The following is a 55,547-nucleotide window of genomic DNA, read 5'->3' on the forward strand; positions in this document are numbered from 1 at the left end:
CGACGCGGCCACGCGGGCGCGCGAGGAGGAGGAGAACCTCCGCAGGCGGTGGGACTCGACGCAGTCTGGGCTCCGGCAGCGGTTCGATGCGCCGATCAGCCGGGCCACCGAGATCACCCAAAAGACGCTCGGCCTGTTCCCCGTCCGCGTGTGGCGGCACTTCCTGCTCCGCAACGGGTTCCTCCTCGCGGCAGGAGTGAGCTATCAGGCGCTCTTCGCGATCTTCGCCGCCATCTACGTCGCATTGGTGGTCGTCGGGCTATGGCTCGGCGGGAGCGAGGATGCCGTTGCCGCCCTGATCGACGTCGTCAACAACTACCTTCCGGGCCTCATCGACGAGCACGGCGCCATCACCCCCGAGCAGGTCCAGGAGGTCGTGAGCCAGAGTTCGGGGGTGCTCGGAGTCACCGGTGTGATCGCGGTCGGCGCCCTCATCTGGACGGCGATCGGGTGGGTCACCTTCGCCCGGCGGTCGGTTCGCGACCTGTTCGGCCTTCCGGTCGATCCGCGCTCCTACTTCCTGCTCAAGGCGCGCGATCTCCTCGCAGCGCTCATCTTCGGGGTGGCGCTCGTACTGGGTGCGGCGCTCAGCTCGGCCGGAGGGCTGGCCCTGGCCGGGATCTTCAACCTGTTCGGGTGGAGCGGATCGAGGGTCATCGCCGCGACCATCCAGACCAGCTCGATCTTCGTGTCGTTCGCGATCAACGCGGCCGCGCTGGCGGCCCTCTTCCGGTTCCTCACCGGGACGAAGCTGCGCTGGCGGGTCATCTGGCCGGGCTCGCTCCTGGGCGGCGCGGCCCTGACGGTGCTTCAGCTGGGCGCGGGCCTGCTGCTGAGCTACACACCCTCGAACCCGCTGCTGGTGACCTTCGCGATCTTCATCGGGCTGCTGCTGTGGTTCCGACTCAACGGGATCGTCATGCTCGTCGCCGCGGCGTGGATCGCGGTGCACGCCGACGACCAGAAGATCCCGCTGCTCCCCAAGAGCGACGCCGAGCGGCTGCGTGAGGAGCACGCCGCGCTCGTGCTCGCCGCGCACGTGCGGCTGCGCACCGCACGCGAGGCGCGCGACCAGGCGCCCTGGTATCGCGCGTGGGCGGCCGACCGGGCCGTGCGGCAGGCGCAGGACGAGCTGGCCGCGGTCGAGGCATCCGCTCCTCCCCTCCCGCCCCGTCAGCAGCGCGCTACGTCGCCCGACCACGTCTGAGGTCGCGGCTAGGCTGGCGGTCGTGTCTCGCCGCGTCCGCATCGCCTCTGTCAACGTCAATGGCATCCGCGCCGCCGCCCGCAAGGGCATGCTCGGCTGGCTGTACGAGGCTGATGTCGACATCCTCGCGCTGCAGGAGGTGCGTGCCTCCGAAGCCGAGCTGCGCGCGGCGCTCCCGGGCTGGGACTTCGTGAACGATGAAGCCCTCGCAAAGGGCCGCGCAGGCGTGGCCGTCGCCAGTCGCCTCATGCCGGTCGAGGTGCGTCGCGAATTCGCCGACGAGGCGCTGGACACGACGGGCCGCTGGATCGAGACCGACTTCGACATCGACGGCGAGCGCCTCACCGTCGTCAGCGCGTATGTGTACACCGGCGAGGCCGAGACCGCGCGCCAGGACGCGAAGTGGGCCTTCCTCGATGCGATGGAGGCGCGGATGCCGCAGCTGGCGGTGACGACGCCCCTCGCGGTGATCATGGGCGATCTGAACGTCGGGCACCGTGAGCTCGACATCMGGAACTGGCGTGGCAACGTGAAGAAGGCGGGGTTCCTCCCCCGCGAGCGGGCGTACTTCGACCGCTTCCTCGGGACAGCGGGTGCAGACGTCACCGGCGTCGACGGGTCGACCGGCACCGGTCTCGGCTGGGTGGATGTGGGGCGGCGGTTCCACGGCGAGATCGACGGGCCGTACACGTGGTGGTCCAGCCGCGGCAAGGCCTTCGACAACGACACCGGCTGGCGCATCGACTACCAACTGGCGACGCCGGCCCTCGCGGAGCGGGTCGCCGACTATCGCGTCGTGCGGGCGCCCTCCTGGGACACCCGGTGGAGCGACCACGCGCCCGTCGTGGTGGACTACACCTTCGGGGGCTGACGGCCACGCTGCGTTGCGTGGCTTCGGTCCCAAAACTGCGACCCCGCCCGGCCCGTACTGGCCAGTTCTGAGACCACCCCGATCGGCCGGCGCTCCAGGCGCGGCTCCGGTCTCAGATCTGCGAACCGGCGACGCCTGCGCGTGGCGATTCTGAGACCGGCACATCGCGACAGCCGCGCCTGAGACCGCCGCAGGCGTGGGGGGCGCGGCATCCGTCGCCGTAGGATTGTCCGATGAGCAAACCCCGCCTCTACTCCGGTATGCAGCCTTCGGCCGACTCGCTGCAGGTCGGCAACTACATCGGGGCGCTCATGCAGTGGCGCGACCTGCAGGTGGCGTACGACGCGTACTTCTCGGTCGTCGACCTGCACGCGCTGACCCAGCCGAACGACCCCGCCGAGCTGCGCGAGAAGACCCGTCGCACCGCCGCGCAGTACATCGCCGCCGGCATCGAGCCGTCGAAGTCGACGCTGTACGTGCAGTCGCATGTGCCGGCGCACGCCGAGCTCGCCTGGATCCTCTCCACGGTCACGGGCTTCGGCGAGGCGGGACGGATGACGCAGTTCAAGGACAAGTCGCAGCGCTATGGCGCCGACACCACGTCCGTCGGACTGTTCACCTACCCGGTGCTGATGGCAGCCGACATCCTGCTGTACCAGACCGACATCGTGCCGGTCGGCGACGACCAGAAGCAGCACGTGGAGCTCACCCGCGACCTCGCAGAGCGCTTCAACGCCCGCTACGGCGAGACGTTCCGCGTGCCGATGCCCGTGATCCAGCAGGACACCGCGCGCATCTTCGACCTGCAGAACCCGACCGCGAAGATGTCGAAGTCCGCCGAGTCGGATGCCGGGGTCCTCTGGCTGCTCGATGACCCGGCGGTCTCGGCGAAGAAGATCATGCGGGCCGTGACCGACAGCGAAGGCTCAGTCCGGTTCGACCGTGAGGCCAAACCCGGAGTGTCGAACCTGCTCGTGATCTACGCCGCGCTCACCGGTCGGCAGATCCCCTCGATCGAGGACGAGTACGCCGGTCGCGGCTACGGCGACTTCAAGAAGGGTCTCGCCGAGGTCATCGTCAACGAGTTCGGGCCGGTGCGCGAGCGCGCACTCGGGCTGCTCGACGACCCAGCCGAGCTCGACCGCGTGCTGGGGGCGAACGCGGCGCGGGCCGCCGAGGTCGCTGGGCGCACCCTCAACGACGTGTACGACAAGGTCGGACTGCTCCGCCGGGCGTAGCGTTATCGGCCGGATCGCCACCTTCGCGCGCGGCTAGGGTGGTGCGATGCAACCCGTCGTGCTGCGAACTGCGCGCCTGACCTTGGCCATCCCTACTGCGGCGGACGTCGATGCGATCGCCGAAGCGGCACAGGACCCTGAGGTGCCCCGCTGGACCACGCTCCCCTCGCCCTACGCGCGGCGGGACGCCGAGCAGTTCATCGTCAAAGCGGCGGAGTGGTGGGATGCCGAGTCCGAACTGACCTGGGGCATCCGGGTGGACGACGACTGGGTGGGCATGCTCGGACTGCACCGTCTGGAGCGTGGCGGGTCGGCGGAGATCGGATACTGGATGGCGTTGTCCGCGCGCGGTCACGGTTACCTGACGGAGGCTGCGCGGGCCGTGATCGACTTCGCGTTCGACCCGGACGGGCTCGACCTGAAACGACTCGACTGGCGTGCGGTGGTGGGCAACGTCCCGTCTGCCCGGGCTGCGCGCTCCCTGGGGTTCCACTACGAAGGACTCCAGCGTCAGGCGCTCTCCGACCCGCGCGGTCGGCACGATGGCTGGATCGCGGGACTGCTCGTCACCGACGACCGTAAGCCGCAGCCCTGGGCCGTGCTCGGGGACTGACCCGCGTCGGCCGGGCGGCGAGCATGACGTCATGCCGGAGATGCCTGAGGTGCAGGGGCTCGTCGACTCCTACGGGAACGGGTGACGGGCCTCACCATCACGCGGGTCTCGGTCGCGAACATCGCCGCCGATAGGATCCGGGAATGGAACCCGTCGCGCTGCAGACGCCGCGGCTCGAGCTGTCGGTGCCGACGGGAGCCGACGTCGATGCCATCTTCGAGGCCTGTCAGGATGCGGCGATCGAGCGATACGTCGCGCTGCCGAGTCCGTACGAGCGGACACACGCGGAAGGCTTCATACCGCTCGTCGCCGAGCACTGGCAAACGGACTACGAGTACACCTGGGCGGTGCGGGCCGATGGCCGACTCGCGGGGATGATTGCGCTCCTGCGGAAGGACGACGGCTCCGCCGAGATCGGCTTCTGGATGGTCGCCGACGCCCGCGGTCGGGGAATCGTCACCGAGGCGGCACGCGCGGTGATCGACTGGGGCTTCTCGTCCGGCGGCGGGGGGCTTGACCGTATCGGATGGTATTCCGTCGCGGGAAACATTCCGTCCGCCCGTGCCGCACACACCCTGGGCTTCCGCTACGAAGGCCTGCTCCGTCGCGGGGTCGTCGGCAACCGCGGGCGCGAAGACGGCTGGATCGCGGGCCTGCTCGCGTCCGACGATCGGACCCCTCAGCCCTGGGCGGTGCTCGGGGACTGACCCGCGTCGGCCGGGGCATGCGAGGATGACGTCATGCCGGAGATGCCCGAGGTGCAGGGTCTCGTCGATTTCCTGCGGGAACGGGTGACGGGCCTCACCGTCACGCGGGTCTCGGTCGCGAACATTGCCGCGCTGAAGACGTACGACCCGCCGGTCGACGCCCTCAAGGGCGCCGAGGTCACCGGCGCGGCGCGCCACGGCAAGTTCCTGGACCTGTCTACGACAGTGGCCGGCGCCACGCCGTCCGATGCCGTCGCACCCGGACCGCACCTGATCTTCCACCTCGCGAAGGCGGGCTGGCTGCGCTGGTACGACACGCTGCCCGCCACGATCATCCGACCGGGGAAGACCCCGATCGCACTGCGGATCGCGCTCAGCGACGGCTCCGGCTTCGACCTCACCGAGGCCGGCACGAAGAAGTCCCTCGCGGTCTACGTCGCGCGCGCGCCGGCGGATGTGCCCGGGATCGCCCGGCTCGGGCCGGACCCGCTCGACCCCGCCTTCACCCGCGACACGCTCGCGGGGCTCCTCGCCGGCCGCCGCACCCAGATCAAGGGGGTGCTGCGCGACCAGTCGGTGATCGCGGGGGTCGGCAATGCGTACTCGGACGAGATTCTCCACGCCGCGAAGATGTCGCCCTACGCGCTCGCGGCGACTCTCACCGACGCCGATGTCGACGCGCTGTTATCCGCGATGACCACGACGCTCACCGAGGCCGTGACCGAAGCGACCGGCAAGCCCCCGGCCGAACTCAAGGATGCCAAGCGGCGCGGGATGCGCGTCCACGGTCGGCGCGGCGAGCTCTGCCCGGTGTGCGGCGACACCGTGCGCAGCGTCTTCTTCGCCGACAACTCGCTCGAGTACTGCCCCACGTGCCAGACCGGCGGCAAGATCCTGGCGGATCGCCGGCTCTCGCGACTGCTGAAGTAGGGTTCAGCCGTCGGTGGTGCCCATGAGGGTGCGCGCGTCGGCGTCGACCCAGTCGAGCGACTTCGACACCGCCTTCTTCCACTGCCCGTAGCGCTGCTCCCGCTCGTCCTCCGGCATCCGCGGCTCGAATCTCACGTCCTCGCGCCAGTGCACGCGCAGGTCGTCACGACTCGCCCACACCCCGGTGGCCAGCCCGGCCGCGTATGCGGCGCCGAGCGCCGTGGTCTCGACGACCTTCGGCCGCACGACCGGGACGCCGAGGATGTCGGCCTGGAACTGCATCAGCAGGTCGTTGCGCGTCATCCCGCCGTCCACCCGGATCTCTTCGAGTGACCGCCCCGTGTCGGCGACGACGGCTTCGACGACGTCGCGCGTCTGGAACGCCGTGGACTCGAGCGCCGCCCGGGCGATGTGCGCCTTGTTCACGAAGCGGGTCAGCCCGACGAGCGCGCCGCGCGCATCGGGGCGCCAATAGGGGGCGAACAGGCCGGAGAACGCGGGAACGAAGTAGGCCCCGCCGTTGTCGTCCACCGACGTCGCCAGCCGTTCTACGTCTTCGGACCGGCTGATGATGCCGAGATTGTCGCGCAGCCACTGCACGAGCGACCCGGTGACCGCGATCGACCCCTCGAGCGCATAGCGGGCGGGCTCGTCGCCGCACCGGTACGCGACGGTGGTGATGAGTCCGTTGCCGGAGCGCACGATGTCGGTCCCCGTGTTCACCAGCAGGAAGTTGCCCGTGCCGTAGGTGTTCTTGGACTCGCCCGCGTCGAACGCCGCCTGCCCGAACGTCGCCGCCTGCTGATCGCCGAGGATGCCGGCGATCGGCAGGCCGTCAGCCGCGCCGGGCAGCCTCGCCTCGCCCACGACCTCGGAAGACGACCGGATGTCGGGCATCATCGAACGCGGGATCCGCCACACATCGAGCAGCTCGTCCGACCAGTCGAGGGTGCGCAGATCCATCAGCAGGGTGCGGCTCGCGTTGGTGACGTCGGTGACGTGGATGCCGCCCCGCCGGCCGCCGGTCAGATTCCACACCACCCACGTGTCCGGCGTGCCGAAGAGCAGCTCGCCCGCCTCGGCCGCCGCACGGGCACCTGCCACATGGTCGAGGACCCACGCGATCTTGGAGGCCGAGAAGTACGTCGCGAGCGGGAGACCCGTGAGTTCGGTGAACCGCTCGGCGCGCCCGTCCGCGGCGCGGGCGAACTCGTCGATGCGCGGCTGGGTCCGCGTGTCCTGCCAGACCAGCGCGTTGTGGATCGGGCGCCCGGTGCGCCGATCCCACACCATGGCCGTCTCGCGCTGGTTGGTGACCCCGATGCCGGCGACGTCACGCGCCGCGAGATGTGCCTGCCCCAGTGCGGCGGAGGTCACCCACTCGACGTTCGTCCAGATCTCGACCGGGTCGTGCTCGACCCAGCCGGCGTGCTGCATGACCTGCTCGTGCTCGCGCTGCGCGACCGAGACGACCGAGCCGGTGACGTCGAAGACGATCGCCCGAGTGGAGGTGGTCCCCTGATCGATGGCCAGGACGTGATCGGCCACGTCGTCTCCTTCCTCGCGGGCAGCACTGCCCGCACGTGGTCTGCAGAAAACGTGCCGCCGACCCTCCGGTCACGCTATCGCGGTGATGGATGCCGCGTCCCACGACGGGTCGGCGGCGTGCACGCGGGCGAGGCCTCGGGCCGTTTCGGCGTCGACCCGCGCCGCATTCCAGCCGAGCACCGGCGCGATCGCCGCGGCGATCTCGCCGGCCACGGCCTCGGTGGCCGTGCCGGTGAAGGCAAGGCTCGTCCGTCGCATCAGCATGTCCTCGAGGTGCACCACGTCCTCGGTGCGAGCCAGGTGGCGCAGTTCGCCCGTGCTGTACGACCCGAGCGCCGCGAGCGGTGCGTCCGCGGCATCCGCTTCGATGGCGGCGATCACGTTCTCGGCGATGGTGCCGTACCGGTCGAGCAGGGTTGCGACGCGCTCGGCGCTGAGGCTGCCCGCGTGCGCGGCGACCCACTCCTCGCGCGCCCGCTCGGTCGTCGGGTACCCCCGCCCGCCGCCGATCGCGACGCCCTTGGTGGAGCACCGGCGGGGGCGGGCGAGCAGCGCGAGCGCGCGGTCGGCGAGGTGCTCGGCCGATGCGCGGAACGTAGTCCACTTGCCGCCGACGAGGCTGAGCACGGTCGCATCGCCGCCGGCGATCGTCTCGGCATCGATCCGGTACTCCCGCGAGACGAAGCCGGGGGCGACGTTCCCGTGCCCCGGCAGCGGGCGGACGCCCGAGAAGCGATAGACGATCTGCGACCGGCCCACCTGCACATCGGGCAGCACCTGCCGGACCAGGTCGATGAAGTAGTCGACCTCGGCCTCGGTGCACACGACCGGCTCGGACATTCTGTGCTCGAGGTCGGTCGTGCCCACGAGCACCCGCCCCTTGATCGGATAGATCAGGACGATCCGGCCGTCCTTGTTCTCGAAGAAGAGCTCGCGACCGCCGGTCGCCGCCAGCAGCTCGGGGTGATCGAGCACGATATGCGAGCCCTTGGTCCCGCCCATGTGCCGGGTGCGGTCGCCGAGCGCCCGGTTCGTGATGTCGGTCCAGGGCCCTGAGGCATTGATGACGACGGATGCCGCGAACGGCGTCTCCGCCCCGGTCTCGGTGTCGCGCAGGACGACGCGCCCGCGATCGACCGCGACCGCGGCCGTGTAGTTGGCTGCGCGCGCTCGGTCGCCGCCGGCGGCGCGCCCATCGCGGAGCACATCGAGTGCGAGCCGCTCCGGGTCGTGCAGCGAGGCATCCCAGTAGGTCGCGGTGTACTTGACCGTGGGATTGAGTGCCGGCAGCTGCGCGAGCGAGCGCTTGCGCCCGTGGAACTCGTGCCGGGGCACCCGGCCGCCGCCCCGCGAGAAGGCGTCGTAGATGACGAGCCCGATCTTGATCAGGGCGGCGCCCCGCTCGGTGTGACTGCCGCCGCCGTGCCGCAGGAACCGGAGGGGTGCACCGAGGACGCCGGAAAAGGTCGAGTAGATGGGGATCGTGGTCTGCAGCGGCCGCACATAGTGGGCAGCCGTCTGCAGCAGGCTGTTGCGCTCGGTGACGGACTCGTGGACGAGCCGGAACTCGCCGTTCTCGAGGTAGCGGATGCCGCCGTGGATCATGTGCGATGACGCCGCGGAGGCGCCGCTCACGAAGTCCGCACGCTCGACCAGGGCGACGTCAACGCCCTGCATCGCCAGGTCGCGGAACGTGGCCAGGCCGTTGATGCCGCCGCCGATGATCAGGACGTCCGCGTACGGGCGCTCGATCAGTGCGTCGAATCCTCGTGTCATGCCCACGGTCATGCGTTCCCCCCGGAGGTGCTGTGGTCGTCTCCTCCATGATGACACCGCTGTAAGTCACGGGATCCTGGGTTGACACAGCTTCATTCGCGGACATGGAATGAACTCGCGCTGAGGGCGTTGAGTAGGATCGAGAGCAACGAACGTGCTCCGGGGTCGGTGAGAATCCGAACCGGCGGTGACAGTCCGCGAGCCGAGGTTTCCGCATCCTGATGCGTGCCGAGGCCGATCCGGTGGAAATCCGGAACCGACGGTGATGCAGCAGACGAGCGCTGCGAGTCCGGATGGGAGGCAGCACGGGCGGCGTGATGTGCGCCGCCGCTTCCCTTCGCGCCCCGGTTGCACGCCATGGCGGGCAGGAAGACGGATGACGGCGACACAGGCAGAACGGGACGCGATGCGTCGCGCGCTCGGGCTTGCGTTGAGCGGGCCGCGAGGAGTCAATCCGCAAGTCGGTGCGGTCATCCTCTCCCCCGCCGGTGACCTGCTGTCAGACGGCTGGCATCGCGGCGCCAGCACCGCGCACGCCGAGGTCGATGCGCTGTCGAAGCTCGCCCCGGGCGCGGCGCGCGGCGCGACCGCCGTCGTCACGCTCGAGCCCTGCAATCACCACGGTCGCACCGGTCCCTGCGCGCAGGCGCTGATCGAGGCCGGCATCGCGCGGGTCGTGTACGCCGTGGACGACCCTGGCGTGAAGTCCTCCGGCGGCGCCGAGCACCTTCGCGCCGCGGGGGTCGAGGTCGAGGCCGGCCTGCTCGCCGACGAGGGCGCTGCGCTGCTCGAAGGCTGGCTGACCGTCCAGCGGCTCGACCGACCACACGTGACCGTGAAGTGGGCGCAGAGCCTCGACGGCCGGGCCGCGGCATCCGACGGCACGAGTCAGTGGATCACCGGCGCCGAGGCCCGCGCCGACGTGCACCGTCGCCGCGCCCTCGCCGATGCCATCGTGGCGGGCACCGGCACCGTGCTGGCGGACGACCCCGCGCTCACCGCACGCGACCCCGACGGCGCCCTCCTGCCACACCAGCCGATCCCGGTCGTCTTGGGAGCACGCGCGGTGCCCGCGGACGCGGCAGTGCGGCGGCATCCGCTCCCCGTCCTGCAGTACGACGGCACGGATCTGCGTGCGGTGCTCGCCAGACTGCGCGACCGAGGGGTGCAGCGCGTCTTCGTCGAAGGCGGCCCCACCGTGGCGAGCGCCTTCGTGCGCGCCGGCCTCGTCGACGAGGTGCTGGCCTACGTCGCGCCCGTGCTGCTCGGCGGCGGCCGCCTCGCCCTCGGCGACCTCGGCATCGGCACGATCGGCGACTCGCGCCGCCTGGCCGTGGCATCCGTCGAACGACTCGGCGACGACCTGCTGATCGTCGCCCACCCCATCGAAGGGACCCGCTGATGTTCACCGGAATCGTGGAAGAGATCGGTGCGGTGACAGCCGTCGCCGCGTCGGGAGACGGTGTGCGCCTGACGGTGCGCGCCCCGAAGGCGGTGTCGGATGCCGCGCACGGCGACTCGATCTCGGTCAGCGGCGTCTGCCTCACGGTCGTCGACCAGGGCGAGGACTGGTTCACCGCCGATGTGATGCGCCAGACGCTCGAGATGTCGACGCTCGACGGCGTTGCGCCCKGGCGCGTGGTGAACATCGAACGCGCGACCGCGGCGCACGGACGCCTCGGCGGTCACATCGTGCAGKGGCACATCGACGGCACGGGCGAACTGCTCGAAGTTCGGCCCGGCGCGCAGTGGCGCGTGCTGCGCATCTCGCTTCCGGATGCTTTGGCCCCGCTCGTCGTCGACAAGGGCTCGATCGCCGTGGACGGCGTCTCACTCACCGTCAGCGCCGCCAGCGACCCTTCGACAGGCTCCGGGACCCCTTCGGGCGGTCACTGGTTCGAGGTGTCGCTCATTCCAGAGACGCTCGAAGCCACCACGCTCGGCTCTCGGGTCGCCGGCGAGCGCGTCAACCTCGAGACCGACATCCTGGCGCGCCATGTGCAGCGCCTCCTCGCCTTCACCCCGCAAGCCGCTACAACCGAAGGGGGCTCGCGATGAGCCTTGCCACCATTCCCGAAGCGCTCGACGCGCTGCGCGCCGGACGCCCGGTCATCGTCGCAGACGATGAGAACCGCGAGAACGAGGGTGATGTCATCCTCTCCGCCGAACTGGCGACCCCCGAGTGGGTCGCCTGGACTGTGCGGTGGTCGAGCGGATTCATCTGCGCCCCGATGCCCGCGGAATGGGCCGACCGGCTCGACCTGCCGCCGATGGTCGCGGTGAACGAGGACGCCCGCGGCACCGCGTACACGGTGAGCGTCGACGCCGCCGACCGCGTTTCGACGGGCATCAGCGCCACCGACCGCGCACACACCCTCAACGTGCTCGCGAACCCCGCGTCGAAGCCGACGAGCGTCACCCGGCCGGGTCACATCCTGCCGCTGCGCGCCGTCGACGGCGGTGTGCGGGAGCGCGGTGGCCACACCGAGGCCGCGGTGGAGCTCATGCGCCTTGCCGGCCTCCAGCCGGTCGGCGCCATCGCCGAGGTGGTCGCCGAAGACGGCTCGATGCTGCGTCTGCCCGGCCTCGTAGAGCTCGGTGAGCGCGACGGCGTGCCCGTCATCACGATCGAGCAGCTCATCGCATACCTCGAAGAGCATGAACCGCTCGAGACGCCGACGCACTCGGCCTCCCGGCGTCACGTCAGCCTGCGCGCCGAGGCGAACGTCCCGACCGCGCACGGCCAGTTCCGCTTCCTCGCCTACAAGGACCGCGTGACCGGCACCGACCACCTCGCCGTCGTCTCCGGCGACCTCACCGATGAGGCCCCGCTGGTGCGGGTGCACTCCGAGTGCCTGACCGGCGAGGCGTTCGACTCGCTCAAGTGCGAGTGCGGCCCGCAGCTCGGGGCGGCGCTTGACGCGATCGCGCGGGACGGCGGCGTGGTCATCTATATGCGGGGCCATGAGGGACGGGGCATCGGCCTCATCAACAAGCTGCGGGCCTACAGCCTGCAGGAGCGCGGCCTCGACACCGTCGACGCCAATCTCGCCCTCGGCCTGCCCGCCGACGCCCGCGATTACGCGGCGGCGGCCGGGATCCTCTCCGATCTCGGCGTCGAGAAGGTGCGACTGCTGACCAACAACTCCGACAAGGTCAACCAGCTGCGGGAGTTCGGCCTCGACATCGTCGAGCAGGTGCCGCTGCTGGTCGGAATCGGACCGAACAACCACCAGTACCTGGCCACCAAGCGCGACCGGATGGGCCACCTCATCGACCAGCAGGACCTCACCGACGCCCTCGCGGCGCTGCACCACAACGAAGGAGCCGGCGCATGAGCGGCAAAGGAGCACCGATCCTCGGCAGCACCGACGGAACGGGCCTCGAGGTCGTCATCGTCGCCGGGCTGTGGCATCCGGTCATCACCGATGGCTTGATCGGCGGCGCGCAGCGCGCTCTCGACGCGGCCGGCGCGAACTGGCGGCTGGTGCGCGTTCCGGGCTCGTTCGAGCTGCCGGTGGTCGCGAAGGCGGCGCTGGATGCCGGCGCCGACGCGGCGGTCGCGCTCGGCGTGATCATCCGCGGCGGCACCCCGCACTTCGACTTCGTGTCGTCGGCGGCCACCGACGGGCTCACCCGCGTCGCACTCGACACCGGCAAGCCGGTCGGCTTCGGCGTGCTCACCCTCGACGATGAGCAGCAGGGGCTCGATCGTGCGGGACTGCCCGGTTCGATCGAGGACAAGGGCTTCGAAGCAGCGGATGCCGCGATCCGCACCGTGCGCGTCCTCCAGGAGCTGCGCGACGCACAGCGCCGGCCGGCCGGGTTCTAGGTCGATCCCTCACGACCGGACTTAACCTTCAGTAGTACGTAAGGTATCGTGGGCGCCATGGAAACCCTCCGCCACGTCGTCGTCCTCATCCACCTCGTCGGCTTCGCCCTGCTCTTCGGCGCGTGGGCAGTCGAGGCGTACAACCGCCGGCTGCAGGTCACTCCGCTGATGCAGTGGGGTCTCGGCATCGCCGCGCTCGCGGGGCTCGCCCTCGCCGCACCCTGGGGCATCGAGTACGACCTGAACTACGTCAAGCTTGGCGTGAAGCTGCTCGTGCTGCTCGCTATCGGCGCGCTCCTCGGCATCGGGTCCGTCCGCCAGCGCAAGAACGGCTCGGTGCCGCCGGGCATCTTCTGGTCGATCGGCGTACTGACTCTCGGCAACGCCGCGATCGCACTCATCTGGCGCTGACTCAGCATCCCTCCAGCACGGCCTGGGCGGCCGCCTTGTCGGCGGAGTTGATGCCGAGGTCGTAGGCGTCCAGCACGTCGACGAAGTTCTCGACGTACTGGCAGCGCAGCTCAGGAACCGGCGGCAGCCACTCGCTCGGACCGGAGGCGCTCTTCTCCTGGTTCATCTCCTCTGAGGCCGCGACGAGGTTGCGCGGGTCATTGGCGAACTGGGTGCGCAGTTCATCGGTCCAGTACTCGGCGCCGTGCCCCCACGACCAGCCGAGGGCCACGACGTGGTCGATCTGGACCAGCACCGAAGTGTCGAAGCCGGAGACGAAGTCGACGTGCACGCCGTCGTAGGGGTCGATGAGCAGCCCGCTGAGCACCTTGCAGTTGTTGGTGCCCGCCTTGAAGACGGGGTCGAGCAGGTCCCGCCCGAGGACGTCGTTGCGGGTGTCGCACCCGTTCCGGTCGACGTCGGCCCAGCGCTGTCCGAACCGATCCCGGTCATAGGGGATCTCCGAGTAACCGGAGACCACCTGGAGTGACTCCAGTTCGGCCTGCGCGGCTGCCGCGTCTGCGCCTGGCGTGCCGGCGGGGGCGGCTGCGGCATCCGAACCAGGCGCCGCATCGGAGCTCGTCCCGGATGCCGGGACCACTCCCGAGGTCGCGCGCGGCAAGCCGACCGACAGCGCCAGCACGACGACGAGGATGAGCCCCGCGCCGAGGCCGGCGACCGATGCGCGGCGCACACGCGGCCGGAGCATGACCCACCCCATCAGTCGAGGAAGAGCGCGCGGAGCCGCTTCGTCGTGAAGACGAGTCCGAAGGCGATCATCACCAGGTAGTAGAGGATGTGGATCCACATGTCCGGGCTCATGACCCCGGTCGTGAAGCCGCGCACGAGTTCGACGCCGTGCCACAGCGGGAAGGCCATGACGAGAGCCTGCACCCACTCCGGGTAGACGGTGATCGGGTAGAACGTCGCCGAGAAGAGGAACATCGGCAACAGGAAGAAGTTGATCCAGTCCATGTGCTGGAAGGTCTTCATGTAGCTCGTGACCGCCATGCCGACGCTCGCGAACCCGAAGGCGATGAGCAGCACCGCGGGGATCGCGAGGATCGCGGTGGGTGCGAGGTTCAGCCCGAGGATCTGCATGATGATCAGGAAGCCGGTCGCGTACATCAGTCCGCGCAGCAGCGCGTAGAGGATCTCGCCGAGCGCGACATCCAGCGGTCCGAGCGAGGTGGCCAGCATGCCCTCATAGAGCCGGCCGTAGTTCAGCTTGAAGAACACGTTCCAGGTCGAGTCGTAGATCGCACCGTTCATCGCCGACACGGCCAGCAGCGCGGGGGCGATGAAGGCGGCATACGGCACCTCGACGCCGCCCGAGGTCGGCACGTCGCCGATCAGCGCGCCGAGCCCGAGCCCCATCGAGGCGAGGAAGAACACCGGCTCGAAGAAGCCCGAGAACACCACCATCCAGCTCGACGAGCGCGCCGCGATGAGCCCGCGCTGCACGACCGCGCCCGGATTGCCCGCCCACAAGGAGCGCACCCCGCCGGCACGGACGGGGGCCACTGCTGTCGTCGCGCTCATTTCGCCAGCCTTGTCGTGAAGATCCGCCGGGCGAGTGCGAAGCCACCGACGGCGAGGAGCAGGAGGTAGCCGAGGTGCACCCACACGAGCGGGTTGTCGCCCAGCGACCCGTACGTCGCGATGCGCCCCAGCTCGGTGGCGTGCCACAGCGGCGAGATCCACCCGATCCACTGCAGCCAGATCGGCAGCGTCGCGAGCGGATAGAAGGTGCCCGAGAACAGGAACATCGGCACGAAGATGAACCGCTGCACCATCGCGAACTGGCCCTTGTCGTCTTCGATCGACGCGGCGTACGCCATCAGGGGGATGCCGAACGCGAGCCCGGCGAGCACGCCGACCGGGATCGTCAGCCACCCGGTCTCGGGGTTGGGCACGGCACCGAACAGCCAGATGAAGAGGTAGTAGAGCGCCACAGTGACGAACATGCGCGCCGAGGCGCCCACGACCACTCCCCCCGCGATCTGGGGGGACCCCAGCGGCGAGGCGTTGAAGCCGTAGAAGTACCGCCGCCATTTGAACCCGGCCATGACCGGGAACGTGAACTCCTCGGTGCTCACCGAGACCGCCGCGGTCATCAGCAGCGCCGGCGCGACGAATACGAGGTACGAAACCTCCTGCCCGCGATCCGACACGGGCGCGTCGATCAGCGCCGCGAGGCCGACCGCCATGCCGAGCAGGTACAGGATCGGCTGTCCGAGCGAGCCCACGATGATCGTCCACCCGTAGGCGCGCATCGCGCGCACCATGTGCTCCGTGACGTACCAGGTGCCGAAGCGGCGCGGCTTCTGCCCCCACTCCATGGCCTCCGCCCGAAGTTCGTCGAGGGACGGGTACTCGGATGTGACGGATGCCGGGGCCCCCGGCATCCGTGGCTCCAAGGGTGGTTCCGCAGCGCCGTCGAAGGGCTCGCCGACCGGATCGGGAGTCATTCGATCAGCGTCCGTCCGGTGAGCTTGAGGAAGACGTCTTCGAGGCTCGCGCGGCGCACCAGCGAGGTGATCGGCTCGAGTCCGGCGGCGGTGACCCGCTCGAGCGCGTGCTCGCCGTTCGCGGTGTAGATGAGGATCCGGTCGGGGAGCACCTCGACGCGGTCGCCGATGCCCTCGAGCTGCGGGGCGACCTGCTGGTTGCGGTCGGAGCCGAAGCGCACCTCGAGCACCTCGCGGCTGGAGTGCTCGCGGATGAGGGAGGCCGGGGTGCCCTCGGCCATGATCTGGCCCTTGTCGACGACGACGAGGCGGTCGCAGAGCTGCTCAGCCTCATCCATGTAGTGCGTCGTGAGGACGAGGGTCGTGCCGCGCTCCTTGAGCCGGAAGAGGCGGTCCCACAGGACGTGGCGTGCCTGCGGGTCGAGCCCGGTGGTCGGCTCGTCGAGCAGCAGGATGCGGGGGTCGTTGATGAGGCCGCGCGCGATCGTGAGGCGGCGCTTCATGCCGCCGGAGAGCTGGTCGACCTTGCTCTTGGCCTTGTCGCCCAGCTGCGCGAAGTCGAGCAGCTCGTCGGCCTTCTGCGCGCAGACCTTGCCGGGCAGGCCGAAGTAGCGGCCGTAGATGTAGAGGTTCTCGCGGGCGTTGAGCTCGCCGTCGAGGTTGTCCTGCTGCGGCACGACCCCCAGGCGGGAACGGATCTCGGGCCCATGCTGGTCGGGATCGAGGCCGAGGATGCTCAGGCTCCCGCTCGTGCGCGTCGAGACGGCGCCGACCATCTTCATCGTCGTGGACTTGCCCGCGCCGTTCGGGCCGAGCAGCCCGAACGACTCCCCCGGCGCGACCTCGAACGACAGTCCGTCGACCGCGAGGAAATCGGGCTTGCCCTTGACCTTGTAGGCCTTGACGAGGTTCTTGGCTTCGATCACGGGGGCAGGCACCGAACAACCCTAACCCCGCCCTCCGACGTGCAAAGGGCGAGGGTCGTCAACCTGAGTTGACAGCTCGCGGGATGTCAACTACGGTTGACAACCGGATGCCGCGGGCCGCGGCATCCGTTCACTCCAGGAGGACGCGTGAGCGACGACATCCGCACCGCGATCGGCGCCCAGAGCGGTGAGCCGCTCGCCGAGCTGCGCCGGCTGCGCGCCCTGCACGCCGACCTCGCCCGCGCGGAGGCCGAGCAGGTGCGCCGCGCGCGCACCCAGGGCTATTCGTGGGTCGCGATCGCCGACGCCCTGGCCGTGAGCAGACAGGCCGTCCACAAGAAGTACGGTCGAAGGTAGGGCATTCGCCCACCTTCCCCACGAACGACAGGGAACCCCGCATGTCCACCACCCAGGCACCCTCACGCCGGGGCCGTCGCGCACCTCAAGAGGGTCCGCGCGCAAGCCTCAAGCAGCTGCTCCCCTTCCTCTTCGAGCACCGTCGCGTGCTCGTCATCGTCGCGATCCTGAGCGTCATCGGCGCGGCCGCGACCCTCGCCCAGCCGCTGCTGGTCGGCCTGCTGATCGGGCGCGTCGAGCATGGCGAGCCGCTCGGGATGCTCGTCTGGGGCGTCGTCATTCTGGTGGTCGTGGCATCCGTCATCTCCGGCTATCAGCACTATCTGCTGCAGCGCACCGGCACGGCGGTCGTGTACTCGTCTCGGCGCAAGCTCGTGGCGCGGATCCTGCACCTGCCGATCTCCGAGTTCGACGCGCGCCGAACGGGCGACCTCGTCTCGCGCGTCGGCACGGACACGACGCTGCTCTATGCGGTGCTCACGCAGGGCCTCGCCGATGCCGTCGGAAACTCGCTCATCTTCCTCGGGGCGCTCGTCGCAATGGCGATCATCGACCCCGTGCTGCTCGCCCTCATCGTGGTCGTCATCGGCGTCTCGATCACCGGCGTCGTGCTGCTGAGCGGGCGCATCCGCGAGGCGACCCGCGATCAGCAGGAACTCGTCGGGCAGCTCACCTCGGGGGTCGAGCGAGCAGTCGGGTCGATTCGCACGGTGCGAGCGTCGGGCGCCAGCGACCGCGAAGAGGCCGCGATCTCGGGTCTGGCCGAGGACACCTACGACCAGGGTGTGCGCATCGCCAAGGTGTCGGCCCTCATCGTGCCGATCGCCGGGATCGCGATGCAACTGTCGCTCCTGGTCGTGCTCGGCGTCGGCGGCCTGCGGGTCGCGTCCGGAGCGATCACGGTTGCGGCCCTCGTCACCTTCATCATGTTCCTGTTCATGCTGATCGCGCCCCTGGGATCGACCTTCGGCGCGATCACCTCGGTGAACCAGGCGCTGGGCGCACTCGGTCGCATCCAGGAGATCCTCGACCTGCCGACTGAGACCCAAGGCGACGCCCAGCTCGCGGAATCGGTCCGCGGTGCGGACGCACCCGTGGCCGGCGGTCCGGACGCCGGACTCTCCGCCGTCGCGATCGAGTTCCGCGACGTGCACTTCCGCTACCCGGAAGCCGTCGTCGCGGCCCGGCGCAAGGCCGAGTCCGAAGCGCTGGCCGTGCTCGAGAACGCGCACGTCGACACGTTCACCATGGCCGGCGATGTGAGCGTCGATGCCTCAGGGCTCGAAGCGGGGAACGCGCCCGCCTTGGCCCCCGGCGAGGTGCTGCGCGGCGTCTCGTTCTCGGTGCCGCGCGGCTCTCGCGTGGCGCTGGTCGGGCCCTCCGGAGCCGGCAAGAGCACGACCCTCGCCCTCATCGAGCGGTTCTACGACCCGTCCGGCGGCGCCGTCCTCATCGATGGCGAGGACGCCCGCACCATCGACCGCGACGGGCTCCGCGCCCGCCTGGGCTACGTGGAGCAGGATGCCCCGACCCTCGCCGGGACGATCGCGGAGAACCTGCGACTGGCCTCGCCCGAGGCATCCGATGCGGACTGCGAGCGCGTGCTGCGTGCGGTGAACCTCGGCGAAGTGCTCGAGCGGAGCCCGCTCGGCGTCGACGCCCCGGTCGGCGAGAGCGGTGTGATGCTGTCCGGCGGTGAGCGCCAGCGACTCGCGATCGCGCGGGCGCTCCTGGCCGCACCCCCGATCCTGCTGCTCGATGAGTCGACCTCGTCGCTCGACGGGCTCAACGAGCAGCGCATGCGCGACGCGATCGACGCGGTCGCCACCGGCCGGACGCTCATCGTGATCGCGCACCGCCTCTCGACCGTCGTCGACAGCGACCACATCGTCGTCATGGACCACGGGCAGGTCGTCGGCCAGGGCACGCACTCCGAGCTCGTCGAGTCCACGCCGCTGTACCGGGACCTCGCCCGCCACCAGCTCCTCGTCTGAGACGACGGATGCCTCGGCCGCCGCGGACGGCGGGCCGAGGCATCCGGAACCGTCGTCAGGCGCGCGCGGCGACCTTCAGGCGGTAGCGCAGGGCGGCGAGCTCGGCCTGGAGCGCGGCCGGGACCTTGCCGCCGAAACGGGAGTAGAACTCCTCGGTGAGATCGGCTTCGCGCGTCCACAGCTCAGGGTCGACCGCGAAGAGCTCGGCGAGGTCTTCCTCGGTGACCGTCAGCCCGTCGAGGTTGAGGTCCTGCACGCGCGGCAGCCGGCCGATCGCGCTGTCGACGGCGGGCACCTCGCCCTCGATGCGGCGGATGATCCAGTCGATGACCCGTGAGTTGTCGCCGAAGCCGGGCCAGAGGAAGCGGCCGTCGGTGCCGCGGCGGAACCAGTTGACCTGGAAGATGCGCGGGGCGCGGTCGAACCGCAGCTGCTGACCCACCTTGAGCCAGTGCGCGAAGTAGTCCGCCATGTTGTAGCCGCAGAAAGGCAGCATCGCGAACGGGTCGCGGCGCAGCTCGCCGAGCGTGCCCTCGGCCGCCGCGGTGCGCTCGGAGGAGATGTTCGAGCCCATGAAGACGCCGTGGGTCCAGTCGGTGGCCTCGACGACCAGCGGAACATTCGTGGCGCGGCGTCCGCCGAAGAGGATGCCGTCCAGCGGGAAGCCCGCCGGATCATCCCAGTCTTCGGCGATCTGCGGGCACTGCGCGGCGCCGACCGTGAAACGGGAGTTGGGATGCGCGGCGGGGCGCCCCATGTCGGGCGTCCAGGGGTTGCCCTCCCAGTCCGTGAGGTGCGCCGGCGGTACATCCGTCAGGCCTTCCCACCACACGTCGCCGTCGGGGCGCAGCGCGACGTTCGTGAAGATCGTGTTGCCCCACATGGTCTCGACGGCGGCGACGTTGGTCGATTCGCCGGTGCCCGGGGCGACACCGAAGAACCCGGCCTCGGGGTTGATCGCCCAGAGGCGTCCGTCGTCACCGGGGCGCAACCACGCGATGTCGTCGCCGATCGTCTCGACCCGCCAGCCCGGGATCGTCGGGCGGAGCATCGCGAGGTTGGTCTTGCCGCACGCCGAGGGGAACGCGGCGGCCAGGTGGTAGGCCTTGCCCTTCGGCGAGACGACCCGGATCAGCAGCATGTGCTCGGCGAGCCAGCCCTCATCGCGGCCGATCACGGAGGCGATCCGCAACGCGAAGCACTTCTTCGCGAGGATCGCGTTGCCGCCGTACCCCGAACCGTACGACCACACCTCGAGGGTGTCGGGGAAGTGCACGATGTACTTCTCGTCGTTGCACGGCCACGCGGCATCCTTCTCCCCCGGCTGCAGCGGCGCGCCGACCGAGTGCACGGTCCGCACCCACGGCGCTCCGCCGGCGATCTCGCGGAGCACGTCGGTGCCAACGCGGGTCATGATGCCGATCGAGGTGACGGCGTAGGCGCTGTCGGTGATCTGCACGCCGATGTGCGAGAGCGGCCCGCCGACGACGCCCATCGAGAACGGCACGACGTACATCGTGCGGCCACGCATGCTGCCCTCGAACAGCGGGGTGATCGTGGCGCGGATCTCGGCCGGGGCCACCCAGTTGTTGGTGGGTCCGGCATCGGTTTCGAGCTCGGATGCGATGAAGGTGCGCGCCTCGGTGCGGGCGACATCGCCCGGGTGCGAGCGGGCGAGGTACGAACCGGGCCGCCACTCCGGGTTGAGCTTGATCAGCTTTCCCTCATCCACCATCTGGCGCAGCAGCGCCTCGTTCTCGGTGCGCGACCCGTCGACCCAGTGGACGGATGCCGGCTGCGTCAGGGCCGCAACCTCGTCGACCCAGCGCACCAGCGCGGCGAGTCCCTCCGAGACGATGGCGGGGCGGCCGCCGGGGTCTGTGCGAGCGGGGGTTTCGGGGGCGAGAGCGGGACGGGCGGTGGGGCGGGTGAAGATGTCCGCGAGTGCCATGTCGATTCCTCTTCGATCGTCGGTCAGATCCGTGGCCTTCCTCCACTTTGCGAGAGTTCGGGCGGGATTGCTGGAGAAGTCCGCCTCAAGAAGTTGAATTCTTTCGTTATGCTCAAGGAATGCCCCCGACCTCTCTCGAACTGTCCACACTGGGCCACCGCATCCGTCACCAGCGGGTCTCGCGAGGCTTCACCCTGGACGAACTGGGCGAGCGGGTGGGGGTCGCCGGCAGCCAGCTGAGCCTCATCGAGAACGGCAAGCGCGAGCCCAAGCTCTCGCTCCTCCAGGCCATCGCCGACGCCACCGGAGCGGATGTCGCCGACCTCCTGTCGACCGAGCCGCCCAACCGTCGCGCGGCCCTGGAGATCGAACTCGAGCGGGCGCAGAACAGCTCGGTCTTCCGGCAGCTGGGCATCGCACCGGTCAAGGTGACCAAGGGCATGTCGGACGAGACGATCGAGACGGTGCTCGGGCTGCACCGCGAGCTGCAGCGCCGCGAGCGGGAGGCGATCGCAACCCCCGAAGAGGCCCGTCGCGCCAACACCGACCTGCGGGTACGGATGCGCGACCACGACAACTACCTGCCCGAGATCGAGAAGCTCGCCGAGAAGCAGCTCAAGCTCGCCGGACACGTCTCCGGCGCTCTCACGCACCGGACCGTCAGCATCATGGCCGCCCAGCTGGGCTTCGAGCTGATCTACGTCAGCGATCTGCCGCACTCGGCCCGTTCGGTCACCGACCTCGAGCACGGCCGCATCTACCTGCCGCCGGCCTCGATTCCCGGTGGTCACGGGCTGCGCTCGATGGCCCTGCAGGCTATGGCCCATCGACTGCTCGGGCACCGCCCGCCGACGGACTACGCCGACTTTCTGCAGCAGCGGCTCGAGATCAACTACTTCGCCGCATGCGGCCTCATGCCGGAAACGGCATCCGTCGCGTTCCTGCAGCAGGCGAAGAAGGACCGCAACCTCGCCGTCGAGGACTTCCGCGATGCGTTCGGGGTGACCCATGAAGCAGCCGGCATGCGGATGACCAACCTCCTCACCCGGCATCTCGGCATCCCGCTGCACTTCCTGCGCGTGGATGGCTCTGGGGCGATCTCGCGCGTCTACGAGAACGACGATCTGCCGCTGCCGATGGACGTCACCGGAGCGGTGGAAGGCCAGATCGTCTGCCGCCGTTTCCTCGCGCGGTCCGCCTTCGAAGAGCAGAACCGCACGACCGAGCACTACCAGTACACCGACACCCCCACCGGCACCTTCTGGTGCTCGACCCAGACCGGCACCACGTCGGCCGGCGAGTTCTCGATCACAGTGGGCGTGCCGTTCGACGATGCGCGGTGGTTCCGCGGGCGCGAGACCTCGAAGCGGGCCGCCTCGACCTGCCCCGACGAAGCGTGCTGCCGACGCCCGCAGGGCGATGTCGCGAGTCGCTGGCAGGGAAAGGCGTGGCCGAGCGCGCGCGTGCACATGCAGATGTTCTCGCCGCTCCCCCGCGGTGCCTTCCCCGGCGTCGACGACAACGAGGTCTACGACTTCCTCGACCGGCACGCGCAGGGCTGAGGACCGGATGCCGCGGGTCAGCCCGTGATGAAGGCGCGGTAGCGGTCGAGGGCGGCGCCGATCTCGGCATCCGTGGCCGCCTCCGGGCTGAAGAGCTCAGGGATCGGGTCGTCGGTGTGGCGGCCCATCGCGACCGAGTGCGTCCACACGCCGACGATCTCGCCGCGCGCGACGAGGATCGGACGGACGATCCCGTTCATGGCCGGGCCAATCGCGTGGAGGAACTCCGGGGCGCACGGCACCGAGCGATCGACGTAGGAGAGGTAGTACTCCTCGAAGGGCGGCAGCGCCACGACATCCGCCGCGGCGGCGCTGCGCCGAGGTGCCGGTCCTGCGACGACGTACTGCGGTTCGGGCTGGTCGTCCACGATCTTCAGGCGATCGGATGCCGCTTCCGCCGCAGCCCGCGACATCCCGAGCGGCAGTCCCGACCACCACGCGAAGTCGCGCGCCCCAGCAGGGCCGTGCGAGGCGATGTAGCGGACGAAGAACTCGGCGAGCGGGTCGGCCGGGGACGCGGCATCCGTGATCCACTCGTCGAACAGCACCCAGAGCTGCTCGCGGCTCGGCCCGCCCGTGCGAGCCACCACTGGCCCCTGGCAGAGCACGAGCCGGGTCGAGAGAGCGTAGAGCAGGTGGTAGCCGCGCTGGCCGGCGGTCGAGATGCCACTGGCCTCGAGCACCGCGAAGACGTCCTTCCGGGCGAGGCCGTTGCCGCCGCTGAGTGCCGTGCGCACGGCACGCTCGGCGCGGACGACCTCGGCGGCATCGATCCCCTCGGCGCGGTGCACGCGCGCGGCCTTGTCGAGCTGACGCTGGCCGGTCACCGACAGCACCCACGCAAGGTCGCGCGCCGGGATGATGTGGATCGTGCCGCGCATCGTCCACGACCGCACGATCTCGCCCCGGTCGAAGGCTGCATCGACGTCGCTCAGGGTGGGAGATCCCTTGCTGCGGGCGGAGAGCGCGAGTCGACCGCCCCAGAACTCCTGAGCCTGGGTCGCGAGCATGTGCGCGGCCGCCTCGGTGATCGTCGGGGCAGGCGCGCTCAGCCGATGCGACCGCAGCCGCTCGAGGCGGAGGGTCGCGTTATCCATGTGCTCATTGTGCTCCGAGCCGACGACAGCGCGCGGTCTCGACGCGGTCCCTGAGCCGTCCGAGGGGTCCGCGGCGCTTCGACAGGCTCAGCGACCTGTGCTTTCGCAACCGCGGGATGACGCATGATGAAGGGACGCACCGTGGGCAGCAGACTCCACGATCACCCTTGGAGAACTCATGCTCATCGCCCTCTGGATCCTCAACGCGCTCCTCGCGCTCGCCTTCCTCGCCGCCGGCACGATGAAGCTGGCGCGCTCGAAGCCCGCCCTCGCTGCAGCCGGCATGAGCTGGGCCGACGACTACAGCACCCCGCGGATCAAGTCCATCGGCGCCGCGGAGGTCGTCGGCGCGTTCGGGCTGATCCTCCCGCTCGCCACCGGCATCGCGCCGATCCTCGCMCCGATCGCCGCGACCGCGCTGGCGGTCCTGATGATCGGCGCGGTCGTGACGCACGTCCGCCGCAAGGAGAACACGACCCCGTCGCTGGTGCTGGCGATCCTGTCGATCGCGAGCGCGGTGCTCGGGTTCCTCGTCCTCGCGTAGGTCCCAAGACCCCCGAGAAACCACTTCCGCGCTGAGACACCACGCACCGCGTGATGTCTGGGCGCGGTTGTGGTGTTTCGGCGGGATTGTGGTCCCGAGGGCGGCGCGGCGCTTCGACAAGCTCAGCGACCGGGTTCGGCTCAGCGACCGGGTTCGGCTCAGCGACCGGGGTTCGGCTCAGCGACCGGGTTCGGCTCAGCGACCGACGTCAGCCGGTCAGTGCGGGTTCGGGGTGAGCGTGTACTTCGTCTGCAGGTACTCGTGGATGCCCTCTGCACCGCCCTCGCGACCGAGGCCCGACATCTTCCAGCCGCCGAACGGCGCGGCCGCGTTGGAGACGACCCCCATGTTGAGGCCCATCATCCCGGTCTCGAGCCGGTCGATCATCCGCTGTCCGCGCGAGAGGCTCTCGGTGAACACATACGACACGAGTCCGTACTCGGTGTCGTTCGCGAGGCGGACGGCGTCGTCCTCGGTGTCGAACGGGATGATCGCCAGCACCGGCCCGAAGATCTCTTCACGGAGGATGTCGCTGCCGGGCTGCACGTCGGTGACGACGGTCGGCTCGTAGAAGGTGCCCGGCCCGTCGATGGCCGAGCCACCGGTGCGCACCTGCGCACCGCGGGCGACGGCATCCGTCACCAGCGACGAGGCCTTCTCGACCGCCGCGCCGTTGATGAGCGGACCGATCGCGACCCCGTCCTCGGTGCCGCGGCCGATCTTGAGCCCCTGGACGCGCTCGGTCACGCGCCGGGCGAACTCGTCGGCCACCGAGCGCTGCACGATGAACCGGTTCGCCGCGGTGCAGGCCTGGCCGACGTTGCGGAACTTCGCGAGCATCGCACCGTCGACAGCCTTGTCGAGGTCGGCGTCTTCGAACACGACGAAGGGCGCGTTGCCGCCGAGCTCCATCGACGTGCGCAGCACACCCTGCGCTGCCTGCTGCATGAGCCGCTGCCCGACCTGCGTCGAGCCGGTGAAGGAGAGCTTGCGCAGCCGCGGGTCGCGGATGATCGGCTCCGACACCGCGCCGGACGTCGATGTGGTGAACACGTTCACCACCCCTGGCGGCAGCCCGGCGTCTTCGAGCAGCTTCGCGAAGTAGAGGGTGGTGAGCGGCGTGAGCTCGGCCGGCTTGATGACCACCGTGCAGCCCGCGGCGAGCGCGGGGGCGATCTTGCGGGTCGCCATCGCCAGCGGGAAGTTCCATGGCGTGATCAGGAAGCACGGGCCGACCGGATGCTGCGACACGATCATGCGACCGGTGCCCTCGGGGTTCGGCCCGTAACGCCCCTGGATGCGCGCGGTCTCCTCGCTGAACCAGCGCACGAACTCGCCGCCGTAGACCACTTCGCCGCGGGCCTCGGCGAGCGGCTTGCCCATCTCGATCGTCATCAGCAGGGCGAAGTCCTCCTTACGCTCCTGCAGCAGGTCGAACGCGCGACGCAGCAGCTCGGCGCGCTCGCGCGCGGGGGTCGCCGCCCACGCCGGGAACGCCGCCGCGGCGGCATCGAGGGCGGCCTTGCCATCGGCGGGCGAGGCATCCGCGATCTCCTTGACGACCGTCCCGTTCGCGGGGTCGTAGACCTTGAGCGTCTTGCCGCCCTCGGCGGCCCTCCACTCGCCGCCGATGAACAGCGCATCAGGCACGCGCGCCAGCAGCTCGGTCTCACGGTTGTCGGTCATGGGGACCCCTTCGTCGGGCGGACGGATGCGAGTGGTCGCCGTCCATGGTCTGGCTCGGTGCCCATTCTGCCCGCGCGACGGGCGCGGAGCGATGTACACCGCGTACATCGACCCCCACTGCATTGTGCGACGCGGATACCGGATGCCGCGGCATCCGTCCCCCGGCGCCGGCAGGGTCAGGCGTCAGAAGACGTCGTCGACGAAGGCCACGTTGTACACCGCGATGCGCTGCGGCACGTCGGCGAACGCCTCGGCCCGCGCATCCGACGCGAGATACGCCTTCTCGGTCGCGAGGAACGCCTCTTCGTCGCCTTCGGCGCTGACCGCCCAGACGAACTCGTTCGTCGCGCGCAGCCCGTAGGCGAAGTCGATCGCGAACCCGGCCGCGGGGCGGACCTTCGGCATCCACTCCTGCCACCACGCCAGGAATGCGTCGTATTCGCCATCGACCAGGGTGTACCGCCGCAGTTGGATCGTCCTCATCCCTGCATCCTCCCACGCAGGCCGCCCTCGTATACTCGGAGCGTCCGGCGGAGTGTCACTCCCGTCGATGTCCGAAAAATGGGCACGAGCCGCTCGAGTCGAGCGCGAGACACATACGGAATCCCTGCCGGCTCGCACCGGCCGCCGCTCCCCGCAGGGGCGCGGCACGATCACCGTCCCCGTGTCAGAAGGCTCCGTCATGTCCACGGTCTCCGCCCACATCGCCCGCACGCTCGCCGCCCACATCGACCACGTCTTCGGTGTCATGGGCAACGGCAACGCCTACTTCCTCGACGCGCTCGAGCAGTCGAAGCGCGTGACCTTCACCGCCGTGCGGCACGAGGCCGGCGGGGTGGTCGCCGCCGACGCGTATCATCGCGCCTCGGGGCGTCTCGCGGTCGCGACCGCGACCTATGGCGCCGGGTTCACCAACACCCTGACCGCCCTCGCCGAGGCCGTCCAGGCGCATGTGCCCCTCGTCCTGGTGGTGGGCGACGAGCCCACCTCGGGCCGGCGACCGTGGGGCGTCGACCAGATCGCGCTCGCGTCGGCCGTGGGTGCGCGCACCTACACCGCGGGACGCACGGATGCCGCGGCCACGACCGTCCTCGCGATCGAGCATGCCCTCACCTACCGGGTTCCGACCGTGCTCGCGATCCCGTACGACATCGCCGCGCTCGAGGCCGGACCCGTTCCGGTGGCGCCGGAGCCGCGAATTCCCGAGCCCCTCGCGCCGCACGGCCCCTTCGCCCACGGCGCGATCCGCGACCTCGCGCAGGCGCTGGCCGAGTCGTCGAAGCCGTTCCTCCTCGCCGGCCGCGGGGCGTGGCTCGCGGACGCCGGGACGGCGCTGGGCGAGCTCGCCGCGCGCACCGGAGCGATCACGGCCGGGACGGCCCTCGGACGCGGCATCTTCCCGGAGTCCGAGTTCGACCTCGGCGTGACCGGCGGATTCGGCGCCGAGGGCGCGATGGAGCTGATCCGCGAGGCCGACGTCGCCGTCGTGTTCGGGGCGTCGCTCAACCAGTTCACGATGCGCTTCGGCGAGCTGTTCGCCCCCGGAACCCGGGTGTTCCAGATCGACACGGCGCCCACCGCGACGCATCCGCACGTCGGCGGGTACATCCGCGGCGACGCAGCAGTGGTCGCCCAGCGGCTCCTCGATGAGCTGACGTCGCAGGGCTCGGCGTCGACCCGATGGCGGGAGTCGGTCGACCTCGCCGGGGTGCGCTCCTATGACTCCGGCGTGGGGATCGCACCCGACGGGCGCCTCGACCCGCGGTCGGTCGCGGTGCGGATCGGCGAGCTGCTGCCCGCGGATCGGGTCGTCGTGTCGGACGGCGGGCACTTCATCGGCTGGGCGAACATGCACTGGCCGGTCGCGTCCCCCGACCGCATGATCATGGTGGGCACGGCGTTCCAGTCGATCGGGCTCGGCCTGGCGTCGGTTCCCGGCGCGGCTCTGGGCAAGCCCGACGCGACGATCGTGCTGACCACCGGCGACGGCGGCGCGCTCATGGCGCTCGCCGACCTCGAGTCGGCCGTGCGGGTCGCGCGCGGCCGGGGCCTCGCGGTGGTGTGGAACGACGCCGCCTACAGCGCCGAGGTCAACCTATACGGCCTCAAGGGGCTCGCGATCGAGCCGATGCTCATCCCCGAGGTCGACTTCGCCGGCTTCGCCCGGGCGGTCGGCGCGGAGGGCGTGGTCGTTCGTTCGCTCGCGGATCTCGATCGCCTGGAGTCGTGGGCGGCGGAGGATGCGGCATCCCGCCCCTTCCTGCTGCTCGACTGCCGCATCTCGGGCGCGGTGATCGCGCCGTACCAGCAGGAGATCATCCGCGTGAACTCCTGACGGGGCCCAGGGCGACCGATCCCTCGCGCGGTCGAAACCGCCACACGCGCCCGCCCGCAACGACCGCGACTACCGGTTCGACCGCGCGAACGTAGGGCAGGCGACGGATGGATGCCGCAGCTCACGCCCCGCGGAACTCCGGCTTGCGCTTGGCCTGGAACGCGGCGAAACCCTCGCGGTAGTCCGCGGTGTCGCGCAGCGACTCCTGCCCGCGCGACTCCTCGGCGACGACACGCCACAGCCGGTCGTCGCGCAGGATGTCAATGAGCCGCTTCGACGCGAGAAACGCCCGCGTCGGACCCGCGGCCGCACGCGCCGCGCGCTCTCGTGTGAACGCGAGCAGTTCGTCGCGGGGCACCGCCCGGCTGAACAGCCCGGCCGCCACCGCCTCGGCCCCGCTCATGAGGTCACCGGTGAAGATGAGGTCCAGCGCCCGGTGCGCGCCCAGTCGCTCGTAGAGCAGCGCGTGACCGCCCGAGTCGAGCAGAGCGCCGATGTTGACGAACGGCGACCCCACCTTCGCGTCCGAGGCGAGGTAGACGACGTCGGTCGCGATCGCGAGGCCGAGCCCGACACCGAGGCACGCACCCTGCACGGCCGCGAAGGTGGGCGCGGGGAACGCGGCGATCCGGCGCATGACGCCTTCGACCGCCCCGAGGTATCCCGCCACGTCGTCTGTGGCCGGGTCGACGCCGGCGATGTCGCGGCCCGCACAGAACGCGCGCCCCTCCCCTCGCAGCAGCAGCGCGCGGACGCCGGATGCCTCGGCACGCGCGTACGCGGCATCCAACTCCCCCAGCGCCTCGAGCGAGAGCGCGTTGAGCTTTTCTGGGGCGCTGAGGGTGATCTCGGCCACATCGTCGGCGATCGCGAGGTCGATCACGGGCACTCCTATACGTCGTAGTCGACCACGACCGACTCGGTCGTGGGGTGGGATTGGCAGGTCAGGACGTAGCCGCGGTCGAGCTCGTCGGGTTCGAGGGCGTAGTTCTGCGTCATGGAGACGGAGCCGGTGACGAGACGTGCACGGCATGTGCCGCACACTCCGCCCGCGCAGGCGAACGGCACGTCGGGGCGCACCCGCAGTGCGGCATTCAGGATCGACTCGTGCGCCGACACCGGGCTGTCGACCGTCGACGACTGGCCGTCGAGGGTGAACTCGATGCGGCGGACGGGCTCGTCCTCGCGCACCACCACCGGGCGCCCCGCCGACGGCTCGGGGCGATCACCTTCGCCCGTCGTGAAGAGCTCGTAGCGGACGTGCGCGGTGTCGACCCCGATGTCGTCGAGGGTGTCGCGGCAGAGCTGGACCAGCTCGAAGGGGCCGCAGAGGAACCACTCGTCCACGGTCTCCGGCAGCACGAGGACATCGAGGATCCGGCGCAGCCGGGCCTCGTCGATGCGGCCCGACAGGAGCGGGGCCGAGCGCTGTTCGCGGGAGAGCACGTGGTGCAGCGCGAGCCGTGTCGGGTAGCGGTCCTTGAGGTCGGCGAGGTCTTCGAGGAACATGACGTCGGTCGTCGAGCGGTTCGTGTAGACGAGGGTCACCCGCGATGTCTCGGACCTCGCGAGGACCGTGGCGGCGAGCGCCATGAGCGGCGTGATGCCCGATCCCGCGGCGATCCCAGCGACGTGCGCGCCATCGAGATCGGCGAGCGTCGAGGTGAAAGTGCCCTGGGGGCTCATCACGTCGATTTCGTCGCCTGGGCGAAGCTCGGTCTGCGCCCAGGTCGAGAACCGGCCGCCCAGGTCGCGCTTGATGGCGACACTGATCGAGCCGGGTGCGGGCGGGCGGCACAGCGAATACGAGCGCCGCACCTCGTGTCCGTCGAGGTGGGCGCGAAGCGCGACGTGCTGCCCCGCGAGGTAGGCGAACTCGCCCTGCAGGCGCTCGGGGATCTCKAACGTCACCTCGACGGCGGCCTCGGTGAGGGGTCGCACCTCGGCCACCCGGAGCGCGTGGAATCGGGCACGCTTGCGTGCGGGCGCGGTCGGGCCGCCGACCGCGCTCGCCAGCAGCGCATCGGCGACCTGAGCCGCGCCCTGTGGTTCGCCCGGTTGCTGAGCCTGTCGAAGCACACCAGCCGGTCGAAGGGTCGCGCCGGAGGGCGCCGCGAACGGCGCAGGGAACGGTGCGGCCATCAGTGCACCTTGAAGTGGTCGAAGGGCTCGAGGCACGCGCGGCATTCGTACAGCGCCTTGCAGGCCGTCGACCCGAAGCGGGCGACCTCACGCGTGTCGAGCGACCCGCAGCGCGGGCACTTCACGGCAAGCTGCACCCGGATCACACCGCCGACCGACCCGCGCCCGCTCGGCGGCGCGATGCCGTAGTCGCGCAGCTTCGTCTTGCCCGCCTCGCTCATCCAATCCGTCGTCCATGCCGGAGCGAGCGTGAGCCGCACATCCACCTCGTCGAATCCCGCCCCTTTGAGCGCGAACACGACGTCGTCGCCGATCGCTTCGATGGCCGGGCACCCGGAGTAGGTCGGCGTGATGGTCACCGTCACGCGGGACCCGTCGACGGCGACGTCGCGGAGCACTCCGAGATCCTCGATCGTGAGGACGGGCACCTCGGGGTCGGGGATCGCCGCGGCGATCGCCCAGGCGCGTGCTGTGGCGGTCACCATGTCGCCCCCGGATGCTGTCGCGCGAGCACCTGCAGCTCTGCGAGCAGGAACCCGAGGCCCGGGAAGTGCACGCCGCGTCGGCCTCCGGCCGACGAGCTGGGCCCCTGCGGCACGTCCAGCCGCGCCTCGGCGAACACGGCATCGATCACCGTGTCGAAGCGCGCGCGCAGGCTCGATGGCCGCACCGCGACTGTGTCAATACGAGAGATGAGCGGTTCGTCCCGGAAGAGCTCGCCGACATACGGCCACACGTCGGCGATGGCGCGCACCATCCGTCGTCTCGATTCTTCAGTGCCGCCGGCGAGTCGCAGCGTCCACTGCACGGCGTGGTCGCGGTGGTACTCGACCTCCTTCACCGCCTTCGCGGCGATCGCCCCCAGCGTCTCGTCGGTCGACCCTGCCAGCGCCGAGTAGAGCTCGAATTGATAGACGGATGCCGCGAGCTGGCGTGCGATCGTCTGCGCGAAGTCTCCGTTGGGCTGCTGGAAGAGCCACGCGCAGCGGAAGTCGGGCTCATCGCGCCAGTAGGCGAGGTCGTCCTCGGTGCGCCCGTCGTACGTGCCGGCGTAGCGCAGCAGGGACCGGGCGTGACCGAGCAGGTCGAGCGCGATGTTCGCGAGCGCGACGTCTTCTTCGAGCTCGGGCGCGCGCGCGATCCACGCGCCCAGCTGCTGCGAGAGGATGAGCGCGTCGTCGCCGAGCCACAGCGCGTACTCGGCGACATCGGCGCTCGCGGCGCGACCGCCCTCACCCGCGAGCTCCGCGGACAGTTCGATCTGCTCGACGGTGACATTGCCGTGCGGGTCGGTCTCGGTCACAGGTGCGGCACCCCCTCGGACGCCGTGTAGTAGACGGCGTGGCGATAGTTCTTGCCCGCAGGACTCTCGAAGAACGCGCCCTTCGAGTCGGGGTCGCTCGTCGTGATCGCGTCGGCGGGCACCACCCACACCGACGTGCCTTCACCGCGACGCGTGTACACATCGCGCGCATTGCGCAGCGCGAACTCGGCGTCGGGTGCGTGCAGCGATCCGGCGTGCACATGGCTGAGCCCACGGCTCGCCCGCACGAACACCTCCCACAGCGGCCACGTCTCGCGGTCGGAACCGCCCGGAGTCGCCATCATGCCACCGCCCCTTCGACAGGCTCAGGGACCGGGGAGAAGCGCTCGGACTGCTTGCGGGCGTATTCGGCCGCCGCTTCGCGCACCCACGCGCCGTCCGCATGGGCGTCCCGTCGGTTCCTGATGCGCTCCGCATTCATGGGCCCGCGGCCCGCGAGCACCTCGTGGAACTCGGTCCAGTCGATCTCGCTGGTGTGCCAGCGCTTCGCGTCGTCGTCCCACCGCAGCTCGGGGTCGGGGAGCGTCACACCGAGCACCTCGGCCTGGGGCACCAGCATCCCAATGAACCGCTGGCGCAGCTCGTCGTTCGAGAACCGCTTGATCTTCCACGCCGTCGACTGGGCCGAGTTGGGCGACTGGTCATCCGGCGGACCGAACATCATGAGCGACGGCCAGTACCAGCGGTTCACGGAATCCTGTGCCATCTCCTGCTGCGCGGGCGTGCCCTGCATGAGTGAGAGGAGGATCTCGAAGCCCTGACGCTGGTGGAACGACTCCTCCTTGCAGATGCGCACCATCGCGCGTCCGTAAGGTCCGTACGACGCGCGGCACAGCGGCACCTGGTTGCAGATCGCGGCGCCGTCGACGAGCCAGCCGATGGCGCCCATGTCTGCCCACGTCGGCGTCGGGTAGTTGAAGATGGACGAGTATCGGGCGCGTCCGGCGATGAGCTGGTCGGTCATCTCGTCGCGCGTGATCCCGAGGGTCTGGGCCGCCGAGTAGAGATAGAGCCCGTGGCCGGCCTCGTCCTGCACTTTCGCCATCAGGATCGCCTTGCGCTTGAGGCTCGGGGCGCGCGTGATCCAGTTGCCCTCGGGCTGCATGCCGATGATCTCGGAGTGGGCGTGCTGCGAGATCTGGCGGATGAGCGTGCGACGGTAGGCCTCCGGCATCCAGTCCCGCGGCTCGATGCGCTGTTCGGCGGCGATGAGCGCGTCGAAGACCGCCTGCTCGGCGGCCTCATCCTGTGGTTCAACAGGTCGAAGGGCGGCTGTGGTCATCATCGACTCCTCATTTACAGACCGTTCGTTCAGTAAAGTGTACTCCATGCCCTGCCACGATCCCGCGGGGCTGTCAGTCGGCGGTTCGGTCGGTGGTGAGGGATCGGCCGCGGAACTCCGCGACCACGTCGCCGATCTCGTCAGTGACGGTGACGTCGTACAGCCCGGTCCGGCCGCTCACGGTGCGGCGGACGGCCTCCGCGGTGAGCGTCTGCCCTGCGCGGGTGGCCTTCAGGAAGGTGATGTCGGCGCCGGCGGCCACCGTCACACGCTCGTCCTCGTTGCACGCGATCGCGAAGGCCGTGTCTGCCAGTGCGAACACGAGTCCGCCGTGCGTGATGGCGAAGCCATTCGTCATGTCCTCGCGCACACGCATGGACACGACCGAACGTCCAGGTTCATCGACCTCGACGACCATGCCGAGGGCGGCGGATGCCTGATCCCGCTGCATCATCGGACGCACGGTCATGCCTCCACCCGTTCGAGCTTGTCCGCCCGGTCATCGAGCTTGTCGAGATGCTTCGCCACCAGCGTGAGCACGTCGTAGGTCGCGACGATCTCGTCGCGCTGGTTGAGGATCACGGCATCCCACCGCACTTCTCCGTACTCGTCAGTCTCGCGCGGCGTGATCTCCTTCGCCGTCAGCACCACGCGGATCTCGTCCCCCGGGGACACGGGAGTGATGAAGCGGAGGTTCTCGAGTCCGTAGTTGGCGAGCACGGGACCGGGATCAGGGTCGACGAACAGCCCGGCCGCCCAGGAGACGAGCAGATAGCCGTGTGCGACGCGACCCGGGAAGAACGGGTTGGCCGCGGCGGCCTCCTCGTCCATGTGCGCATAGAACGTGTCGCCGGTGAAGTGCGCGAACGTCTCGATGTCGTCGAGCGACACCGACCTCGACGCGGACGCGATCTGGTCGCCGATGCGCAGCTCATCGAGCGACTTGCGGAACGGATGCCGGTCGCTGCGTGCGGTGGCACCCTGGTGCCACACGCCGGTGAGGGCGGTGAGCATCTCCGGAGACCCCTGCAGGGCGGTGCGCTGCATGTGGTGGAGGACGGCGCGGATGCCGCCGAGCTCCTCGCCACCGCCGGCGCGGCCCGGTCCACCGTGCACGAGGTGCGGCACCGGCGAGCCGTGCCCGGTGGAGGTGCGCAGGTCGTCGCGGTCGAGGAACAGCAGTCGCCCGTTGAAGGCGCCGATGCGGGCGAGCAGAGTCGCGGCGACCGCCGGATCGCTGGTCGCGACGCTCGTCACGAGCGAGCCGCCGCCGAGGGCCACGAGGTCGCCGGCCTCGTCGACCGTGTCGTACGCGAGCACGCTCGCGACGGGTCCGAACGCCTCTATCTCGTGCACGGCGGCAGCCGAGGCATCCGTGAATCCGATGAGGAGGGGCCCGAGGAAGGCGCCGTCCGGGGCGTCGCCCGTCGTGCCGTCGGCGCGGACGACCTCGGGCAGGTCGGTCGAGCCCAGCAGAACGCGGCCGCCCGCCGCTTCGAGCGCCGCGACGCTGCGGAGCACCTCGTCGCGCTGCTCGCGCGAGACGAGCGGTCCCATCGTCACGGTCTCCGCATGCGGGTCGCCGATCACGACGCGTTCCGCGATCTTGGCGGAAAGGGCGGCGACCAGGGCATCGACCGAGCCCGCCGGCACGATCGCGCGCCGGATCGCGGTGCACTTCTGGCCGGCCTTCGTCGTCAGCTCGACCAGCAGCTGCTTCACGTAGGCGTCGAACTCCGGCGTGCCGGGCGTAGCGTCCGGACCGAGCACGGAGGCGTTGATCGAGTCCGTCTCGCTCGTGAACCGCACTCCCCCCGCCGCCTGCTCGCGCAGCTTCGCGGCGGTCGACGCGCTTCCGGTGAACCCGACGAGGTCGCCGAGCCGAAGGTGGTCGAAGAGGCCAGGAACGCTCCCCGACACGAGTTGCAGCGACCCGGTGGGCAGCAGGCCGGACTCGACGAGGATCCGCACCCAGGCCTCGGCGACGTAGGCCGTCGGTGTCGCCGGCTTCACGAGGCTCGGGACTCCGGCGAGGAACGCGGGCGCGAACTTCTCGAGAGCGCCCCACATCGGGAAGTTGAAGGCGTTGATCTGCACCGCGACGCCGGGGAGGCGGGTGTACACGTGCCGGCCGAGGAACGACCCGTCCTTTGCGAGCGACTCCACCGGACCGTCGAGGTACACCTGCGCGTTCGGCAGCTCGCGGCGGCCCTTCGACGAGTAGGTGAAGAGCACGCCGATGCCGCCGTCGACATCGCTGAGCGAGTCGCGCACCGTCGCACCTGCGCGCTTCGAGAGCTCGTAGAGCTCCTCCTTGCGCGCCGTCAGCGCGATGCCGAACTGCTTCAGCAGCAGCGCGCGCTCGTGAAACGTGAGCGCGCCGAGGCTCCGCTGGCCGACCGTGCGCGCATACTCCAGTGCGCCGGCGAGGTCGAGCCCGTCAGTGCTGAGACGAGTGACCTCCTCGCCCGTCGAGGCATCCCGCACCGTGGCCCCCTTGGTCCCTGAGCCCCCCACGGTCCCTGAGCCTGTCGAAGGGCCGGCAGGGCTCCACCACGCATCCTGCACGTAGCTCGGCAGGACCTCGATCCCTGTGCTCACTGTTCGCTCCATTCGTAGAATCCGCGGCCGGTCTTGCGGCCCAGGTGTCCATCGGCGACCATCCGCCGCAGCAGGTCGGGAGGCGCGAACCGGTCGCCCAGTCGGGCGTGCAGCTCCTCGGCGATCCCGAGGCGGACGTCGAGCCCGACGAGGTCGGTCGTGCGCAGGGGACCGATCGGATGCCGGTAGCCGAGTTCCATCGCCAGGTCGATGTCAGTGGCCGAGGCGACTCCCTCCTCGAGCATGCGGATCGCCTCGAGCCCGAGCGCGACGCCGAGGCGGCTCGACGCGAATCCTGGGCTGTCGCGCACCACGACGGGCACCTTGCCGAGCGCGGCGACCCATCCGCGGGCGGCGACGACGAGGTCGGGCGCAGTGGCGCGCCCCACCACGATCTCGATGAGCTCCGACGCCGGAACCGGGTTGAAGAAGTGCAGGCCGAGGAAGCGGTCCGGGCGGGCGAGGCCGAGCGCGAGGTCGTCGATGGAGATCGAGGAGGTGTTCGTCGCGAGCACGGAGTCCGCACCGAGCACTCGCTCAGCGCGTCCGAGCGCGTCGGCCTTGAGCGCGCGATCTTCCGGCACCGCCTCGATGACGAGCCCGCAGCCGGCGAGCGCCGCGGCATCCGCCCCCGTCTCGATGGCAGCGGTCAGGCCGGCGAGGTCACGCGTCGTGCCGCCGCGCTGCACGCTGCGATGCAGACTCTCGAGCACGCGAGCGGATGCCGCGGCCGCGGCATCCGCGTCCCTCTCGATGACGACGACCGAGGCGCCGGCGAGCGCGAAGGCGTGCGCGATGCCCGCGCCCATGCGTCCACCGCCGATCACGCCGACGTGGGCGGGCACGGCAGGCGCCGTGTCTTCGCCGGGCGTGCGGGTCATCGCTTCCGCCTCTCCAGGAACGCGGTCATTCGCCGGTGCTTCTCGGGGCTCTCGAACAGCTCGGCCTGCAGTTCGAGCTCGATGGTGGGGTGCGCGTCGGGTGCGGCGCGCAGCGCCGTCTTGGTGTGGCGGGTGGCGAGCGGGTCGTTCGCGGCGATGCGGTCGGCGAGCGCGAGTGCCGCGTCGAGGAGTGCGTCGGGTTCGTGCAGCGACGAGACGAGCCCCCACGCGAGGGCGTCGTCGGCATCCAGAATCCGACCGGTCAGCAGCAGCTCTGTCGCACGCGCCTCGCCGACGATCTCGGGCAGTCGCCAGGTGGCGCCGGCGGCGGCGATGATGCCGAGTCCCGTCTCGGGGTTGCCGATCCGCAGCCGCGGCGTGCCGATCCGCAGGTCTGCGGCGTAGGCGAGCTCGGCACCGCCGCCGAGCGCCCAGCCGTCAAGCGCGGCGATGACCGGCATCGGGAGCGCGCGGACGCGCTGGAACGCGCGGGTGTTGATGCCGCGGCGCGCGTCGTCGGAGCGCCGGTCCCGCAGCTCGGCGATGTCGGCGCCCGAGGCGAAGACGCCTCCGGCACCGATCAGGATGAGCGTGCGCGGCCGTTCTTCGAGTTCAACGCACAGGGCGTGCAGTTCGTCGACCATGGTCTGGTCGATCGCGTTGCGCACCTCGGGTCGGTCCAGCGTCGCCACCACACGGTCGTCGCGGCGCTCGATGCGCAGCGCGTCGGACATCGTCATCCTCTCGTCATCCGCTCCGGTGCGGACGAGTCGCTTGAATATCTAACCGATCGTTCAGTAATAGCAGATCGACGGCCCTTCGCCAAACACGCCCCGCGACGCCGCTCCCGCGATCCGCCCGCGCTCGCTTCGGAGCGGAGTGTCAGACTGGACCCGTGCCCGACCCGACCACCGCCCCACCGGAGCGCATCGCCGCGCCCCGTCGCGGTCGCCCGGGCTACGACCGCGACCAGGTGCTCGAGATCGCGGTCGCGCTGTTCAACGAGCAGGGCTACGACGCGACATCCGTCGCCGACCTCGCGACCCGGCTGGGACTGACGAAATCGGCCCTGTACCACCACTTCGATTCGAAGGAGCAGCTCCTCGCCCTCGCCCTCGACGAGGCGCTCAGCCGGCTCGAGGGCGTCTTCGACGAGCCGGACGCCCGCGAGGGCTCCCCGGCGGAGCGCCTCGGCGCCGTGCTGCGCGGGGCCGTCCGCGTGCTCGTGGACCGGCTCCCCTACGTCACGCTGCTGCTCCGGGTCCGCGGCAACAGCGCTGTCGAGCGGGCCGCGCTCGAGCGACGCCGCGCGTTCGACCACCGCGTCACGGCGCTCGTCGTCGAGGCGCAGCGGGCCGGGATCGTGCGGGACGACATCGACGGGCCGGTCGCCACCCGCCTCATCTTCGGCATGGTCAACTCGATCGTCGAGTGGTACCGCCCCGGCGGCCCCGTCGATCGGGAGCGCCTCGCCTACGACGTCGTGACGATGGCGCTCGACGGGATCCGCACGCGCTGACGACACCCCGCCAGCGGTCCCTGAGCGTGTCGAAGGGTCCGCAGCGCTACGCCAAGCTCAGCGACCTGTGCTCGGCTGCGCGAGCATGTGCTGCGCAAGGAACGCCGTGAGCTCGTCCGTCGCGGTCAGCGGCAGCACCGCCGCCACGTACTGATCAGGGCGCACCACGACGACGACACCGTCGCGGGACAGACCACGTTCGGCGAAGATGTCCACACTGTTCCACGCGCTGGGGCCGGCGGCGTAGACCTTCTCCCAGTCGGTCAGACCCAACGGGCCCGTCTGAGGCAGGAACGCCTTCGGCACCCGCGAGATGTCGACCTCCTCGAAGCGCTGCTGGTAGATCGCCTTGACGTCGAACACGACGTCGACGTCCGCGCCGACGGGGGTGAACCGCGCCACCGGTGACTCCGGCGACGACAGCCACTCCGCCCACGAGGCGAGCGTCGACGGTTCGCCTGCTGCGGGAGCGTCGGCGAAGGCGTAGATGCGCCAGCGTCCGTCGGCCTTGGCATGGTGACCGAGGTGCACGACGTTGCCGTCGCACACGCGCACCACCTCGGCGGATTTGAACCGCTTGCCGAGGGGAAATCCCTCCGCGAGCGCCTGGTGCGCGGCATCCGTCACGATCATCGACTCGCCGTATTGGGTCATGAAGCCGGAGGGGAACTCGGCGGTCGCGAGGTAATAAGTGGCGAGGTCCTGGGGGTCGGTGATCTCTTCAGGCTTGCGGGCCATGAGCGAGGACCACTCCTTGTCGAAATCGATAAGCTGCTGGGCGACGGGCTGCCGCTCGGCGGAGTAGGTCGCCAGCAGCGACTCGGGGCTGCGGCCGGTGAGCACCGCGCCGAGCTTCCAGCCGAGGTTGAAGCCGTCCTGCATCGACACGTTCATGCCCTGCCCCGCCTTGGCGCTGTGGGTGTGGCAGGCGTCACCGGTGAGGAAGACGCGAGGGGTGCGGTCCGAGCCCTCGGGCACGTCGTCGAACTTGTCGGTGATCCGGTGGCCGACCTCGTAGACGCTGTGCCAGGCAACCTGCTTCACGTCGATCGAGTACGGATGCAGGATCTCGTTCGCCTTGCGGATGATCCCCTCGATCGGCGTCTGGCGCACGCGGTGGTCGTCATCGTCGGCCACGGCGCCGAGGTCGATGTACATGCGGCTGAGATAGCCGCCCTCGCGGGGGATGTGCAGGATGTTGCCCGCCTCGGCGTTGATCGCGCATTTCGTGCGCCAATCGGGGAAGTCGGTGTTGACGAGCACGTCCATGACGCCCCACGCGTGCCGCGAGATGTCGCCCACGTGCGTGCGCCCGATCGCCTCTCGCACGCCGCTGCGGGCGCCGTCGCACCCGGCGACGTACTTCGCACGCACCGTGCGCTCCTCCCCTGCCCGCGCTCCGGCGGTGTGCCGCACGCGCACCTCGACCGGGTACTCGCCCCCGTCCTCAACCGTGAGGCCGACGAATTCGACGCCGTAGTCCGGGACGATCCGGCCGGGTCCGTGCGCGGCGGCTTCGGCGAAGTAGTCGAGCACGCGCGCCTGGTTCACGATGAGGTGCGGGAACTCGCTGATCTTGAACGCGTAGTCCTCGGTGCGCGCCGTGCGGATGATGTTCTTCGGATTCTCCGGATCAGGGGTCCAGAAGTTCATATAGGCGATGTTGTACGCCTCGGCGACGATGCGCTCGGCGAACCCGAAGGCCTGGAACGTCTCGACGCTGCGCGGCTGGATGCCGTCCGCCTGACCGAGCACGAGACGCCCGTCACGGCGCTCGATCATGCGGGTCGTGACCTCCGGGAATTGCGACATCTGCGCGGCGAGGAGCATCCCCGCGGGGCCGGATCCGACGATGAGCACATCCATCTCGTCGGGGAGATCGGCGGGGCGATCGAGGCCGGCGCCCGACGCGTCCTGGACGCGGGGCTCGCCGGACACGTAGCCGTGGTGGTGGAACTGCATGGGATGTCCTCCGGACGACACTGTGGAGATGGCCTTGCGGGGTGGAGCGCCTCGTTCTATATTCGAACGGGACGTTCTACTATTGAACAGATCGTATACGTTCCGCGTGAGGCACGCAAGAGGAGATCGCCATGACGGATGCCGCGACCACCGTGCCGCCCTCGCAGACGCTGAGCCGCGGCATCCGGATCCTGGAGATCCTCGCCGACGCGCGTGAGCCGCTGTCGATCGATGAGACCGCCCGGCGACTGGGCGTACATCGCTCGGTCGCCTATCGCCTGCTGCGCACGCTGGAGGATCACAGGCTGGTGACGCGCGACAGCGCGGGACTTATCCGGCTCGGGGCCCGGATGGCGGCGCTGGCCGCCGGAGTCGCACACGATCTGCAGGCTGGGGCCCTGCCCGAGCTGACCGCCGTGGCGAACGAGCTCGGCATGACGTGCTTCCTCACCGTGCTCGACCACGACGAGTGCATCACGCTCGCGAGCGTCGAGCCGCGACACGCGATCGCCTCGGTCGCCCAGCGACCGGGTGCGCGTCATCCGATCACCGTGGGCGCCCCCAGCAAGGCCATCCTCTCGGCGATGGCAGCGTCCGATTGGCCCGTCGAGGTCGGTGACCGGCTGCGCTCCGAGATCGCCCAAGCCGCGGAGCGGGGCTGGGCGACGAGCCATGACGAGGTCATCCCGACGGTGCAGGCGGTGTCGGTGCCCCTGCGCCTGCGCGGTGGGCAGCGCCCGGCGGCCATCGCCGTCGTGCACGTGTCGAGCCCGGTCGATCCCGCGGCGATCGCTGCGCGCCTGGAGCGGTCGGCCGCCGCCATCCGCGAAGCGCTCGGCGGCTGATCCCGCTCAATCGCAAGTGCTCAGGCGACCTGCAGCACCGACGCGAGCACTTCGTCTGCCCAGGCGACCGCCAGGTCGCTCGGCAGATCACGGCTCGACGCATCGTGCCGACCGTAGCGGCCGATCCGCTGAGCGCCGAACTCGGCAAGCATCTCGTCGATGATCTCGCTTCCGCGGCTGTAGTTCTCATAGGTGTGGTCACCGAGGCCGAACATCGCGTAGCGCAGGCCGACGAGATCCGGGCGCCCGCGTTCCAAGCGCTCGTAGAAGGGCTTCACGCTCTCAGGAAGGTCGCCCTCCCCGTGCGTGGAGCAGACGATGAGATGGAGCGCCTCCGTGTCGACCGACATCGGTTCGACGTCCTGCAGATCCGCGACCTCCACGTCGTGTCCACTCCGAGCGAGCGAGTCGCTCACGTCCTCGGCCACCATCTCGGCGTTCCCGCTCTCAGTGCCGAACATCACGAAGATCTTCATGCCGGGTCCTTCCTCTCCTGGAGGCTCGATTCGACGCGCGCCAGGACGGCGGCGTGCTGGGCAGGGTCTCTCAGCTTGCGGCGGCACCGGCTCGGTCCCGCCGCGGTGCGCTCCAGATCGTCGATCGCGCGCCACAGCGCCACCCCCGTGCGTCCGCCCCGCGCGACCGACGGGAGCGCATCCAGGCCACCTCGCTCGGGCAGGGGCGGCACGGCGGCGACCCGCTCCGCGACGTCGCGGGCACGGGAGCGCTGTTCGGGGATGGTTCCCCGCGCGCCGGTTGCCAGCCATCCGGCGGTGATGAGCCGGGCGTCTTCGCGGAACGACTCGGACTCGAACCCGACGGCGGTGATGACGGTGTCGGTGGGAATCGTGAGAAGTGCTCCGGACTCATCCGCGACGTCGATCCCCACCACCCGCTGATCGCCTCGCACGGCGACGGGTGTCCGACCGAAATGCAGCACAATGTCGACGCGGGCCGACCCCGTCCGCTCGACGCCGACGATGTGGGAGAGGCCGGCGCGGCGCGCTGCCTGGTCTCCGCCGGCGACATGCACCTCAGCGCCGTCGATGTCCAGGATCTCCTTCAGCATCGCCTCGTCCCAGCGCGGCCGCCAGCCGCGAGCGACGAGGTCGATCCGGCGGACCGGCGACGGCACGATGGTCGACAGCAGGTCATCGTCGAGGTCAGAGCCCTCGAAGTCGGCGGGCGCCTTCGCCAGGAGGCGCACGACGTCGAGCGCGACGTTGCCCGCCCCGACGACGACCGGCGTCACACCGATCCTGGGCTCCGCGTCGAACTGGTCCGGATGCCCGTTGAGCGCTCGTGTGAATTCGCCGGAGCCCACAACGCCGGACAGCCGCGACCCCGGGATGCCGAGGTCGCGGTCACGGCTGAGCCCCGTCGCCATCACGACGACGTCGAAGGCCTCACGAAGGTCGTCGACGGATACCTCGCCGCCGACGTCGACGCCGGTGATCAGGGTGACCTGCGGAGCATCGAAGACTCGCTCGAATTGCCGGGAGACAGCCTTCGTTCCTTGATGATCGGGAGCGACCCCGTGTCGAATGAGGCCGAACGGCACCGACAGCCGCTCGAGCAGGACCAGCTCGGCGTCGGGAAGTCTCCGGATGATCGCCTGGGCGCTGTAGCACCCGGCTGCGCCGGCACCCACGATCGCGACCTTGGTCATGGCTCCTGCCTCACCACTCCACGGGGAGCGCGGTCGTGCCGCGGAAGACCCAGCCGCGAAACTCGACCGCGTCCGGGTCGGCAAGGCGAAGCGTGGGGAACTCGGCGAACAGACGCGGCAGGCCGACGGCGCCGACCATGTCGCGTGCGAGCCAGTTTCCCGCGCAGATGTGCGTTCCGTTGCCGAACGACAGGTTGGTGACGCGCTCCCGGAACAGGTCGAACTCCTCGGGACGCTGGAAGATGCGCTCGTCGCGGTTGGCCGACGCCACCACCACGCCGATGCTGGAGCCCTTCGGGATCGGCACGCCGCCGACCTCGGTGTCGCGAGTGACGAAGCGGGGGTACATGCCGACCGGCGACTGGTGCCGAGCGGTCTCTTCGAACACGTCTGCCCACTCCCGCTCGGACCGTGCGACAGCCGCGAGCTGTTCGGGGTGCGTGAGCAGCTCCCAGACCGCACTGGAGATGACATGACTCGGCTCGTTCACTCCACCCGAGATCGCGAGCTTCACGTTCGCGCGCACCACCTCGTCGGGGATGTCGTGCGGAGCGTGGAGGAACGAAGAAAGGATCGAGTCGTCGGGCTTCTCTCGCAGCACGGCGGCAGACTCGACGATGGAGGCCTCGATCTCCGCGTTCACGCGCGCTGTCTGGGCCCAGATGTCCGAATCGTCGACGACGTTTCCGATGCCGGCGATCAGCGTGTGCGACCAGTCCATCATCGTGTCTGCGGAGACCCCCTTCAGCCCCAGCACAGCGGTCAGATTGTCCGCGGCGAAAGGCACGGCGTATTCACGGAAGAGGTCGGCCCCGGGGCCGAGCTGCCGCAGCCGCTCCAGGTGGAGATCGGCATTCCTCTCGAAGACCTCATGCCACGTCGACTTGATGGCGACCGGACGAATCGCCCGCGAGAGCGTCATGCGTTCGGGCTTGTGCTCCGGGTCATCCTTGCGGAGCATCGAGCGCCCCATCGCCCGCACCATGGTGGAGCGCTCCGCGGGCTCGTGCGCGCTGAATGTCTCCTGGTCCATCTCGATCGAGAAGCAGTCGTCGAAGGTGGTCACGAGGTATCTGTTGAGCGAAGGAGCCCACGCGACCGGGGCCTCTGCTCGCAGCCGCTGATACGTCGGATAGGGGTCTACTGCGAGCTGCCCCGGATCGACCCAGTCAACCGTCGGCGGCGCCGCCAATGTCTTCGTCACGCTCAAACTCCTTCGTGTGAGGCCTGCGCTTCCAGTATCGAATCGAAGGCTTCACACGTAAAATGCTTTTATATTTAGAACCTCCCAATCTGAAGTGAGGAGAGGGATGCCGGACTTCACGCTGCGTCAGCTCGAGTACTTCCGCGCCATCGCCGAGCACGGGACGATCCACGCGGCCGCCGAACGGCTGTTCGTGACCCCGACCGCGACCGCGAACGGATTGACCGAGCTCGAGCGCGTCCTCGGGGTTCAGCTGTGCGTGCGCAAGAAGGGACAGGGTGTTGTGCTCACACCCGCGGGAGCGGCCGTGCTCACCGAGGGCCGTTCGCTGCTGCGCTTCGCAGACGAGCTGCAGCGACACGCCGGGTCACGCGGCGGGGAGCTCGAAGGCCCGCTGAGCATCGGCTGCTACTCGACCCTCGCCCCGACAATCCTCCCTGCGCTCCTCGAGGAGTACGGCGAGAGTCACCCCCGCGTCGATGTCACGTTCGTCGACGGAACGATGGACGAGCTGCATCCTCTCCTCGAACGTGGAGCGCTCGACGTGATCATCACGTATCGCATCAACCTCCCCCTCGGTCTCGAGGAGGCACTGCTGTTCGAGACCGCCGTTCACGTCCTGCTCAGCGCCGACCATGCGCTTGCACACGAGAAGACGGTGTCGCTGCACCAACTCGAAGACGAGCCGCTGATCATGCTCGACCTGCCGCCGAGCGGCCGGCACACGCTGGACATGCTCCAACGCTCCGGTGTGCGCCCGAACGTGCGCCACCGCACCTCGAACTTCGAGCTCGTCCGTTCCATGGTGGGGCGAGGACTCGGATACAGCCTGCTGGTGCAGACGCCCCACATCGATCACAGCTACGAGGGCCGCCGAGTCGTTGCGAAGCCGATCTCTCCGGAGTTCTCCGCGGAGGCTGTTGTCATGGTCTGGCCCGCTGCGATGACGTTGACCGAACGCGCTCGCGCCTTGGTGACGCTGGCGACCGCGACCGTCGGCGCACGCCAATGGGTGCCCGGCGRCGAAGCCGCCGGGCACCCATGAATCACCGGTGGGGGCGGCGCCCCGGGCCGTGGGCGCCCGCCCCTCACGCCTTGGACAGACCGTAGATCGGGCTGACCGCCTGTTCGGCTTCGTGGTCGGGACCGAGGGGAATGCCCGACCGGTCGCGGAGAAGGAGCGTTCCGGTAAGCCCCACGAGCGTCATGCCCACCAGGTACCAGGTCACGGAGATCGTCGATCCCGTCGCCTGAACGAGAGCGGTCGCGATCATGGGAGCGAACGCGCCTCCCAGGATGGCGCCGAGGGCGTACGCGATCGACACACCGGAGAAGCGGACGGAGGCCGGGAACAGCTCTGCGTAGAGCACCGAGATCGGCCCGTAGGTGACGCCGATGCCCACCGAGAGGATCACCAGGGCAAGCAGGATGAGCCAGATGTTTCCGGTGTTCACGAGCGGGAACAGTGCGATGACGCCGACCAGCTGCGCGACCCATCCCATGATGAACGTGCGGCGGCGACCGATCTTGTCGCTGACCCATCCGCCGAACAGCGTCGTGATGAGCCAGGCGACCGAGGCTCCCGTCACAGCCCAGAGCACCGGTCCGCGGTCCAGCCCGACCGGGCCCTCGGGGTTGGTCGTGTAGTTCTGGATGTACCCGCCCGTTGTCATGTACCCGGCGGCGTTCGAGCCGGCGAAGACCATCGCTGCGACCAGCACGAGGAGGGCGTGCTTGCGGAAGAGCTGGATGATCGGCATCCGGGTCTTCTCCTTGCGCTCGGCGATCTCTACGAACACCGGGCTTTCTTCGACGCGGCGACGAATGTAGTAGCCGACGACGATGAGGACGACGCTGAAGAGGAACGGGATGCGCCAGCCCCACGCGAGGAAGGCGTCACCCGGTGCGACGAGCGACATGATCGCCATCATGCTCGAGGCCAGCAGCAGGCCGAGGGGCACACCGATCTGCGGCGACGCGCCGAACAGCCCACGCTTCGGCCGGGGCGCGTGCTCCACCGCCATCAGAGCGGCACCACCCCACTCGCCGCCCGCCGAAATCCCCTGCACGATGCGGAGCAGGATGAGCAGGACGGGCGCCCAGACCCCGATCGCCTCGTAGGTGGGCAGGAGGCCGATCAGCGCCGTCGCGAGACCCATCAGGATCAGCGTGAGCATCAGCACGACCTTGCGGCCGTACTTGTCGCCGAAGTGGCCCGCGAGGAACGCCCCGAGCGGGCGGAACAGGAAGCTGATGCCCACGGTGGCGAACGACAGCAGGACGCTGTTCGGACCCAGGCCCGCGAAGAAGAGCTGTCCGAAGACGAGACCCGCAGCGGCGGCGTAGATGAAGAAGTCGTACCACTCGACTGTGGTGCCGACGACGGTCGCGAAGACCACGCGTCGACGATCAGAGTGTGTTGCGATCGTGCCCGTGGGCGTGAAGCCCTCGGATCGTGATGACTGCGTGTGTGCGGTGCTCATGAGAATTGCCGGCTCCTGTGCGGGTTGGACGTCACTGTCACTGCGGGCGGAATCTCCATGGCTGGAGATCGTTGTTGCCCGACGCGAAGTCATCATATACGATTTCAAATACGACGCAAGGGCGAGGGAGCTCATGATGACCGAGAACGACACGAAGGCGGCAGCGGATCCGCGATTCGCGGCCCTGCCCGGCCGCCCGGGAAAGATCATCGCGATCCATCTCAGCTATGCGTCGCGAGCGGATCAGCGCGGACGCCGCCCGGATGCGCCGAGCTACTTCTTCAAGCCGTCGAGCTCGGTCGCGGCATCCGGTGGATCCATCGAACGACCCGCGGGCACCGAGCTGCTCGCGTTCGAGGGCGAGATCGCGCTCGTGATCGGAACGGCCGCTCGACACGTCACCCTCGAGGGCGCGTGGGCGCATGTCGGCTGGGTCACCGCGGCCAACGACTTCGGGCTCTACGACCTCCGCGCGAACGACAAGGGATCGAACGTGCGATCCAAGGGCGGCGACGGATTCACCCCGATCGGGCCCACCCTGCTGGATGCCGGGGCAATCGAGCCCGACGGACTGCGGCTGCGAACCTGKGTCAACGGGACCCTCGCGCAGGACGACACCACGGCGGGGCTCATCTTTCCGCTCGCGCAGCTCGTCGCAGATCTGTCGCAGCACTTCACGCTCGAGCCCGGCGATGTGATCCTCACCGGCACACCGGCGGGCTCGTCCGTCGTCGTGCCCGGCGATGTCGTCGAGGTCGAGGTCGATGCCCCGGCGCGTGGACTGACCTCAGGGCGCCTCATGACGACCGTGACACAGGGCGCGGCGGCCTTCGACCCGGCGCTGGGATCGCTTCCCGCCGTCGATGACCTCCAGCGCGCCGAAGCGTGGGGCAGATCCGCGGTCGCTGAGCCCGCATCGGTCGCTGAGCCCGCATCGGTCGCTGAGCCCGCATCGGTCGCTGAGCCTGTCGAAGCGTCCGATGCCGCCGCAAGCCCTTCGACAAGCTCAGGGACCGGCTCCGCTCTGACCCCCGAACTCCGCGAGAAGCTGCTGCGCACACCCGTCGCGGGCCTCAGCGCGCAGCTGCGCAGACGCGGGCTCAACAACGTCACGATCGACGGCGTCCGGCCCATGCGCGCGGGCACAAAGATCGTCGGCACCGCCAAGACCCTGCGCTTCGTCCCCGCTCGCGAGGACCTCTTCGCCTCGCACGGCGGCGGCTACAACGCACAGAAGCGCGCATTCGACACCGTCGGCGAGGGCGAGATCATCGTGATCGAGGCGCGCGGCGAGACCGGCTCGGGGACGCTCGGCGACATCCTCGCCCTCCGCGCCCAGGCGCGCGGCGCCGCGGGGATCATCACCGACGGCGGCGTCCGCGACTACGACACGGTGGCCGGGATCGGCATCCCGATCTTCTCGAACGGAGCGCACCCAGCCGTCCTCGGACGCAGGCATGTGCCGTGGGACGTCGACGTGACGATCGGATGCGGCGGCACGACCGTGCAGCCGGGGGACATCATCGTGGGGGACGCGGACGGTGTGATCGTGATCCCGCCCGCACTCGTCGGCGAGGTCGTGGATGCGGCCCTCGCGCAGGAGGACGAGGACGCCTTCGTGGCCACGCAGGTCGCGGCGGGTCATCCCGTCGAGGGACTGTTCCCGATGAACGCCGAGTGGAAGGCACGGTACGACGCATGGCGCCGGAGCAGGTGACGCCCCTTCGACAAGCTCAGGAACCGGAGGTCTCGCAGAGCAAGTCACAGCGGGCCTACCACTGGATCAAGGGACGGATCGCGAACCAGGACTTCACCCCGGGGTACCGGCTCGTGCTGGGCTCGATCGCGAACGAGCTCGACATGAGCGTCGTGCCCGTCCGCGAGGCCATCCGTCAGCTCGAGGCCGAGGGACTCGTGACCTTCGAGCGCAACGTCGGCGCCCATGTGTCGATGGTGGATGACTCGCAGTACCGGTTCAGCATGCAGGCGCTCAGCTTCCTCGAGGGGACTGCCACCGCACTGGCCGCGCGCCGCCTGTCCGCCGACGACCTCCGCCGCGCCCGGGCGGTCAACGAGCTCATGGTCGAGACACTCGACCACTTCGACCCGCGCTCGTTCACGGCGCTGAACCAGGAGTTCCACGCGATCCTGTTCGCGCGGTGCGCGAACCCGCGCATGCTCGAGCTCGTCAACGCCGAGTGGTCGAGGCTCGGCCACCTGCGCGACTCGACCTTCAGCTTCGTACCAGGGCGTGCCGCGGAGTCGGTGCGCGAGCACGAGGCCATCCTGGCGCTGATCGAGCGGGGCGCGGCCCTGAGTGAGATCGAGATGGCCGCCCGCCGTCACCGGTCCGCGACGCTCGACGCGTACCTGACCCACGAACACCCCGACGAGGCCCTGGGCCTCCCCGCCGTCTGACCAGACCCAACCCGAGGAATCTCATGACAGACATCGCCACCGGCATCGCAGCCGGAGCGCCGGACCGCGCCACGCTCACCGAGCGTCACGTCCCCGCCGACCTGCCCACGCGCATCCAGCACTACATCGACGGCGAGTTCGTCGACTCGGTCGACGGCGACACGTTCGACGTGCTCGACCCGGTCTCGAACGAGGTCTACCTGCAGGCTGCCGCCGGCAAGAAGGCCGACATCGACAGGGCTGTCGCCGCCGCGCGTCGCGCATTCACCGAGGGACCGTGGCCGCGGATGCTGCCCCGCGATCGTTCGCGGGTGCTGCATCGCATCGCCGACATCGTCGAGTCGCAGGATGCCCGCCTCGCCGAGCTGGAGTCGTTCGACTCAGGCCTGCCGATCACGCAGGCGCTCGGCCAGGCGCGGCGAGCGGCGGAGAACTTCCGGTTCTTCGCCGACCTGATCGTGGCGCAGGCCGACGACACCTACAAGGTGCCCGGCCGTCAGATCAACTACGTGAACCGCAAGCCGATCGGGGTCGCGGGGCTCATCACGCCGTGGAACACCCCGTTCATGCTGGAGTCGTGGAAGCTCGGCCCCGCGCTCGCGACCGGCAACACGGTGGTGCTGAAGCCGGCCGAGTTCACGCCGCTGTCGGCGTCGCTGTGGGCCGGGATCTTCGAGGAGGCGGGGCTGCCGAAGGGCGTCTTCAACCTCGTGAACGGGCTCGGTGAGGATGCCGGCGACGCGCTGGTGAAGCATCCGGATGTCCCACTCATCTCGTTCACCGGCGAGAGCAGCACCGGCAAGCTGATCTTCGGCAACGCCGCACCGTTCCTCAAGGGCCTCTCGATGGAGCTCGGCGGCAAGTCCCCCGCGATCGTCTTCGCCGACGCCGACCTGGAGGCCGCGATCGACGCGACGATCTTCGGGGTCTTCTCACTCAACGGCGAGCGCTGCACGGCGGGGTCGCGCATCCTCGTGCAGCGCGAGATCTACGACGAGTTCGTCGAGCGCTACGCGGCCCAGGCCAAGCGAGTGAAGGTCGGCTACCCGCACGACCCGGCGACCGAGGTGGGCGCGCTCGTGCACCCCGAGCACTACGACAAGGTGATGAGCTACGTCGAGATCGGCAAGACCGAGGGGCGCCTGGTCGCCGGCGGCGGCCGTCCCGAAGGTTTCGACACCGGCAACTTCGTCGCCCCGACCGTGTTCGCCGATGTGGCACCCGACGCGCGGATCTTCCAGGAGGAGATCTTCGGCCCCGTCGTCGCCATTACCCCGTTCGACACCGACGAGGAAGCCCTCACCCTCGCGAACAACACGAAGTACGGGCTCGCCGCCTACATCTGGACCAACGACCTGAAGCGCGCGCACAACTTCGCGCAGGCCGTCGAAGCCGGCATGGTGTGGCTCAACTCGAACAACGTGCGCGACCTCCGCACCCCGTTCGGCGGGGTCAAGGCCTCCGGCCTCGGCCACGAGGGCGGGTATCGCTCGATCGACTTCTACACCGACCAGCAGGCCGTGCACATCACCCTCGGCGCCGCCCACAACCCCACCTTCGGCAAGCAAGGACGCTGACTGATATGACCACCGACAAGACCCTCACCTCCTCCGGCTTCTACGTCTCCCAGGAGGCGCCGATCCACTCCGACAACCCGGTGCCCACACCGCAGGCCTCTCCCCCCGACATCCTGCGCTGCGCCTACATGGAGCTCATCGTCACCGATCTCGCGGCATCCCGCGTCTTCTACGTCGACGTCCTGGGCCTCTACGTCACCGAGGAAGACGAGCACGCGATCTACCTCCGTTCGACCGAAGAGTTCATCCACCACAACCTCGTGCTGCGCCAGGGTCCGGTCGCCGCCGTCGCCGCCTTCTCGTACCGCGTCCGCACCCCCGAAGACCTCGACAAGGCCGTCGCCTTCTACGAGGAGCTCGGATGCCGCGTCGAGCGTCGCGCGGAGGGATTCGTGAACGGCATCGGCGACTCGGTGCGGGTCACCGACCCGCTCGGGTTCCCGTACGAGTTCTTCCACCAGACCGAGCACGTCGAGCGCCTCTCCTGGCGCTACGACCTGCACACCCCAGGGGAGCTCGTCCGCCTGGATCACTTCAACCAGGTCACCCCCGACGTGCCTCGTGCGGTCAACTTCATGCAGTCCCTCGGGTTCCGGGTCACCGAGGACATTCAGGACGATGAAGGCACCGTGTATGCCGCATGGATGCGCCGCAAGCCCACCGTGCACGACACCGCGATGACCGGCGGCGACGGCCCGCGCATGCACCACGTCGCGTTCGCCACCCACGAGAAGCACAACATCCTCGCGATCTGCGACAAGCTCGGCGCGCTCCGCCGCTCCGACGCCATCGAACGCGGCCCCGGCCGGCACGGCGTGTCGAACGCGTTCTACCTGTACCTGCGCGACCCCGACGGGCACCGCGTCGAGATCTACACGCAGGACTACTACACCGGCGACCCGGACAACCCGGTGATCACCTGGGACGTCCACGACAACCAGCGCCGCGACTGGTGGGGCAACCCGGTGGTGCCGTCCTGGTACACCGAGGCATCCCTCGTCCTGGATCTCGACGGCAACCCGCAGCCCGTGGTCGCACGCACCGACACGAGCGAGATGGCCGTCACGATCGGCGCCGACGGGTTCTCCTACACCCGCCCGGACGACACCCCCGACGAGCTGCCCAGCTGGAAGCAGGGCGAATACAAGCTCGGCCACCAACTGTGAGGGCCTGACGATGCTCGATCCTGAGACCATCGCGGCGCTYGCCGACGAACTCGCCGAGGCCGACCGCTCGCACAGCGTGATCCCGCGCATCACGGCCCGCCATCCCGAGGCGACGATCGACGACTCCTACGCGATCCAAGGGGTCTGGCGAGAGCAGAACATCGCCGCGGGGCGGCAACTCGTGGGCCGCAAGATCGGCCTCACCTCGAAGGCGATGCAGCAGGCGACGGGCATCACCGAACCCGACTACGGCGTCATGTTCGATGACACGGTGTATCGGAGCGGCGCTGAGATCCCGGTGTCGCTCTTCTCCAACGTACGCATCGAGGTCGAACTGGCCTTCGTGCTGAAGCAACCGCTCGAAGGCCCCGACTGCACCCTGGACGACGCGCTCCGCGCGATCGACTACGCGGTGCCCGCGCTCGAGGTGCTGAACTCGCACATCGAGCTGGAAGGCCGGACGATCGTCGACACGATCTCCGACAACGCCGCCTACGGCGCCATGGTGCTCGGCGACGTCCGCAAGCGCCCCGACGAGATCGACCTGCGCTGGGTGCCCGGGGTGCTCTCGCGCAACGGCGAGATCGAGGAGACCGGCGTCGCGGCCGGCGTGCTCGGCCACCCCGCCACGGGTGTCGCGTGGCTCGCGAACAAGCTGCATCAGCATGGCGCGCGGCTCGAAGCCGGTGAGATCATCCTCGCCGGGTCGTTCACGCGCCCCGTATGGGTCTCTCACGGCGACACCATCCACTGCGACTATGGACCGATGGGAACCATCACATGCCGATTCGTCTGAGCCCGACCTTCCGGGACGCGCTCGCGGCGGCCTCTCGCCCGCTCGCCGGCATCTGGGTCTGCTCCGGGTCGCCGCTCGTCGCCGAGATCTGCGCCGGCGCGGGCCTGGACTGGGTGCTGATCGACATGGAGCACGCCCCCAACGGCCTCGAGTCCGTCCTTGCCCAGCTGCACGCGGTCTCGGCCCACCCGGTGACCCCGGTCGTGCGCGTGCCGATCGGCGACGTCGTGACGATCAAGCAGGTGCTCGACCTCGGCGCGCAGAACATCCTCGTGCCGATGATCTCCTCCGCCGATGCCGCCCGCGCCGCGGTCGACGCGGTCCGCTACCCGCCGCGCGGCAGCCGCGGGGTCGGATCGGCGCTCGCCCGCTCGGCCCGCTGGAACCGCGTCGAGGGCTACCTGGCCGATGCCGACGCGCACGTTTCGCTCTTCGTGCAGATCGAGACGACGGCGGGAGTGGATGCCGCGGCCGAGATCGCCGCGGTAGACGGCGTCGACGGGGTCTTCGTCGGACCCTCCGACTTGTCAGCGTCGATGGGGCTGCTCGGCGAGCAGACACACCCCGACGTCGTCGCGGCGGTGCGGCGCACGTTCGACGCCGTGCGCGACACCGGCAAGCCCGTCGGCGTGAACGCGTTCGACCCGACGGTCGCGCGGGCGTACCTCGATGCCGGCGCCTCGTTCGTCCTGGTCGGCGCCGACGTCAGTCTGCTCGCCCGGGGCTCGGAGGCGCTCGCCAAGACCCTCGTCCCCGCTGTCGACGACCGCGCGGAGCCCGCTTCGTACTGAAGTCGCGCGGCGTCGTCAACCCTCGCCCGCATTCATCCGGCCATGACAGAGTGAGCCCATGAACAGGGATGTCACCTCCAGGGTCGAACTGAACGTCACCGAGCCGGCCGATCTGGTCTTCGCCGTGGCGGTGGCAGGGGGCTACACCACCGAGCGGGAGAGCTTCACGGCGACCGTCAACGGCGCCCCGATCGACGTCCACGAGGTCACGGACGCCCACGGCACGCGGCTCCACCGCATGACGAGCCCGGTCGGCGCGTTCGTCGCGGAGTACTCGGCCGCGATCGTCGGCGAGGCGACACCGCCGCCCACTTCCGAGGCGGACCTCCTGGCCTATCGTCGCCCCAGCCGCTACGCCGAATCGGATGCTCTCGCGCCCACCGCCGGCGCCGAGTTCGCCGGCATCGCCGACTCCGCCGCGCTCCTGGCCTCGGTGTCGTCCTGGGTGGGCACCCGCCTCCTCTACGTGTCGGGCTCTTCGCTGCCCACCGACGGCGCCATCCGCACCCTGCTGAGCAGGCAGGGCGTGTGCCGTGACTACTCCCACCTCGTGGTGGCGCTGCTGCGGGCTCTCGGGATCCCGGCCCGCCTCGCCGCTGTCTATGCCCCAGGGCTGAGCCCGATGGATTTCCACGCGGTCGCGGAGGCATGGGTCGACGAGCGCTGGTGCGTCGTGGACGCCACGACGCTCGCGCCCCGGTCTTCGCTCGTGCGCATCGCGACGGGGAGGGATGCCGCGGACACGGCCTTCCTCAATGTGCTGTCCGGCCGAGCCGACCTGGTGAGCGTGAACGTCACCGCGGTGGCCGACGTGCTGCCCGGCGACGATCTCAACCAGCTCGTCGAGATGTCCTGACCCGGGCGCGACCGGATGTTGTAAACCTGTTGACACTTATGTTGTCAACTGGTTGACTCTTGGGCATGGCCGAACGGATCACCGCGACACTGCACCACCTCGTGTCGACCCTCGACGCCTTCGCCGACGACTTCCTGCAGTCTCGCCACGGCGTGTCGTTCAGCACGTTCCTGTTCGTCGCAGTCGTCGTCGACAGCGAGAGCGCCGACATCACGACTCTCGGCCGCGCCCTCGGCGTCACGAAGGCAGCCGTCAGCAAGCGCGTGCCCGGGCTCGTCGCCGACGGCTGGGTCAAGACCGCTTCCGACCCACACCACGGCAGACGCGTGCTGGTCTCGCCGACCGTCCGCGCCGTCGAACTCGTCCGCGACGCCGGCGGCGCGCTGGAGGCCGAATTCACCGTCCTGTTCGGCGATCCGCGCCTCACCACCGAGGGCGTCGACGTCGCCGTCCTCAATCGCCAACTCGCTCTGCTCATCACGCTCGTCGAAGAGAAAGGACCCCTCGCATGACCGGTTCCACGCCCGTGCGCACTCTGATCGTCATCGGAACCCCGATCGGAGGCAGCCTCAACCACGCCCTCGCCGACGCCTACGTCGCAGCCGCTCGAGCGGGCGGGGCGGATGTCCGCGTGATCGATCTCGCGGTCGACCCGATCCCCGCCCATCCGACCTCGCGCGGCGACCTGCGGGTGCCCCGCTCCGACGCCGATGTGCCGCTCGATCCGGACGTCGCGGGATACGTCGCCGATGTCGAGTGGGCCGACCACCTCGTGTTCTTCCACCCGCAGTGGTGGGGCACCTACCCGGCCGCGCTCAAGGCCTTCATCGACCGGGTGTTCCTGTCCGGGTTCGCCTTCCGGTACCGCGATCGCTCGGCGCTGTCCGAGCGCCTCCTCGCCGGACGCACCGCGCGGATCGTCATGACGATGGACTCCCCCGGGTTCTGGAATCGACTCGTCTATCGCCGGGCCTCCGAGGCGAGCCTGAAGAACGCGACCCTCAGCTACTGCGGCGTCAAGACCATCGGCGTCAGCCGCTTCTCGGCCGTACGATTCGCGGAGGAGCCGGCCCGTGACAAGTGGCTCGCCGAAGTCGCACGTTTCGGTGCACGGGATGCCGCGGCATCCGTCTCCCGCGAACGCGACGTCGTCGCCGCATGACACACGGTTCCATGGTGCTCGCGACGGGCGCCCCGGACGTGCCACTCTGATCCCATGAAGAAGTGGATCGTCCGTTTCGGCGCCCTGTATGTGTTCAACCTCGTCGTGCTGCTCATCATCGGGCTGCTGCGAAGCGTCAACGTCGGTTGGGGCGCCCTGTGGGCGGCCGTGATCCTCACGATCGCGTCGGTGTGGGTGAAGCCCCTCATCACCAAGGCGTTCGCCAACCGGTCGGCGAAATCCGCGGGCCAGCGGGGCAAGGGCACCGAGACACTCGTGCGCTGGGGAACCGTCTTCCTCGTCGAACTCATCGTCTGGGTGATCGTCGTGATCTTCTCCGGGGTCTCCGTCAACAACTGGTTCTGGGGCTACCTCCTGCCCCCGCTCATCTTCCTCATCGGCTGGGCGATCTACGCGGCGATCGAAGACAAGGTCGAAGCGAAGGCTGACGTGCTCTACGACCAGGCGCACGCCGGGATCACGAAGGCATCATCGACGGATGCCGCGCCCGCCGCGAGCCCGTCGGCCCCGACGCAGGCGACGCGCGCCGAACTGCACGACGGTCTCACCGACGAGCAGCGGCGCATGTTCGACGACCTCGGCAAGAGCTGACGCGGGCGAACCCGCGCCTTCCCCGCCCGCTTCACCGCTCAGGCCGGCGCGTCACCGGGCCGCCGGTCTCAGAAACGCGGCCAGACGGCCTCGCATTGGCGCTTTTGTGAGACCGGGCCTCAGCCCGCTGCGCGCTCGGCCGCTTCCACGACGTTCGTCATG

General features: G+C 69.7%; 55 protein-coding genes and 1 riboswitch (1 of these 56 running past the window's edge). Of the genes, 29 read left to right on the forward strand and 26 right to left on the reverse strand.

What is annotated here, in order from left to right; translation table 11 throughout:
- The 6 genes from ACXJ3V_RS09150 to ACXJ3V_RS09175 form a co-directional block, all read left to right on the forward strand.
- Positions 1–1,207, forward strand: a 1,207-nt coding sequence (locus ACXJ3V_RS09150) for a YihY/virulence factor BrkB family protein (RefSeq protein ID WP_457099980.1), incomplete at its 5' end; no start/stop codon positions are given.
- Positions 1,208–1,229: 22 nt separating this feature from the next.
- On the forward strand, positions 1,230–2,078 hold the full coding sequence (locus ACXJ3V_RS09155; protein WP_457099981.1) for an exodeoxyribonuclease III: 849 nt from the start codon (positions 1,230–1,232) through the stop codon (positions 2,076–2,078).
- A 233-nt stretch (positions 2,079–2,311) separates the two neighbouring features.
- Entirely contained in the window at positions 2,312–3,316 is a 1,005-nt protein-coding gene (gene trpS / locus ACXJ3V_RS09160; protein WP_457099982.1) for a tryptophan--tRNA ligase, read from the forward strand.
- A gap of 46 nt (positions 3,317–3,362) precedes the next feature.
- Positions 3,363–3,929, forward strand: coding sequence for a GNAT family N-acetyltransferase (locus ACXJ3V_RS09165; RefSeq protein WP_457099983.1), 567 nt, complete (start codon positions 3,363–3,365; stop codon positions 3,927–3,929).
- A 143-nt stretch (positions 3,930–4,072) separates the two neighbouring features.
- Positions 4,073–4,636, forward strand: coding sequence for a GNAT family N-acetyltransferase (locus tag ACXJ3V_RS09170; RefSeq protein WP_457099984.1), 564 nt, complete (start codon positions 4,073–4,075; stop codon positions 4,634–4,636).
- Between the two features lie 33 nt (positions 4,637–4,669).
- Positions 4,670–5,566: an Fpg/Nei family DNA glycosylase gene (locus ACXJ3V_RS09175; RefSeq protein ID WP_457099985.1), complete on the forward strand. Its 897-nt coding sequence runs from the start codon at positions 4,670–4,672 to the stop codon at positions 5,564–5,566.
- Between the two features lie 3 nt (positions 5,567–5,569).
- Here the strand turns inward: ACXJ3V_RS09175 and glpK are convergent, their stop codons facing one another.
- Both glpK and ACXJ3V_RS09185 read right to left on the reverse strand, forming a co-directional pair.
- Positions 5,570–7,114 carry a glycerol kinase GlpK gene (gene glpK / locus ACXJ3V_RS09180; protein ID WP_457099986.1) on the reverse strand — a complete coding sequence of 515 codons (1,545 nt, stop codon included), beginning with the start codon at positions 7,112–7,114 and terminating at the stop codon, positions 5,570–5,572.
- Positions 7,115–7,183: 69 nt separating this feature from the next.
- Positions 7,184–8,890, reverse strand: a complete 1,707-nt coding sequence (locus ACXJ3V_RS09185) for an FAD-dependent oxidoreductase (RefSeq protein ID WP_457099987.1) — start codon at positions 8,888–8,890, stop codon at positions 7,184–7,186.
- Positions 8,891–9,041: 151 nt separating this feature from the next.
- Positions 9,042–9,200: riboswitch (FMN riboswitch) on the forward strand.
- A gap of 66 nt (positions 9,201–9,266) precedes the next feature.
- Between ACXJ3V_RS09185 and ribD the strand changes: the two genes are divergently transcribed.
- From ribD to ACXJ3V_RS09210, 5 genes are read left to right on the forward strand one after another with little or no spacing between them, the layout of a single operon-like run.
- Positions 9,267–10,292: a bifunctional diaminohydroxyphosphoribosylaminopyrimidine deaminase/5-amino-6-(5-phosphoribosylamino)uracil reductase RibD gene (gene ribD / locus ACXJ3V_RS09190; RefSeq protein ID WP_457099988.1), complete on the forward strand. Its 1,026-nt coding sequence runs from the start codon at positions 9,267–9,269 to the stop codon at positions 10,290–10,292.
- The gene (locus tag ACXJ3V_RS09195) at positions 10,292–10,948 is read left to right on the forward strand and encodes a riboflavin synthase (protein WP_457099989.1); all 657 of its coding nucleotides are present in this window, start codon (positions 10,292–10,294) and stop codon (positions 10,946–10,948) included. Before ribD ends, ACXJ3V_RS09195 begins: the two co-directional genes overlap by 1 nt.
- Complete coding sequence (gene ribA / locus ACXJ3V_RS09200; RefSeq protein WP_457099990.1) at positions 10,945–12,228, forward strand: GTP cyclohydrolase II; 1,284 nt, start codon at positions 10,945–10,947, stop codon at positions 12,226–12,228. Before ACXJ3V_RS09195 ends, ribA begins: the two co-directional genes overlap by 4 nt.
- Positions 12,225–12,722: a 6,7-dimethyl-8-ribityllumazine synthase gene (gene ribH, locus ACXJ3V_RS09205; RefSeq protein ID WP_457099991.1), complete on the forward strand. Its 498-nt coding sequence runs from the start codon at positions 12,225–12,227 to the stop codon at positions 12,720–12,722. Before ribA ends, ribH begins: the two co-directional genes overlap by 4 nt.
- A gap of 57 nt (positions 12,723–12,779) precedes the next feature.
- Entirely contained in the window at positions 12,780–13,133 is a 354-nt protein-coding gene (locus tag ACXJ3V_RS09210) for a Fe-S protein (protein WP_457099992.1), read from the forward strand.
- Between the two features lies 1 nt (position 13,134).
- On the opposite strand, the gene ACXJ3V_RS09215 is transcribed toward ACXJ3V_RS09210, so the two are convergent.
- Genes ACXJ3V_RS09215 through ACXJ3V_RS09230 form a run of 4 tightly spaced genes read right to left on the reverse strand, consistent with a single transcriptional unit; the run spans position 13,135 to position 16,581 of the window.
- A complete protein-coding gene (locus ACXJ3V_RS09215; RefSeq protein WP_457099993.1) occupies positions 13,135–13,881 on the reverse strand; it encodes an HNH endonuclease family protein in 747 nt (248 codons plus the stop codon).
- An 11-nt stretch (positions 13,882–13,892) separates the two neighbouring features.
- Entirely contained in the window at positions 13,893–14,714 is an 822-nt protein-coding gene (locus ACXJ3V_RS09220; protein ID WP_457099994.1) for an ABC transporter permease, read from the reverse strand.
- On the reverse strand, positions 14,711–15,580 hold the full coding sequence (locus ACXJ3V_RS09225) for an ABC transporter permease (RefSeq protein WP_457100149.1): 870 nt from the start codon (positions 15,578–15,580) through the stop codon (positions 14,711–14,713). Before ACXJ3V_RS09225 ends, ACXJ3V_RS09220 begins: the two co-directional genes overlap by 4 nt.
- A 59-nt stretch (positions 15,581–15,639) precedes the next feature.
- Entirely contained in the window at positions 15,640–16,581 is a 942-nt protein-coding gene (locus ACXJ3V_RS09230) for an ABC transporter ATP-binding protein (protein WP_457099995.1), read from the reverse strand.
- A 135-nt stretch (positions 16,582–16,716) separates the two neighbouring features.
- Between ACXJ3V_RS09230 and ACXJ3V_RS09235 the strand changes: the two genes are divergently transcribed.
- Together ACXJ3V_RS09235 and ACXJ3V_RS09240 are read left to right on the forward strand one after the other, a co-directional pair.
- Positions 16,717–16,926: an AsnC family protein gene (locus ACXJ3V_RS09235; protein ID WP_457099996.1), complete on the forward strand. Its 210-nt coding sequence runs from the start codon at positions 16,717–16,719 to the stop codon at positions 16,924–16,926.
- 41 nt (positions 16,927–16,967) lie between these two features.
- On the forward strand, positions 16,968–18,920 hold the full coding sequence (locus tag ACXJ3V_RS09240; protein ID WP_457099997.1) for an ABC transporter ATP-binding protein: 1,953 nt from the start codon (positions 16,968–16,970) through the stop codon (positions 18,918–18,920).
- Positions 18,921–18,975: 55 nt separating this feature from the next.
- Here the strand turns inward: ACXJ3V_RS09240 and ACXJ3V_RS09245 are convergent, their stop codons facing one another.
- Complete coding sequence (locus ACXJ3V_RS09245; protein WP_457099998.1) at positions 18,976–20,871, reverse strand: phosphoenolpyruvate carboxykinase (GTP); 1,896 nt, start codon at positions 20,869–20,871, stop codon at positions 18,976–18,978.
- A gap of 119 nt (positions 20,872–20,990) precedes the next feature.
- Here ACXJ3V_RS09245 and ACXJ3V_RS09250 point away from each other — a divergent pair, with 119 nt between their 5' ends.
- The gene (locus ACXJ3V_RS09250) at positions 20,991–22,433 is read left to right on the forward strand and encodes a helix-turn-helix domain-containing protein (RefSeq protein ID WP_457099999.1); all 1,443 of its coding nucleotides are present in this window, start codon (positions 20,991–20,993) and stop codon (positions 22,431–22,433) included.
- 17 nt (positions 22,434–22,450) lie between these two features.
- On the opposite strand, the gene ACXJ3V_RS09255 is transcribed toward ACXJ3V_RS09250, so the two are convergent.
- Entirely contained in the window at positions 22,451–23,530 is a 1,080-nt protein-coding gene (locus ACXJ3V_RS09255) for a winged helix DNA-binding domain-containing protein (RefSeq protein ID WP_457100000.1), read from the reverse strand.
- A gap of 178 nt (positions 23,531–23,708) precedes the next feature.
- Between ACXJ3V_RS09255 and ACXJ3V_RS09260 the strand changes: the two genes are divergently transcribed.
- On the forward strand, positions 23,709–24,074 hold the full coding sequence (locus ACXJ3V_RS09260) for a DoxX family protein (RefSeq protein ID WP_457100001.1): 366 nt from the start codon (positions 23,709–23,711) through the stop codon (positions 24,072–24,074).
- A 216-nt stretch (positions 24,075–24,290) separates the two neighbouring features.
- Here ACXJ3V_RS09260 and ACXJ3V_RS09265 read toward each other — a convergent pair whose 3' ends face one another.
- Both ACXJ3V_RS09265 and ACXJ3V_RS09270 read right to left on the reverse strand, forming a co-directional pair.
- Positions 24,291–25,760 carry an NAD-dependent succinate-semialdehyde dehydrogenase gene (locus tag ACXJ3V_RS09265; protein ID WP_457100002.1) on the reverse strand — a complete coding sequence of 490 codons (1,470 nt, stop codon included), beginning with the start codon at positions 25,758–25,760 and terminating at the stop codon, positions 24,291–24,293.
- A 183-nt stretch (positions 25,761–25,943) separates the two neighbouring features.
- Positions 25,944–26,243 (reverse strand): hypothetical protein, encoded by a 300-nt coding sequence (locus ACXJ3V_RS09270; protein WP_457100003.1) that lies wholly within the window; start codon positions 26,241–26,243, stop codon positions 25,944–25,946.
- Between the two features lie 199 nt (positions 26,244–26,442).
- Here ACXJ3V_RS09270 and ACXJ3V_RS09275 point away from each other — a divergent pair, with 199 nt between their 5' ends.
- Entirely contained in the window at positions 26,443–28,095 is a 1,653-nt protein-coding gene (locus ACXJ3V_RS09275; RefSeq protein WP_457100004.1) for a thiamine pyrophosphate-binding protein, read from the forward strand.
- 121 nt (positions 28,096–28,216) lie between these two features.
- Here the strand turns inward: ACXJ3V_RS09275 and ACXJ3V_RS09280 are convergent, their stop codons facing one another.
- The 10 genes from ACXJ3V_RS09280 to ACXJ3V_RS09325 all read right to left on the reverse strand — a co-directional run bounded on the left by ACXJ3V_RS09280 (position 28,217) and on the right by ACXJ3V_RS09325 (position 37,065).
- Positions 28,217–28,978 (reverse strand): enoyl-CoA hydratase/isomerase family protein, encoded by a 762-nt coding sequence (locus ACXJ3V_RS09280; RefSeq protein ID WP_457100005.1) that lies wholly within the window; start codon positions 28,976–28,978, stop codon positions 28,217–28,219.
- An 8-nt stretch (positions 28,979–28,986) separates the two neighbouring features.
- Complete coding sequence (gene paaE / locus ACXJ3V_RS09285; RefSeq protein WP_457100006.1) at positions 28,987–30,237, reverse strand: 1,2-phenylacetyl-CoA epoxidase subunit PaaE; 1,251 nt, start codon at positions 30,235–30,237, stop codon at positions 28,987–28,989.
- Positions 30,237–30,722 (reverse strand): 1,2-phenylacetyl-CoA epoxidase subunit PaaD, encoded by a 486-nt coding sequence (gene paaD, locus ACXJ3V_RS09290; protein WP_457100007.1) that lies wholly within the window; start codon positions 30,720–30,722, stop codon positions 30,237–30,239. The genes paaE and paaD overlap by 1 nt, the downstream gene beginning before the upstream one ends.
- Positions 30,716–31,540: a 1,2-phenylacetyl-CoA epoxidase subunit PaaC gene (gene paaC, locus ACXJ3V_RS09295; RefSeq protein WP_457100008.1), complete on the reverse strand. Its 825-nt coding sequence runs from the start codon at positions 31,538–31,540 to the stop codon at positions 30,716–30,718. Before paaC ends, paaD begins: the two co-directional genes overlap by 7 nt.
- Complete coding sequence (paaB, locus tag ACXJ3V_RS09300; protein WP_457100150.1) at positions 31,537–31,842, reverse strand: 1,2-phenylacetyl-CoA epoxidase subunit PaaB; 306 nt, start codon at positions 31,840–31,842, stop codon at positions 31,537–31,539. The genes paaC and paaB overlap by 4 nt, the downstream gene beginning before the upstream one ends.
- The gene (gene paaA / locus ACXJ3V_RS09305; RefSeq protein WP_457100009.1) at positions 31,842–32,843 is read right to left on the reverse strand and encodes a 1,2-phenylacetyl-CoA epoxidase subunit PaaA; all 1,002 of its coding nucleotides are present in this window, start codon (positions 32,841–32,843) and stop codon (positions 31,842–31,844) included. The genes paaB and paaA overlap by 1 nt, the downstream gene beginning before the upstream one ends.
- A 73-nt stretch (positions 32,844–32,916) precedes the next feature.
- Positions 32,917–33,312, reverse strand: coding sequence for a hydroxyphenylacetyl-CoA thioesterase PaaI (gene paaI, locus ACXJ3V_RS09310; protein ID WP_457100010.1), 396 nt, complete (start codon positions 33,310–33,312; stop codon positions 32,917–32,919).
- Positions 33,309–35,456, reverse strand: coding sequence for a phenylacetic acid degradation bifunctional protein PaaZ (gene paaZ, locus ACXJ3V_RS09315; protein WP_457100011.1), 2,148 nt, complete (start codon positions 35,454–35,456; stop codon positions 33,309–33,311). The genes paaI and paaZ overlap by 4 nt, the downstream gene beginning before the upstream one ends.
- Positions 35,441–36,325: a 3-hydroxyacyl-CoA dehydrogenase family protein gene (locus tag ACXJ3V_RS09320; RefSeq protein ID WP_457100012.1), complete on the reverse strand. Its 885-nt coding sequence runs from the start codon at positions 36,323–36,325 to the stop codon at positions 35,441–35,443. Before ACXJ3V_RS09320 ends, paaZ begins: the two co-directional genes overlap by 16 nt.
- The gene (locus ACXJ3V_RS09325; protein ID WP_457100013.1) at positions 36,322–37,065 is read right to left on the reverse strand and encodes an enoyl-CoA hydratase/isomerase family protein; all 744 of its coding nucleotides are present in this window, start codon (positions 37,063–37,065) and stop codon (positions 36,322–36,324) included. Before ACXJ3V_RS09325 ends, ACXJ3V_RS09320 begins: the two co-directional genes overlap by 4 nt.
- A gap of 155 nt (positions 37,066–37,220) precedes the next feature.
- Here ACXJ3V_RS09325 and ACXJ3V_RS09330 point away from each other — a divergent pair, with 155 nt between their 5' ends.
- Entirely contained in the window at positions 37,221–37,844 is a 624-nt protein-coding gene (locus ACXJ3V_RS09330; RefSeq protein WP_457100014.1) for a TetR/AcrR family transcriptional regulator, read from the forward strand.
- Positions 37,845–37,901: 57 nt separating this feature from the next.
- Here the strand turns inward: ACXJ3V_RS09330 and ACXJ3V_RS09335 are convergent, their stop codons facing one another.
- Positions 37,902–39,806, reverse strand: coding sequence for an FAD-binding monooxygenase (locus tag ACXJ3V_RS09335; RefSeq protein WP_457100015.1), 1,905 nt, complete (start codon positions 39,804–39,806; stop codon positions 37,902–37,904).
- Between the two features lie 131 nt (positions 39,807–39,937).
- Between ACXJ3V_RS09335 and ACXJ3V_RS09340 the strand changes: the two genes are divergently transcribed.
- Complete coding sequence (locus ACXJ3V_RS09340) at positions 39,938–40,651, forward strand: IclR family transcriptional regulator (RefSeq protein WP_457100016.1); 714 nt, start codon at positions 39,938–39,940, stop codon at positions 40,649–40,651.
- A gap of 20 nt (positions 40,652–40,671) precedes the next feature.
- On the opposite strand, the gene ACXJ3V_RS09345 is transcribed toward ACXJ3V_RS09340, so the two are convergent.
- The 3 genes from ACXJ3V_RS09345 to ACXJ3V_RS09355 are packed head-to-tail and all read right to left on the reverse strand — an operon-like array spanning position 40,672 to position 43,524.
- The gene (locus ACXJ3V_RS09345) at positions 40,672–41,127 is read right to left on the reverse strand and encodes a flavodoxin domain-containing protein (protein ID WP_457100017.1); all 456 of its coding nucleotides are present in this window, start codon (positions 41,125–41,127) and stop codon (positions 40,672–40,674) included.
- On the reverse strand, positions 41,124–42,320 hold the full coding sequence (locus ACXJ3V_RS09350; protein ID WP_457100018.1) for an FAD-dependent oxidoreductase: 1,197 nt from the start codon (positions 42,318–42,320) through the stop codon (positions 41,124–41,126). The genes ACXJ3V_RS09345 and ACXJ3V_RS09350 overlap by 4 nt, the downstream gene beginning before the upstream one ends.
- 10 nt (positions 42,321–42,330) lie before the next feature.
- Positions 42,331–43,524 carry a cytochrome P450 gene (locus ACXJ3V_RS09355; protein WP_457100019.1) on the reverse strand — a complete coding sequence of 398 codons (1,194 nt, stop codon included), beginning with the start codon at positions 43,522–43,524 and terminating at the stop codon, positions 42,331–42,333.
- A 106-nt stretch (positions 43,525–43,630) separates the two neighbouring features.
- Here ACXJ3V_RS09355 and ACXJ3V_RS09360 point away from each other — a divergent pair, with 106 nt between their 5' ends.
- Positions 43,631–44,569, forward strand: a complete 939-nt coding sequence (locus ACXJ3V_RS09360) for a LysR family transcriptional regulator (RefSeq protein WP_457100020.1) — start codon at positions 43,631–43,633, stop codon at positions 44,567–44,569.
- Between the two features lie 43 nt (positions 44,570–44,612).
- Here the strand turns inward: ACXJ3V_RS09360 and ACXJ3V_RS09365 are convergent, their stop codons facing one another.
- Positions 44,613–46,007, reverse strand: a complete 1,395-nt coding sequence (locus ACXJ3V_RS09365) for an MFS transporter (RefSeq protein WP_457100021.1) — start codon at positions 46,005–46,007, stop codon at positions 44,613–44,615.
- A 136-nt stretch (positions 46,008–46,143) separates the two neighbouring features.
- On the opposite strand from ACXJ3V_RS09365, the gene ACXJ3V_RS09370 reads away from it, so the two are divergent.
- The 10 genes from ACXJ3V_RS09370 to ACXJ3V_RS09415 all read left to right on the forward strand — a co-directional run bounded on the left by ACXJ3V_RS09370 (position 46,144) and on the right by ACXJ3V_RS09415 (position 55,385).
- Positions 46,144–47,724 carry a fumarylacetoacetate hydrolase family protein gene (locus ACXJ3V_RS09370; RefSeq protein ID WP_457100022.1) on the forward strand — a complete coding sequence of 527 codons (1,581 nt, stop codon included), beginning with the start codon at positions 46,144–46,146 and terminating at the stop codon, positions 47,722–47,724.
- On the forward strand, positions 47,706–48,425 hold the full coding sequence (locus ACXJ3V_RS09375; RefSeq protein ID WP_457100023.1) for a GntR family transcriptional regulator: 720 nt from the start codon (positions 47,706–47,708) through the stop codon (positions 48,423–48,425). Before ACXJ3V_RS09370 ends, ACXJ3V_RS09375 begins: the two co-directional genes overlap by 19 nt.
- A 23-nt stretch (positions 48,426–48,448) precedes the next feature.
- Positions 48,449–50,002, forward strand: coding sequence for a 5-carboxymethyl-2-hydroxymuconate semialdehyde dehydrogenase (hpaE, locus tag ACXJ3V_RS09380; RefSeq protein WP_457100024.1), 1,554 nt, complete (start codon positions 48,449–48,451; stop codon positions 50,000–50,002).
- A 5-nt stretch (positions 50,003–50,007) separates the two neighbouring features.
- Positions 50,008–51,168 (forward strand): 3,4-dihydroxyphenylacetate 2,3-dioxygenase, encoded by a 1,161-nt coding sequence (gene hpaD / locus ACXJ3V_RS09385; protein WP_457100025.1) that lies wholly within the window; start codon positions 50,008–50,010, stop codon positions 51,166–51,168.
- A 10-nt stretch (positions 51,169–51,178) separates the two neighbouring features.
- Positions 51,179–51,964 (forward strand): fumarylacetoacetate hydrolase family protein, encoded by a 786-nt coding sequence (locus tag ACXJ3V_RS09390; protein WP_457100026.1) that lies wholly within the window; start codon positions 51,179–51,181, stop codon positions 51,962–51,964.
- On the forward strand, positions 51,949–52,755 hold the full coding sequence (locus ACXJ3V_RS09395; RefSeq protein WP_457100027.1) for an HpcH/HpaI aldolase family protein: 807 nt from the start codon (positions 51,949–51,951) through the stop codon (positions 52,753–52,755). Before ACXJ3V_RS09390 ends, ACXJ3V_RS09395 begins: the two co-directional genes overlap by 16 nt.
- 58 nt (positions 52,756–52,813) lie before the next feature.
- Positions 52,814–53,611 carry a transglutaminase-like domain-containing protein gene (locus ACXJ3V_RS09400; RefSeq protein ID WP_457100028.1) on the forward strand — a complete coding sequence of 266 codons (798 nt, stop codon included), beginning with the start codon at positions 52,814–52,816 and terminating at the stop codon, positions 53,609–53,611.
- Between the two features lie 65 nt (positions 53,612–53,676).
- Positions 53,677–54,123 (forward strand): MarR family winged helix-turn-helix transcriptional regulator, encoded by a 447-nt coding sequence (locus tag ACXJ3V_RS09405; protein ID WP_457100029.1) that lies wholly within the window; start codon positions 53,677–53,679, stop codon positions 54,121–54,123.
- Positions 54,120–54,773: an NAD(P)H-dependent oxidoreductase gene (locus ACXJ3V_RS09410; RefSeq protein ID WP_457100030.1), complete on the forward strand. Its 654-nt coding sequence runs from the start codon at positions 54,120–54,122 to the stop codon at positions 54,771–54,773. Before ACXJ3V_RS09405 ends, ACXJ3V_RS09410 begins: the two co-directional genes overlap by 4 nt.
- Before the next feature lie 54 nt (positions 54,774–54,827).
- The gene (locus ACXJ3V_RS09415) at positions 54,828–55,385 is read left to right on the forward strand and encodes a hypothetical protein (RefSeq protein WP_457100031.1); all 558 of its coding nucleotides are present in this window, start codon (positions 54,828–54,830) and stop codon (positions 55,383–55,385) included.
- 119 nt (positions 55,386–55,504) lie between these two features.
- Here ACXJ3V_RS09415 and ACXJ3V_RS09420 read toward each other — a convergent pair whose 3' ends face one another.
- A protein-coding gene (locus tag ACXJ3V_RS09420; RefSeq protein WP_457100032.1) for a bifunctional methylenetetrahydrofolate dehydrogenase/methenyltetrahydrofolate cyclohydrolase crosses the window boundary here: on the reverse strand, positions 55,505–55,547 show its 3' portion. The gene runs 839 nt beyond the window's last position; only the last 43 of its 882 coding nucleotides appear in the window; the start codon falls outside the window, past its right edge; it ends in the stop codon at positions 55,505–55,507.

This window comes from Microbacterium sp. P5_E9 (genome assembly GCF_054049175.1).

What these genes read in the sequence shown, in the direction of transcription:
- ACXJ3V_RS09415 (WP_457100031.1), top strand. Translation starts at nt 54,828, where the DNA reads ATGAAGAAGTGGATCGTCCGTTTCGGCGCCCTGTATGTGTTCAACCTC.
- ACXJ3V_RS09240 (WP_457099997.1), top strand. Translation starts at nt 16,968, where the DNA reads ATGTCCACCACCCAGGCACCCTCACGCCGGGGCCGTCGCGCACCTCAA.
- ACXJ3V_RS09185 (WP_457099987.1), bottom strand. Translation starts at nt 8,890, where the DNA reads ATGACACGAGGATTCGACGCACTGATCGAGCGCCCGTACGCGGACGTC.
- ACXJ3V_RS09325 (WP_457100013.1), bottom strand. Translation starts at nt 37,065, where the DNA reads ATGACGATGTCCGACGCGCTGCGCATCGAGCGCCGCGACGACCGTGTG.
- ACXJ3V_RS09350 (WP_457100018.1), bottom strand. Translation starts at nt 42,320, where the DNA reads ATGACCAAGGTCGCGATCGTGGGTGCCGGCGCAGCCGGGTGCTACAGC.
- ACXJ3V_RS09405 (WP_457100029.1), top strand. Translation starts at nt 53,677, where the DNA reads ATGGCCGAACGGATCACCGCGACACTGCACCACCTCGTGTCGACCCTC.
- ribH (WP_457099991.1), top strand. Translation starts at nt 12,225, where the DNA reads ATGAGCGGCAAAGGAGCACCGATCCTCGGCAGCACCGACGGAACGGGC.
- ACXJ3V_RS09225 (WP_457100149.1), bottom strand. Translation starts at nt 15,580, where the DNA reads ATGCCGGGGGCCCCGGCATCCGTCACATCCGAGTACCCGTCCCTCGAC.
- hpaD (WP_457100025.1), top strand. Translation starts at nt 50,008, where the DNA reads ATGACCACCGACAAGACCCTCACCTCCTCCGGCTTCTACGTCTCCCAG.
- paaI (WP_457100010.1), bottom strand. Translation starts at nt 33,312, where the DNA reads ATGACCGTGCGTCCGATGATGCAGCGGGATCAGGCATCCGCCGCCCTC.
- ACXJ3V_RS09395 (WP_457100027.1), top strand. Translation starts at nt 51,949, where the DNA reads ATGCCGATTCGTCTGAGCCCGACCTTCCGGGACGCGCTCGCGGCGGCC.
- ACXJ3V_RS09345 (WP_457100017.1), bottom strand. Translation starts at nt 41,127, where the DNA reads ATGAAGATCTTCGTGATGTTCGGCACTGAGAGCGGGAACGCCGAGATG.
- ACXJ3V_RS09270 (WP_457100003.1), bottom strand. Translation starts at nt 26,243, where the DNA reads ATGAGGACGATCCAACTGCGGCGGTACACCCTGGTCGATGGCGAATAC.
- ACXJ3V_RS09215 (WP_457099993.1), bottom strand. Translation starts at nt 13,881, where the DNA reads ATGCTCCGGCCGCGTGTGCGCCGCGCATCGGTCGCCGGCCTCGGCGCG.
- hpaE (WP_457100024.1), top strand. Translation starts at nt 48,449, where the DNA reads ATGACAGACATCGCCACCGGCATCGCAGCCGGAGCGCCGGACCGCGCC.
- ACXJ3V_RS09175 (WP_457099985.1), top strand. Translation starts at nt 4,670, where the DNA reads ATGCCGGAGATGCCCGAGGTGCAGGGTCTCGTCGATTTCCTGCGGGAA.
- paaB (WP_457100150.1), bottom strand. Translation starts at nt 31,842, where the DNA reads ATGGCGACTCCGGGCGGTTCCGACCGCGAGACGTGGCCGCTGTGGGAG.
- paaA (WP_457100009.1), bottom strand. Translation starts at nt 32,843, where the DNA reads ATGACCACAGCCGCCCTTCGACCTGTTGAACCACAGGATGAGGCCGCC.
- paaD (WP_457100007.1), bottom strand. Translation starts at nt 30,722, where the DNA reads ATGGTGACCGCCACAGCACGCGCCTGGGCGATCGCCGCGGCGATCCCC.
- ACXJ3V_RS09255 (WP_457100000.1), bottom strand. Translation starts at nt 23,530, where the DNA reads ATGGATAACGCGACCCTCCGCCTCGAGCGGCTGCGGTCGCATCGGCTG.
- ACXJ3V_RS09165 (WP_457099983.1), top strand. Translation starts at nt 3,363, where the DNA reads ATGCAACCCGTCGTGCTGCGAACTGCGCGCCTGACCTTGGCCATCCCT.
- ribD (WP_457099988.1), top strand. Translation starts at nt 9,267, where the DNA reads ATGACGGCGACACAGGCAGAACGGGACGCGATGCGTCGCGCGCTCGGG.
- ACXJ3V_RS09245 (WP_457099998.1), bottom strand. Translation starts at nt 20,871, where the DNA reads ATGGCACTCGCGGACATCTTCACCCGCCCCACCGCCCGTCCCGCTCTC.
- ACXJ3V_RS09250 (WP_457099999.1), top strand. Translation starts at nt 20,991, where the DNA reads ATGCCCCCGACCTCTCTCGAACTGTCCACACTGGGCCACCGCATCCGT.
- ACXJ3V_RS09275 (WP_457100004.1), top strand. Translation starts at nt 26,443, where the DNA reads ATGTCCACGGTCTCCGCCCACATCGCCCGCACGCTCGCCGCCCACATC.
- ACXJ3V_RS09265 (WP_457100002.1), bottom strand. Translation starts at nt 25,760, where the DNA reads ATGACCGACAACCGTGAGACCGAGCTGCTGGCGCGCGTGCCTGATGCG.
- ACXJ3V_RS09400 (WP_457100028.1), top strand. Translation starts at nt 52,814, where the DNA reads ATGAACAGGGATGTCACCTCCAGGGTCGAACTGAACGTCACCGAGCCG.
- trpS (WP_457099982.1), top strand. Translation starts at nt 2,312, where the DNA reads ATGAGCAAACCCCGCCTCTACTCCGGTATGCAGCCTTCGGCCGACTCG.
- ACXJ3V_RS09170 (WP_457099984.1), top strand. Translation starts at nt 4,073, where the DNA reads ATGGAACCCGTCGCGCTGCAGACGCCGCGGCTCGAGCTGTCGGTGCCG.
- ACXJ3V_RS09335 (WP_457100015.1), bottom strand. Translation starts at nt 39,806, where the DNA reads ATGCAGTTCCACCACCACGGCTACGTGTCCGGCGAGCCCCGCGTCCAG.
- ACXJ3V_RS09410 (WP_457100030.1), top strand. Translation starts at nt 54,120, where the DNA reads ATGACCGGTTCCACGCCCGTGCGCACTCTGATCGTCATCGGAACCCCG.
- ACXJ3V_RS09220 (WP_457099994.1), bottom strand. Translation starts at nt 14,714, where the DNA reads ATGAGCGCGACGACAGCAGTGGCCCCCGTCCGTGCCGGCGGGGTGCGC.
- paaZ (WP_457100011.1), bottom strand. Translation starts at nt 35,456, where the DNA reads ATGGAGCGAACAGTGAGCACAGGGATCGAGGTCCTGCCGAGCTACGTG.
- ACXJ3V_RS09320 (WP_457100012.1), bottom strand. Translation starts at nt 36,325, where the DNA reads ATGACCCGCACGCCCGGCGAAGACACGGCGCCTGCCGTGCCCGCCCAC.
- ribA (WP_457099990.1), top strand. Translation starts at nt 10,945, where the DNA reads ATGAGCCTTGCCACCATTCCCGAAGCGCTCGACGCGCTGCGCGCCGGA.
- ACXJ3V_RS09210 (WP_457099992.1), top strand. Translation starts at nt 12,780, where the DNA reads ATGGAAACCCTCCGCCACGTCGTCGTCCTCATCCACCTCGTCGGCTTC.
- ACXJ3V_RS09365 (WP_457100021.1), bottom strand. Translation starts at nt 46,007, where the DNA reads ATGAGCACCGCACACACGCAGTCATCACGATCCGAGGGCTTCACGCCC.
- ACXJ3V_RS09340 (WP_457100016.1), top strand. Translation starts at nt 39,938, where the DNA reads ATGACGGATGCCGCGACCACCGTGCCGCCCTCGCAGACGCTGAGCCGC.
- ACXJ3V_RS09375 (WP_457100023.1), top strand. Translation starts at nt 47,706, where the DNA reads ATGGCGCCGGAGCAGGTGACGCCCCTTCGACAAGCTCAGGAACCGGAG.